Source organism: Novosphingobium sp. NDB2Meth1, assembly GCF_900117425.1.
Taxonomy (GTDB): domain Bacteria; phylum Pseudomonadota; class Alphaproteobacteria; order Sphingomonadales; family Sphingomonadaceae; genus Novosphingobium.
Genome location: NZ_FPEH01000014.1, coordinates 108,054 through 163,015 on the forward strand (window position 1 = coordinate 108,054; position 54,962 = coordinate 163,015).

Genomic DNA, 54,962 nt, shown 5'->3' on the forward strand with positions numbered 1-54,962 from the left:
ACTGCCTGAAATATGGCCTGACAACCAACAACGTGCTGGGCGTCGAGATCGTGATGATGGACGGTGAGATCGTCCGCCTCGGCGGTCGGCATCTCGATCCTTGCGGGCTTGATCTTTTGGGCGTGGTGGTGGGCTCGGAGGGGCTGCTGGGCGTCGTCACCGAAGTGACGGTGCGCATCCTGCCCAAGCCCGAGACCGCGCGCGCGGTGCTGGTGGGCTTTCCCGATGCAGAGCAGGCGGGTGCCTGCGTCGCGCAAGTGATCGCCGAGGGGATCATCCCGGCGGGCATGGAAATGATGGACCGGCCTGCGATCCACGCGGCGGAGGCCTTCGTGCAGGTCGGCTATCCGCTCGATGTGGGGGCGCTGCTGATCGTCGAGGTCGATGGCCCGGCGGCGGAGTGCGATTTCCTGATCGGAGAGATCGCGCGGATCGCCGGCGCGAACGGCGCGGTCACCTCCCGCGTTTCGGAGAACGAGGCGGAGCGCATGGCGTTCTGGGCCGGACGCAAGGCGGCGTTTCCGGCGGTGGGGCGGATTTCGCCGGACTACCTCTGCATGGACGGGACGATCCCGCGCCGCCGCTTACCCGACGTGCTGCGGCGGATGGAGGAGCTTTCTGCCGAGTATGGCCTGCGGGTGGCCAACGTTTTCCATGCGGGCGATGGCAACCTGCATCCGCTGATCCTCTACGATGCCAATGTGCCGGGCGAGCTCGACAAGGCGGAAGCGTTCGGCGCGGACATCCTGCGGCTCTGCGTTTCGGTCGGCGGGGTGCTGACGGGCGAGCATGGGGTGGGGATCGAGAAGCGCGATCTGATGCCGGAGATGTTTTCCGAAGCCGATCTCAAGCAGCAGCAGCGGGTGAAGTGCGCGTTCGATCCGGAGTTGCTGCTCAATCCGGGCAAGGTGTTTCCGGTGCTGCACCGCTGCGCCGAGCTGGGGCGGATGCACGTCCACCACGGCGCGCTGCCGCATCCCGAGCTGCCGAGATTCTGATGCTGGAGCCAAGGGACGCGGCAGAACTCGCCGAGATTGTCGCTGATGCGGCGGCGCGCGGGCGAAAGCTGGAACTTCGTGGCGGCGGTACCAAGGCGGATTTCGGCGCGCCGCGTGAGGCGGTGGTGGTCTCGCTGGCGGGGCTGACGGGTGTGGTCGATTATGATCCGGCCGAACTGGTGCTGACGGTGCGGGCTGGCACCCCGCTTGCCGAAGTGCAGGCGCTGGTCGCGGCGGAAGGGCAGATGCTGGCGTTCGAACCTTGGGGCGAGCCGGGGGCGACCATTGGCGGGACCATTGCGGCTGGCGTGGCAGGCTCGCGGCGGGTGACGGCGGGCAGCGCGCGTGATCATCTGCTGGGGCTGATGGCGGTTTCGGGGCGCGGCGAGGTGTTTGTCGCGGGGGCCAAGGTGGTCAAGAACGTGACCGGCTATGACCTGCCCAAGCTCATGGCCGGGTCGTGGGGCCGGATCGGGGCGATGGCCGACCTGACTGTCAAGGTTCTGCCGGTCCCTCGCGAGGTGGTGACGCTGGCGGCGCGCGGCCTGTCACCCGAGGCAGCGCATGCCGCGATGGCCTGTGCGCTGGGGAGCAATGCCGAGGTTTCGGCGGCGGCGGCGCTTTCTGACGGCACGGTGCTGCTGCGCGTCGCAGGTTTTGCGCCATCAGTCGCGGCGCGGTGTGCGGCGCTGCCGGGATTGCTGGCGGGGCATTGCGGGTTGGCTCGGCTCGAGGATGCCGCGCCGCTTTGGCAGCAGGCGATGACCGGCGAGGGGTTGAAGGGCGCGGTGCGCTGGGACGTTCATCTGCCGCCGCGCGCTGCGCCCGCGCTGATTGCGGCGCTGCCCGCTGGTGCGGAGTGGGCAATGGATTGGGGTGGTGGACGCGTCTGGGTATGCTGCGATGCCGAAGATGATGCCGTACGCCAGCTTGCGGCGGGGTTGGGCGGTGAGGCGCGGCTGGTTGCAGCGCCCGAGGCCATGCGCGAACGGGTCCCGGCATTCCACCTTCGCGCAAAGGGTGTGGCGGCACTAGAAGCTCGCGTTCGCCGCTCGTTCGATCCTGCCGGGGTGTTCGTCACCGGCCGTTTTCCGGAGGACGCGGATGCAGACGCAGTTCTCGCCTGAGGCGCTCGCCGATCCGGCGATGGCAACGTCCGAGGGCGTGATCCGCAAGTGCGTGCACTGCGGGTTCTGCACCGCGACGTGCCCGACCTACGTGCTGCTCGGCGATGAGAACGACAGCCCGCGCGGGCGGATCTATCTCATCAAGGACATGCTCGAAAACCAGCGCGAGCCGGGGCCGGAAACGGTCAAGCATGTCGACCGCTGCCTTTCCTGCCTTGCCTGCATGACGACCTGTCCTTCGGGCGTGAACTATATGCACCTCGCCGATCACGCGCGGGCCTATATCCACGAGAACTACCGGCGGCCCTGGCCAGAACGGGCGATGCGGCGGTTGCTGGCATGGGTGCTGCCCTATCCGGGGCGGATGCGGCTGGCTCTGGAGCTGGCGCCACTGGGGCGCCCGCTGGTGCCTTTGATGAAGCGTTTGAAGGCGCTGCGCCCGCTGGCGGCGATGGTTGCGCTGGCGCCGGCGCGCGTTCCGGCGCCAGTGCTGGTCCAGCCCGCGCGGCGTGCCGACGCCAAGGGCCGCGTCGCGCTGCTGCAAGGCTGCGCCGAGCCGGTGCTGAGCCCGCAGGTGCGCGCGGCGACGGTGCGGCTGCTGGAGCGGGCAGGGCGGGAAGTGGTTTTTGCGCAGGGCGAGGGCTGCTGCGGCGCGCTGGTGCACCACATGGGGCGGGAGAGCGATGCGCTCGAGGCGGCCCGGCGCAATGTCGATGCCTGGATGCGCGAGATCGAGGGCAAGGGCCTCGACGCTGTCATCATTACAACCTCGGGCTGCGGCACCACGATCAAGGACTATGGTCACATGCTGCGCGCCGACTCCGCCTACGCGGAGAAGGCGGCTCGGGTGAGCGCGCTGGCGATGGATGTCAGCGAGTATCTGGCCAAGGTCGGGCTTCCTGTCGCTACCCCGCGCGGGATGACCGTCGCCTATCACCCGCCCTGTTCGCTGCAGCATGGGCAGAAGGTGACCGAAGCGCCGAAGCGGCTGCTGGCCCTTGCGGGTTATACCGTGCGGCTCCCGGCTGAGGCACACCTGTGCTGCGGATCGGCGGGCACCTACAACATCCTCCAGAGCGAACTGGCCGGCCAGCTCGGCGCGCGCAAGGCCGAGCGGCTGGCTGCGCTGGAGGCGGACGTCATCGCCACCGGCAACATTGGCTGCGCGGTGCAGATTTCGAAACATTCGGGCCTGCCCGTCGTCCACACAATAGAACTGCTCGACTGGGCGACCGGCGGGCCAAGACCACAAGCACTGAAACACCTTCCCCAGGAGTAACTGCAATGACCCGTATTACCCTTGATCAGGCCCAGACCATCGTCTCGGGGGCCATCAGGGAAGCGCGCGCGCTCGGCCTCAAGCCGATCAGCGTCGCTGTGCTCGATGCCGGCGGCCATATGATCGCCTTCGGGCGGGAGGACGGCTCGTCCAACCTGCGCCCGCAGATCGCGACCGCGAAAGCCTCCGGCGCGCTGGCGCTGGGTGTTTCCTCGCGCACCATCGGCGAGATGGCGATCGAGCGGCCGACGTTCGTCAACGCGGCGGCGGGCCTCAATCCGGCAGGCATCGTGCCTGCAGCGGGCGGCGTGCTGGTGCGCGCGGATGGCCCAGATGCCGGAGCCGTGATCGGCGCGGTGGGCGTGACGGGCGATACCAGCGACAACGATGAACTCGCCGCGCTGGCCGGCATCAAGGCCGCGGGGCTGGCTGCATAGAGGCCGACGCAGCGGCGGTTTCCCAGTCGCCGGTCGCAAGCGCTTTGGGTGACCAGCCGTCCTCGCGCATCACCCAGCGCAGCGGCAATGCATCGCGCCTGCGGACCATGCGCCGCGTGCGGAAACGCCAGAACCGTTCGGCGCCCTCGAAAGTTGCGACTTTGGAGGCGTCGTGCACCAGTTCGGCGTCGCCGGAAAGCTGCAGCAAGTCGCCCGTCTCGAAGCTGGCGAAGACGAGGCCCGCCTTGCCGTTGGTGAGGATGTTGCCGAGCGTGGAGAAGAACTTGTTCCCGGCGAAATCGGGGATCGTCAGCGTGGCATCGGCATCGACGCGGACGAAGCCTGCTTTGCCGCCGCGATGCGACACGTCGACCCGGCGCACGCCCTTGTCGGGGTCTGCGTAGGACGCGACGAAAAAGGTGTCGGCTGCGGTGATGGTGCGGCGCGCTTCTGCATCGAGCGTGGCGGCGGTCTCGACCGCACCGGTGGATACCTGCTGCGGATCGCGGACGAAGGCGTAGTCGCGCAGCTGGATGTACTGTGGGCAGTTGCCGAAGCTTTCCTCGACCGCGACGGCCATCTGGTCCTCGCCAAGCGCCGCGAGCCTCCCGTTCAGCCGATTGCGGCGGCGGGTGTGGAGTTCGATGCCCAGCAGGCCGACCGGGTCTCCCGCCAGCATGCCGCTGCGCGCCGGATCGCCGTTGTCCGGCGGCAGGCGCATGTGCAGCGCATCGTCGGTGGGCGCGGCAAGGAAGCCGGGCTGGCCGCAGAGCAGCGTTGCCCAGGCATCACCTTCGGCGTCGACGCTGCCAGCGACGATGAAGGGTAGCTGCGCGTAGAACGCGCGGTGCTGATCGAGCAGGAAGCGGCGGATCACGCGGCTGCCGAGATCTGCCATCCGCTCCGCCGCGCCTATGCGGGCCTGCAATTCGCGTTCGCCGGCGTGCCAGGGGCCGGGACCGGTGTTCGGGTCATCGCTCATCGGTCGGTTCCTTGGCGGCATGGGGATCGGGGCGCACCGCGATGGATGCGCCCCGTCCGGGGTCAGGTGGCGGCAGAAAGCCCCACCGCGGTTTCGGCAAAGGGAGTGAAGCCCGGCAGCGCCTCGATCCGCCGCAGGAACGAGCGGACGAGGGGGTAGGCGGCAAGGTCAACGTTGCCTTCGGGCGCGCGGGCGACATAGCTGTAGATCGCGACGTCGGCGATGGTCGGATGGTCGGCCACCAGCCAGTCCCGCCCCGCCAGCGCGGCTTCGAGCCTTGCGAGCAGGACATGGGCGCGGGCGATCACTTCATCGGGGTTGTACTTGGCGCCGAAGATGGTGACGAGCCGCGCGGCCGCCGGGCCAAAGGCGACATCGCCCGCCGCAACCGAGAGCCAGCGCTGCACGCTGGCGGCACCGGCGGCATCCTCCGGCAGCCAGTCGGTCCGGCCGGTCTTGCGCGCAAGATAGACGAGGATCGCATTCGAATCCGCAATCACCGTGCCGTCGTCGTCGACCAGCACCGGCACCTGGCCGAAGGGATTGAGCGCGAGGAAGGCGGGCTGCTTGTGCTCGCCGGTCTTGAGATCGACTTCGATCAGTTCGGGTGCAAGGCCGAGCAGGGAGGCGAACAGGCGGGCGCGGTGCGAGTGGCCCGAAATGGGGTGGTGATAGAGCTTCATGGGATTGTTCCTTTTGACGGGCGCAAGCTCTCGGTCCCCGCCGCACGGCGCGGCGGGGCGAATGGGCTCGCATTTGGGGGAGGTGCCGGCGCCGGATCAGGCCCGGCGGTTGGCGTCAGAAACCGAAGTGGCTGAGGCCCGGATGGTCGTCGGGCCGGCGGCCGAGCGGCCAGTGGAACTTGCGGTCGGCTTCGGTGATGGGGTGCTCGTTGATATTGGCAAGGCGGCGCGCCATCAGGCCGTCGGCGTCGAACTCCCAGTTCTCGTTGCCATAGGCGCGGAACCAGTTGCCGCTGTCGTCGCGGTATTCATAAGCGAAGCGCACCGCGATGCGATTGCCGCTGTGCGCCCAGACTTCCTTGATCAGCCGGTAGTCGAGCTCGCGAGTCCATTTGCGGGTGAGGAAGGCCTCGATCTCGGCGCGGCCCGAGATGAACTCGGCGCGGTTCCGCCATTGGCTGTCGGGCGTGTAGGCGAGGGCGACGCGCGCCGGGTCGCGGCTGTTCCAGCCATCTTCGGCCAGCCTTGCCTTCTCGGCGGCAGTTGCGTCGGTGAACGGGGGCAGCGGGGGGCGGCTCATGTGATGTCTCCTCGGCGGGTAACCGGTCTGTCCGGCTGAAAGCGGATTAGGGCATTCACGCTGACGGGAGGAGTAGGGCGTTTGTGGAACCACCCTCTCGTAATCCGGAAGGAAAGCTTTGGATTCGTCGAGGCCGGCGATCTCGAAGTGATACTGCCCGCGCTCCTCGTTCACGCTGATGTTGACCATGCCCTCCGCAAAGCCAGCCGGGTAACAATCGAAATCGGGCAGAGACCCGCGGCCCTTGGGCGTGAAAGCAAAGCGCGGCGCGAGCACCTGCGCCATCAGCGGGCTGGCCGCGATTGCCTTCAGCGTGTCGTTGATAGCTCTGCCACGATTGCCATTCTCTGAATTATCTTATCAATATGACATTGTGAAATCGCCAGTTCCCGGTAACATTGGCGTTCGGCAATATCTGCGCTTGGGGCTGCGCAAAAGCCGATTGTCATGACTATTGACTGAAGCAGTCAGGCCGCGGGCATCGCCCGGACCGACCGGCCGGCAGGGAGAGGGCCAGATCATTACCCTGCAAAAGCGACCCTTTGCAGAACCGGCCCGGCAGCGCGGCACGGCCCCGCGGGGCCTGGATACCCTGGCGCTGGCCGCCTCCCTGCTGCTAGCGGCTTGCGGCGATCATGCCGCCGCGCCCCACCCCGACCCCCGTCAGGATCCGGACGTCCGCGGGGCAATCGATTTCGACGCCGCGGCACGCACAGGACGCTTCACCACGACCGATCTGGTCGGCTTCCGCGCCCTGCCGCGCTACAGCGAGCCGGATTGGGTGACACGCGACTTCGTGCGCACCGGCCGGCTTCCCCCGGTGGCCCAGCGACTGCCGCAGGAGCCCCTGGTCTATGGCCCCGGCGCCATGCCCGACGGCCCCGGCGTTTACGGCGACGTGCTCCGCCAGGTGACCGGCGGGCGGCCCGAGGGCTGGAACTACAGTGCCGGGCAGTCGCAGGGCTGGGGGGGCATCGATCTCGCCACGATGGAGTGCCTGACCCGCACCGGACCGCTGTTCCTGGTCGATCCAGCCCGGCTCGAACCCCTGCCCAATCTGGCGCGCAGCTGGCAATGGTCGTCCGACGGGCACCAGCTGACCATGCAACTGGTAGAGGGCGCGCGCTGGTCGGACGGGCATCCGTTCACCAGTGACGATGTCATGTTCTACTGGACCGACAACGTGCTAGATTCCAACGTCAGTCCGCTCAACGGAGCCTCGCCCGACAGCTTCGGGCCGGGCACCAGGCTCGAGGCGCTCGGCCCCTACACCATCCGCTGGACCTTCCAGCGCCCCTTCCCGCGCGACTATCTTTACCAGATGGCCTACGGGAAGTTCTGTCCCGGTCCGGCTCACGTGCTGCGCCTGCTCCATCCGCGCTACAACCCGCGCAGCAGCTACCAGGCCTACAAGTTGGCCTTTCCCGCCAGCCGGATGAATTTTCCGGTGATGGGTGCCTGGGTGGTGACCGAGTATCGTCCGGACGACATCCTGATCCTGCGACGCAATCCCTATTACTGGAAGGTCGACGCCCGCGGCCGGCAGCTCCCTTATCTCGACGAAGTGCAGTACCGCCTGCTCGGCTGGTCCGATCGTGATATCCAGGTGATGGCCGGCGGCTCCGATCTCGCCAATGTCGACGCGCCCGCGACCTTCGCCGAGGTGCTGCGCGGCGCGGCTCGCCCGGGCGCCAGCTACCGTGCGGTCTTCGGTCCGCGGACGATCGCCTACGCCGTTCAGTTCAATCTCTCCGGAAACGGCTGGGGCTCGCCCGATGCCCGGGGGCAGGCCATCCGCCAGCTCAACCGCGATGTCCGCTTCCGCCGTGCCGTGAGTCGCGCGATGGACCGCGTGGCACTCGGCGCGACCCAGATCGGCGGGCCGTTCATCAAGCCCTACCCCGGCGGGTTGCTGGAGAGCGCGCCGTTCTACGACGCCGCCCCCCCCCGCCGCTACGGCTACGATCCGGTCGCCGCCCGTGCCCTGCTCGCCGAGCTGGGGTTGGTCGATCGCGACGGTGACGGCTTCGTCAACCATCCCGCCGCGCAACTCGGTGGGGCCAACGTCACCATTGTGCTGACTGCCAGTCCGGACAGCGTGATCGAGCGCTCGCTCGCCGAAGGAATCCAGTTGCTTGCGCGCGATGTCGGGCTGCGTGTCGTTCTCCGCTTCGCCAGTGGTCCACAGCGCGACGCGCTGCGGGCCAGCGGGCAGTTCGACTGGGTCCTCCAGCGCAACGAGACCACCGAGCTGAACACCGTGGTCCAGGGCGCCGACGCGCTCGCTCCTACGGGACCCTTCACGCATGCCTATCATCGCGCTGGTCCCTCGGGCCGGCTCGACCTGCTCCCGCACGAGCGGCGCATGCTCGATCTGGTCCGCGCGTTCATCGCCACGCCCGATCAGGGCCAGCGCCGCCGCCTGATGCGGTTGTACCAGCAGGTCTCTACCGAGAACGTCGATGCGGCAGGGCTGATCCAGTTCTCCGGCGGTGTGCTCATCGACAAGCGCTTCGCCAATGTACCGGTCGGCACGCCGGTGATCATGTTCAACTGGGCCGAGGATGCGATCATGCGCGAACGCCTGTGGGTGCCGCGTGCGCGGCAGAGCGGCTACGAACTGCGCCCGCACACCCTGCCGGGCTGTTTCGCCTGCGGGGGAGAAAAGCGATGAGCGTGCTGTGGTTCCTCGGCCGACGGCTGTTGGCAGCGGTGCCGACCATCGTCCTGCTCAGCCTAGTCACCTTCCTGATCATCAAGGCGCCGCCCGGCGACTATGCCGATACCCTGCGTACCCAGCTGATCAATCAGGGCGGCGCCAGCGTCGCCGATGCCGATGCCATGGCCCGCGCTTTCCGCGCCGAGCACGGGCTCGACGATCCGGTCCTGCTGCAATACGTGCACTGGATCGAGGGGATCGTCACCCGCGGCGATTTCGGATTCTCCTATGCGGCGAACCGCCCCGTGGCCGATATCGTCGCCGAGCGGCTTGGGCCGACCCTGCTGCTCGCGCTGACCAGCCATCTGCTGGCGACCGCGCTGGGTATCGGGCTGGGCGTGCTGGCGGCCATGAGGGCTGGCCGCTGGGTGGACAGCGCGCTCAACCTGTTCGCCTTCATCGGGATGACCACACCGCGCTTCCTGCTCGCGCTGATCGCGCTCTACGTGCTGGTTTTCCGGTTCGACGTCGCCTCGGTCGGCAGCTTCCAGTCGGCGCGCTACGTCGGTGCGCCATGGTCATGGGGCCGCTTCGTCGATCTGTTCGGGCACGTCTGGCCGGCGATCCTGATCGCGGCCTTGGGGGGCATCGCCTATTCGATGCGGGTGATGCGCGGCAACCTGCTCGACGTGCTCAACGCGCAATATGTCGAGACCGCCCGCGCCAAGGGCCTGTCCCCGGCGCGGGTCATCTGGCGGCACGCGGTCCCCAACGCGCTCCACCCGCTGGTCGCCTACCAGGGCGTTGCCTTGCCCTACATGGTCACCGGCGAGATCGAGGTGGCGATCGTCTTCGGGCTCGCCACGGTCGGTCCGGCGATCGTCGGGGCCATGGCAGTGGGGGACGTGTTCGTCGCCGCGACCTTCATGCTGGTACTCGCGATCACGCTCATCCTCGGCAACATCCTCGCCGATCTCGGCCTTGCGCTGCTCGATCCGCGGATCCGGCTCGAAGGACGCAAGGCATGAGCGCGGCCGGTGGCGATAGCTACGGCAGGTTGGTCTGGCGGCGTTTCCGCCGCTCGCGGCTGGGGATGACCGGACTGGGCGCGCTCGTCCTGCTCGGCGTGATCCTGCTGGTCGGCCCGTTCCTGGCTCCGCTCGATCCCGATCGCCGCTTTGCCGCCTATCAGCCGCCCAGCCAGATCCGGCTGGACGGGCAGGGGCTCTACGCGATCAACGCCCGGCCGACAGGACAGCTCGATCCGGTAACCTACCAGCCGATTCTCAGCCGTGAAGGCGCCCCGCGCGAGCGCCTTGGCCTGCTCGTGCGCGTTGCGCCTTATCGCCTGCTCGGCCCGCTGTGGATCGACCGCCGCCTGATCGCGCCGACCGCGCCGGGCGGGCGGGTGCACCTGATGGGAGCCGACCGGTTCGGACGCGACATCTTCTCCCGCGGGCTGGTCGCGGCGCGGGTGTCGATGCTGATCGCGCTCGCGGTGGGCACCCTGACCACGCTGGCGGGACTGCTCGTCGGCGCGACTTCGGGCTACCTCGGCGGCGCCACCGACCGCTGGATCCAGCGGGTGGTCGATTTCCTGCTCGCCTTCCCCCAGTTGCCGCTTTACCTCACGCTGGGTGCCTTGATCCCGGTCACCCTCTCCACGGGATGGTTTGTCGCGATCCTGATCGCCACCCTGTCGGTGCTCGGCTGGGCTGGGCTCAGCCGCGAGATCCGCGGCAAGACCCTGACGCTGGCACGGATGGACTATGTGCGCGCAGCGATCGCGCTCGGCGCCGACGACTGGCGCATCATTGTACGCCACATCGCGCCCAACCTGATGTCGCACGTGCTGGTGCGCTTCACCCTGACCCTGCCAGCAATCGTGCTGCTCGAGAGCTTCCTCGGCTTCCTCGGCCTGGCGGTGAAACCGCCGATGATCTCGTGGGGGCTGATGCTGCAGGACGTCAGTGGCTATGCTGCGATCGGCTCTCATCCCTTCATCCTGTTTCCGGTGGCCTTCGTCTTTGTCGCCGTCTTTGCCTTCAACGCTGTCGGGGATGCGCTGCGCGATGCCGTCGACCCATACTGAGTCCGCGCCCCTGCTCAGCGCCCGTGATATCCGCGTGACCTTTCGGGTCGAGGGCGGCTCGATCGAAGCTGTGCGCGGGGTCGATCTGGACATCCGCGCCGGCGAGATGCTGGCGCTGGTCGGCGAATCCGGTTCGGGCAAGTCGGTCACCGCCCGCGTGCTGATGGGCCTGCTCGGCCGCAATGCCCGGGTGTCGCCAGAAACCCGGGTCTGGCTCGACGGCAGGCCGCTGGCAATCGACGACGAGCGGCGGATGCGCACGGTCCGCGGCAGCGACATCGCCATGGTGTTCCAGGAGCCGATGAGCTCGCTCAATCCGATCTACCGGGTGGGCGACCAGATCGTCGAGGCGATAAAGGCCCATCGGCGCGTCGACCGGGCGGCCGCGCTGGCCCGGGCCGAGGATTTGCTCGGCCAGGTCCGCCTGCCCGATCCGGTCGCCATGCTCCGCCGCTATCCGCACGAGCTGTCGGGCGGGCAGCGCCAGCGCGTGATGATCGCCATGGCGCTCGCCAACAACCCCCGCCTGCTGATCGCCGACGAGCCGACCACCGCGCTCGACGTCAGCGTCCAGGCCGAAATCCTCAAGCTGATCCGCGCGCTGCAGGTCGAACAGGGCATTGCCGTGCTGCTGATCACCCACGACCTCACCGTAGTCCGCCACTACGCCGACCGGGTGGTGGTGATGCAGCGTGGCGCGCTGGTCGAGCAGGGGGAGACCGCCGCCCTGTTCGCCTCTCCGCAGCATCCTTACACCCGTCAACTGCTCGCCGCCGAGCCGACCGGCTTCGCCGTGCCGGTCGAACCCGGGCCGCCAGTGCTCGAGGGTCGCGCCGTACGGATCACCTACCCCGGGCGGACCCGTGCCGTCCCGGTGGTGGCGGTGCACGGTGCCGACATTGTGGTCCGGCGCGGCGAGGCGGTGGGCATCGTGGGCGAGTCGGGATCGGGCAAGACCACACTCGCCCTGGCGCTGACCCGGCTGATCGAATCGACCGGCACGATCGAATTCGAGGGCGCGCCGATCGATGGGCTTGACCGACGCGGGATGCGCCCGCTGCGCCCACGTCTCCAGATCGTCCTGCAGGATCCCTTCGCCTCGCTCAATCCGCGGATGTCGGTGCGCGCTCTGGTCGAGGAAGGGTTGATCGTCCACCGCATCGGCGTCGACGCGGCCGACCGGCTCACCCGGGTTCGCGCCGCCCTCGCAGCGGCCGGGCTGCCCACCGACATCCTGAACCGGTTCCCGCACGAGTTTTCCGGCGGACAGCGGCAGCGCCTGTCGATCGCCCGCGCGATCGCGCTCGAGCCGGACATGCTGGTGCTCGACGAGCCAACTTCGGCGCTTGACCTCTCGGTCCAGGCGCAGATCCTTGCGACGCTCAAGACCCTGCAGACGGAGCGCGGGCTCAGCTACCTGTTCATCTCGCACGATCTGCGGGTGGTCCGCGCGCTGTGTCAGCGGATCGTGGTGATGCGTCACGGCGAGATCGTCGAGGCTGGACCGACCCGCGAGGTGCTCGAGCGCCCCAGCCAGGACTACACCGCCCGACTGATCGCCGCCGCGTTCGAGATCCAGTAACCGGCGTGCGACAATATCGCATGTTTTCGCGTCATCGCCCGATTTTCGTCGCAGATCTTGCGCGCTAGGGTGCGACGATCGTTCCAGGGACCTCCGCCATGCTCGACAACAGCCACGATGCGCTCGATTTCTCGTTCGACCTCAACGGCTACCTCCTCTTGCGCAACGCGATCGAGCCCGAGCTGCTTGCCGAGCTGAACACGGCCTTCGACCGCTTTCCGGATCTTGCCAGCGGAGAGTGGTGGGGCAACGTCCAGCGGCTCGACAATGCCGGGCACGCCGGGGTCGAGCTGCAGAACATCGTCGAGGCCGGTGCGCCGTTTGAGGCGCTGATCGATCACCCTGCCTGGATCGCGCGTGTCGCCCGCTATTGCGGCGAGCAGGGCACCTACGTCGAGGGTCTGTTCATCGACGAGTGCTTCGCCTCGGTCCGGCGCACCGGCGGCTTCTTCCCGCTCCATTCGGGCGGGCAGGACGGCGTGGTGCGCAACCAGTTCCGCTACGTGAACGGGCAATTCCGCTGCGCCCAGGTCAACATTCTGCTGGCGCTAACCGACATCGGCCCCGGCGATGGTGCCACGCGGGTGCTGCCGGGCAGCCACAAAAGCAACATCGCTCACCCGATCTTCGCCCGCAGCTTCGACGAGCGGCGTGAGGAGGAGGACGAGGCTGTCGAGGGCGCGATCGAGGTCCATCTCCAGGCGGGGGACGCCCTGCTGTTCGTCGATGCGATCGCTCATGGTGCGGCCCGCCGGACGAACCCGGGCGACCGCCGGGTGGTGATTTACCGCTACGGTCCGAGCTGGGGCACGACACGGCACGGCTTCCGCTACAGCGACGAGCTGCTCGCCCGGCTGACCCCGGCCCGGCGACGCATCCTCCAGCCGATCCCCCCACGCATCCCCGGGGTTACCCGGGGCTACGGCGCCCAGGCCTGACTCCCGGGCTGTGGGCGGGTCTGCGGGCGGAACGCCAGCCGCACCGATCCTGGCGGGCGACCAGCGCCAGAGCACCGGCGCGGTATCGAGCGCGGTGCGCCCCGGCGGCACTGGCGACTGGCTGCTAGTCGCCACCTTGGACGGGGCAGGCATGGTGCGCGCCGGCGGATGCCGCCACGATCTGCTGCCGGGCGGCCTGCTTCTGTTCCAGCCCCATGCGCCGCAGGACTACGGCCATCGCGACGTCGACGGCGAGTGGCGCAATGTCTGGGTCCATTTCCAGCCGCGTGCGGACTGGCTTCGGTGGCTGGCATGGCCTAACCTGGCCCCCGGTGTGATGCGCCTGCGCCGACCCGATCGGTTGACCCGGCTTCGCCCGCTGCTGCTCAGGCTCGCCCGCGCGCTCGACGGCGGGGCGCTCGGGCGGCTCGATGCAATGAACCGACTTGAGCGGGTTCTGATCGAGCTGGCGGACCCGGTCGCGCCGGAGCGGCTCGATCCCCGGCTGCTCCGGGTGACCGCGCATATTGCGGCCGATCCTGCCGTGCCGCTCGACGGGCCCACACTCGCCGCCGTCGCCGGTCTGTCCCGCTCGCGGCTGATCGCGCTGTTCCGCGCGCAACTTGGCGCGACCCCGCAGGACTACGTCGAACGGGTGCGCCTGCTCCACGCTGCCGGCTTGCTGCAGTCGACCCGCCTGCCGCTCGCCGAAGTCGCGCTGCGCTCGGGCTTCGCCAGCCCCTACTATCTGTCGGCCCGGTTTCGCCGGGCCTTCGGCACGGCTCCAGGCCACTACCGGCGGGCCGCGCGCCAGGCCGCGAGCTCCGCCGGGGGCGAGCCGGCTCTCCCGATCCGCGGAGCGGAGAGTTGACGGCGGGCGCCGGCCGATGGCGGGGCAGGCGCATGACCGTTCATGCCCTGACCGCCGCCGAACGCGATTCGGCGCTTCTTGAACTGACCGGTTCGACGCTGCGCGGCGACGGACTGGCCATCTGCTGCAGCCTGATCAGTTCCCGCGCTTCCTCGCGCCGCCTGCGCGCCTCGCCCAGCCCGATTTCGGGATAGGTTCCGATGGCCAGCAGTTTTTCGCGACCATCGACACGATACTTGAGCCGCCAGAGTTTGCCCCCGGCTGGCGTGATCAGCAGGAACATGCCGCCGCCGTCTGCCAACTTGATCGCCTTTGCTCAGGGTTTTGCATTGCGGACGAGTACATCGGTCAGAGCCCCGGATTTCTTGGCCTCTCCTGGCTCTCTAGCACCAATATACCTCCAAGCGTTGGGGTATCGAGTGGGCCGTTTTGCATATACCCCCCAATCATACCCCCAGCAGAAGGTAGCTGGATGCGAACGCAGGTGAACGCTTGCGGCCTGATAACCTCTAAATACCTTGGATATTTGGGGCTTGTCTAGACGCCAACGGACAGCAGCGGACGGTAACGTGGAGCGGGTGAAGGGAATCGAACCCTCGTATTCAGCTTGGGAAGCTGCTGCTCTACCATTGAGCTACACCCGCCCGGGCGGCATTGGCCATGGCCTGCGGCGACGCCTGCCGTATGGCGGGATCGTTGGCGCGCTTCAAGTCCCTTTCGTGTTCGCGGCATTGCTTGTCGCGTGGCGGCGTGGAATGTCTGCAGGCAGAGGATGCCGACAGGAAACGGTAATGATCGAACTGCTGACCGCGCCGACGCCGAACGGGTGGAAGATTTCCATCATGCTCGAGGAATGCGGCCTGCCCTACGAGGTGAAGTGGATCAACCTCGGCAAGGGCGAGCAGTTTGCGTCCGAGTTTCTGGCGGTGAGCCCCAACAACCGCATCCCGGCGATCATCGACCATGCCCCCGCTGACGGTGGCGAGCCGGTTTCGGTGTTCGAGACCGGGGCGATCCTTGTCTATCTGGCGGAGAAGACAGGGCAGTTCCTTCCGGCTGACCTGCGCGGGCGCAAGGCGGTGCTGGAGTGGCTGTTCTGGCAGGTCGGCGGGCTGGGGCCGATGCTGGGGCAGCACGGGCATTTCCGGCTCTATGCGCCCGAGCGGATCGCCTACGCCACCGAGCGATACCGCAATGAAGCGCTGCGGCTGTATGGCGTGCTCGACAGGCAGCTGGCGCGCCATGAACACGTTGCGGGTGCCGACTATTCGATTGCCGACATGGCCTGCTTCCCGTGGATCCAGACGTGGAAGGCGCAAGGGATTCCGCTGGAGGAGTTTCCGGCGCTGAAGGCGTGGTACGACCGGTTGAAGGAACGCCCGGGGCTCTGGGCCGGAATGGCCGTGGGGCGTGACCGGATCAACAAACGGCCGCAGGACGATGCCGAAGCGCGGCGGGTGCTGTTCGGGATCAAGGACAAGGACGGGGAGCAGGGCGAATGAGCGTGCGCGTCGAGTTTTTCTATGACCTCTCCTCGCCGTGGACGCGGCTGGCGTTTCACAACTTCCGCGCCGGGATAGCGGATCGTGATGTGGCGGTGACTTGGCGACCGTTCCTCGTCGGCGGAGTGTTTAATGCCGTGAACCAGAGCGTCTATGAAAGCCGCGCGAACCCGGACAATCCCAAGTTCCGCCTGAGCTTCACGTGGCTGAAGGAATGGGCGCGGCTGGCGGGGCTCAGGATGAACTTCCCATCCGAGTTCCATCCGGTGAAGTCGGTCCATGCGATGCGCTTCTGCTGTGCGCTGGAGGATCGGCCGGAAGATCTGCTGCGCTTCAGCGAGGCGGCGTTCGAGGCCTATTTCGGCGATGCGCGCAATATCGACGATCCTGCGGTGCTGGAGGATATCGCCAACGCCTGTGGTTTCGATGGCGCGGCGCTGCGGGCGGCTTCAGCGAGTGACGAGGTGAAGGCGCGGCTCAGGGCCAACACCGATGAGGCCGTTGCACGTGGGGCGTTCGGTTCGCCGACGATATTCGTCGATGGGGCCTACATGTATTTCGGGAACGACCAGTTGCCGCTCGTGATGCAGCGCATCGATACGGCCGCTGCCGGCTGAGGCCCCAGTTGCGCTGGATCAATGATCCAGTATCCAAAACGATAGAGCCTTGATCTGTCAACCGGGAGTGACAGATCATGCGCATTCTTCTCGTTCATCCGAATTACCATTCCGGCGGCGCGGAGATTGCGGGGAATTGGCCGCCTGCCTGGGCGGCCTATCTGGCGGGCGCGCTGCGCGGCGCGGGCTACGACGACGTCCACTTCATCGATGCGATGACGGATCACGTCGATGACGAGGCCCTCGAAGCCCGCATCCGCGAACTGAAGCCCGATGTCGTCGGCACCACCGCGATCACGCCCTCGATCTACAAGGCCGAGGAAACGCTGAAAATCGCCAAGAAGGTCTCGCCCGCGATCATCACGATGCTGGGCGGGGTGCATGCGACCTTCATGTTCAAGCAGGTGCTGACCGAAGCGCCGTGGATCGACGTGATCGTGCGCGGGGAGGGCGAGGAAATCCTGCTCGACCTCGTCCGCGCCATCGACGACGGGCGCTGGCCGGTGGCGCGCCATGAGATCCAGGGCCTCGCCTTCCTCGACGGGCAGGACATCATCGCCACCAAGGCCGCGCCGACGGTGAAGGACCTCGAGAAGATCAAGCCCGACTGGGGCATCCTGGAGTGGGGCAAGTACATCTACATCCCGCTCGGCAAGCGGGTCGCCATTCCCAACATGGCGCGCGGCTGCCCGTTCACCTGCTCGTTCTGCTCGCAGTGGAAGTTCTGGCGCGATTACCGCATCCGCGATCCCAAGGCGGTGGTCGACGAGATCGAGACACTGGTGAACGACCACGACGTCGGCTTCTTCATCCTTGCCGACGAGGAGCCGACCATCAACCGCAAGAAGTTCATCGCGTTCTGCGAGGAGCTGATCGCGCGCGGCCTGCCCGAGAAGATCCAGTGGGGGATCAATACCCGTGTCACCGATATCCTGCGCGATGAGGAATACCTCGCGCTCTATCGCCGGGCGGGGTTGGTCCACGTCTCGCTCGGCACCGAGGCGGCGGCGCAATTGAAGCTCGATCTGTTCAACAAGGAAACCACGGTCGAGCAGAACAAGAAGGCGATCCGCCTGCTGCGCGAGGCGGACATTCTGGTCGAGGCGCAGTTCATCGTGGGGCTGGAGAACGAGACGGCGGAGACGCTCGAAGAGACCTACCGCATGGCGATGGACTGGAAGCCGGACCTCGCCAACTGGTCGATGTACACGCCCTGGCCGTTCTCCAATCTGTTCGAGGAGCTGGGCGACAAGGTCGAGATCCACGATTTCGACAAGTACAATTTCGTCACCCCGATCATCAAGCCGGCCGCGATGGACCGGGCCGAACTGCTCGACCGGGTGATGAACAACTACCGCCGGTTCTACATGCGCAAGGCGCTGTTTTCCTATCCGTGGCAAGGCACAGGATACCGGCGAAAGTACTTGCTGGGCTGCCTAAAGGCGTTCCTCAAGGCGGGTTTCCAGCGCACGTTCTATGATCTGGGCCGGGTGAACTACTGGGGCCCGCAATCGAAGAAGGGCGTCGATTTCAAGTTCGACCGCACCCGCACCAACCATCGCGCGGAAACGGGCGACTGGCAGGCGGTCGCCGAGACCAGCCGCAAGGCCGCCAAGCGCGAAGCGGTCGTCCATGAGGCAGCCGGCGTGATCAAGGCGTGCGGTGGTGGGACCGAGCAGCTAACCGACGAGGAGGCCGATGCGTTCGCCATGCAGCCCACGCGCGGTGATGCGCCGGGCAGGAGCGGAGCGCACATATGAGTGTGGTGGTTGGAAAAGTCGGCCCCAACGCGATCATCCAGCTGGCCGATGTTCTGGCCGACCGGCTCGGGCTGGACGAGCGCGCGGCAGCACTTCGCGCCGCAGGGCTCGCGCACTATCTGGCCTGCGATCCCGAACGGATGACCGACGAGCGCGAGGCAGCGGCGCTGCACAAGGTGGTGCAGGCGCGGCTGCCGCAGGAGTGGGACGAGCTTTCGTGGGAAGCGGGGGAGCGCACCGCCGGGTATCTGCTGGAGCATCGCATTCCGAAGCCGGCGCAGTGGTTGCTCAAGCGGTTGCCGCCTGCCTGGTCTGCGCGGCTGCTGCTGCGGGCGATCAGCGCGCATGCTTGGACATTCGCCGGTTCGGGGGCGTTCTCCGCACGGGTCGAGCGCGGCGCGATCGTGATCGAGATTGCCCAAAATCCCATCGCCATGCCGAGCTGCCCCTGGCACCGCGGTGTCTTTACGCGGCTGTTCCGTGAACTCGTCTCCCCGCGTGTGCTCGTGCTGCAAGAGCGCTGCTGTGCGCAAGGTGAACGGGCCTGCATTTTCAGGATCGGCTGGACCTGATCCCCCGTTGACCCGTATTCCACAAATGCTACCAGAGAGTATAAACATAGCATTGGTGGGAGAGCGGCGATGGTTACAGCGTCACAAGTCATGCTCACGGCAACGGAACGGGTCACGCTGGGTCAGCCAGCAGCCGAAGCGGTCGCGCAGGAAGCGGCAGCGCGCGGCGCGAGACGCGTGTTTATCCTCGCCAGCAGCTACCTCAACCGCCAGACCGACGAGATCCGCCGGATCGAGGCCGCGCTCGGTGATCGCCATGCCGCGACGCACGATGGTATCCAGCCGCACGCGCCGCGCAGCGATGTGCTCAAGGCCGCCGAAGCAGCGCGCGCAGTGGGAGCCGATCTCGTCGTCACCGTCGGTGGTGGTTCGGTGACCGATGCGGGCAAGATCGTGCTGATCTGCCTGAAGCACAACATCACGACGGTCGAGCAGTTCGACGACTACCGCGTGCGGGTGGACGATGTCGGCGCGATGGTGATCCCCGAGTTCGCCGGGCCGGACGTGCGCGCCATCTGCGTGCCAACCACGCTTTCGGGCGGCGAGTTCAATCCGCTTTCCGGCGCGACCGATGAAGCCATCAAGATGAAGCAGGGCTATACCCAGCGCGAGATGGTGCCGGTCTGCGTCGTGCTCGATCCCGCGATCACAGTGCACACACCCGAATGGCTGTGGCTCTCGACAGGGGTGCGCTCGGTGGACCATGCCACGGAAACGCTCGCCTCGTTCCTTTCCAACGACTTCTGCGACGGCATTGCCGACAGCGCGCTTCGCCTGCTCGCCGAAGGTCTGCCAGCGGTGAAGGCAAACCCGCACGATCTCGATGCCCGGCTCAAATGCCAGATCGGTGCGTGGCAATCGATGATCCCGATCATCGGCGGCGTGCCGATGGGGGCCAGCCATGCCATTGGTCATGTGCTAGGCGGCACCTGCGATGTGCCCCATGGCTACACCAGCTGCGTCATGTCGCCCTTCGTCCAGGCCTTCAATCTGCCGGTCAATGCGGAGCGGCAGAAGCGCATCAGCGCCTGTCTCGGTGATCCATCGAAGTCTGCCTCCGAACTGCTCGACACGCTGATCCGCGGGCTCGGCATGCCGCGTTCGCTGCGCGAGGTCGGCGTCAGCGAAAACCAGCTTCAGCTCGTCTCCGAATACACGCTCGACGACATCTGGGGCCGCACCAATCCGCGCACGATCAAGACGGCGGCGGATGTGATGGAAATCTTGCGGATGGCCATGGGCTGATGCACACCCTCGCACTCGCCACGGACATTGCGGACCTCATGGACAAACCGAAGAAGAAGCGCGCCGCGGCGCAGCTGAAGGATGAAATCACCGCGTACAAGCGGCGGCGCATCCTCGAGGAAGCGAGCCACTTCTTCTTCGCCAATGGCTATGAGGCGACGACGCTGGATTCGGTGGCGGAGCAGCTCAACGTCACCAAGCCCTTCATCTACTCGTACTACAAGAACAAGGGCGAGCTGCTTTACGAGATCTGCCAGACGGGTATCCAGCTTTCGCTCACCGCGCTGGAAGAAGCGCTGAGCGTCGAAGGCACCGCGAGCGAACAGCTCAAGATCGTGGTCGAACGCGTGGCGCGGATCATCATCGAGAACCAGCGCTACGTGACCGTCTATCTGCGCGAGGAGAAGAGCCTCACGCCCGAGGACGCGCGCCGCATCCGCGAGCTGCGCCATGCCTTCGACACCAAGCTCGCTGCGCTCCTCGAAAAGGGCAAGCGCAGCGGCGAGTTCGATGTGCAGCACCCCTCGCGCACCGCGATCTGGGTCTCTGGCCTGCTCAGCTGGATTGCGCTGTGGTACCACGAAGGCGGGCGCTGGTCGGCGACCGAAGTCGTGATGGACGCGATCACCATGGTCCAGAAGATGGTCCAGCCGGCAGGAGCCTCGCATGCCTGACGGAAAAGGCCACAGCGATCCGCGCGTGCTCGGCCGCCGCACCTGCGTGCTGCGCTATCTGCTGGATGACTTTGCCGCCTCGCAGCCAGATGCGGTCTATGCCGTGTTCGAGGACGGCGGGCAGTGGACTTATACCGAGCTGCGCGACCTCGTCGTGCGCAAGGCGGCGGGGCTGCAGAAGCTGGGTGTGAAGCGCGGCGATCATGTTGCGGTCTGGCTGCCCAATGGGCGCGAGGCGCTGATCACGTTCTACGCGATCAATTATCTCGGCGGCGTGTTCGTGCCGTTCAACACTGCCTATCGCGGTTCGATCCTCGAACATGTGCTCGCCAATTCCGATGCCACGGTGCTGGTTGCCCATGGCGGTTTGCTAGACCGGCTGGAGGCGGCCGATACTGCGGCCGTCACCACCATCGTCCAGCTGGGGGAAGGCAAGGCACCCGCCCGCTTTGCCGTCCATGCCTTTGCCGATGTGACCGGCGAGGAAGCCGATCTCGCGCCGCTCGACCGGCCGATCGAGCCGTGGGACACCCAGTCAATCATCTATACCTCGGGGACGACCGGGCCTTCCAAGGGCGTGCTGTCGTCCTACCTGCACCTCTACACCAACGCCGGGCCGGAGAGCTGGCACTTCGTCACCGGTGAGGACCGCTATCTCGTCAACATGCCGGTCTTTCATATCGGCGGCCTCGGCATTCCCTTCGTGATGCTGGCGCGCGGCGGTTCGATCGCGCTGATGGAGAACTTCTCCACCGACACTTTCTGGGATTTCGTGAAGCGTACAGGCTGCACGGTGGTGTTCCTGCTCGGCGTGATGGCGACCTTCCTGATCAAGCGCCCGCCGGGGCAGGAGGACCGCGACCACAGCGTCACCAAGGCCTTCATGGTACCGCTGACCGAAGCGGCGGGGCCCTTCCACGAGCGCTTCGGGATCGACGTCTACACCATCTTCAACATGACCGAGATTGCCTCGCCCATCGTGTCGGAGCCCAATCCGGTGAAGCTCGGCACCTGCGGAAAGGTACGGCCAGGCGTCGATGTCCGGCTTGTCGATGCCAACGACTGCGAGGTCCCTATCGGCACGGTGGGCGAGATGATCGTGCGCACCGATCGGCCCTGGGCGATGAACAGCGGCTATCACAAGAACCCGGAAGCGACCGCGAAGGCCTGGCGCAACGGCTGGTTCCACACGGGCGACGCTTTCCGCTGCGATGCGGAGGGCTATTTCTACTTTGTCGACCGCGTGAAGGACGCGATTCGCCGTCGCGGCGAGAACATCTCCTCGTTCGAGGTGGAAAGCGACGTCACCGCGCACCCTGACGTGCGCGAAGCAGCGGTGATCGGCGTGCCGAGCGAATACTCGGAAGACGAGGTCATGGCCGTGATCGCCCCGGTGCCGGGCGCGAGCATCGACCCGGTGGCGCTTTCGGAATTCCTTGCCGCGCGAATGCCCTACTTCATGGTGCCGCGCTATATCCGCGTCCTGCCCGAACTGCCCAAGACGCCGACGGCCAAGGTGATGAAGGCCGAACTGCGCGCGGAAGGGATCACGCCCGATACGTGGGACCGCGAAAAGGCGGGCATGCGGCTGAAGAAGGAACGGCTTTAGAGCGGTTGGCGGGGGCGTTTCGCTGAAACGCCCCCGGATCGACTGGCCTCAGAAATTCAGCCCGAAGGTCCCGCCGACCGTGCGCGGCGGGGCGACCGAGCCGACGCGGACGCTGTTGAACAGTGGAGCGGTGATGATGTTGTTGGTGATCACCAACTTGTTGGCAAGGTTGCGGCCCCAGATATCAACGTACCATTTGTTATTGGTCGGTGTGAAGCGCAGTCCGGCGTTGATCAGCGCGTAGGGCGCCTGCGTCGCATCGGCGTTGTTGAACTCGGTGAAGAAGACGCGGTCCTGCCAGTTCACTTCGGCGCGGGCGTTGACCTTGCCCGCAGTGCCGACCGGGATGTCGTAGTCGGCGCCCGCGCGGAACGAGAATTCCGGCGCGTTCTGCAGGCGGTTGCCCGCGACGCTGACCTGCCTGAAGCCCTGGCGGTAGTCACCCGTGGTGAAGCGGCGGTACTTGGCGTTGAGGTAGGTGCCGAACAGTTCGAGCGTCAGGCCTGGCAGCGGCCTCGCCTTGAACTCGGCTTCCACGCCGTAGTTGCGCGCCGAGGCGGCGTTGACCGTGGTGACCACGCTGCTTGCATCGACGAAGCCGACCTGCAGGTCGGTGTAGTCCATGTAGAACGCGGCGAGATTGGCCTGCAGCTTGCGGTCCGCGGTCGCGGTCTTGAGGCCGACCTCGTAGCTCCACACGTATTCCGGGTTGATCACATCGTTGCGCGAACCGACGTTGATCACGCCCGATTTGAACCCGCGCGTCACCGAGGCGTAGAGCAGCGTGGCATCGTTGGCCTGGTAGTTCAGCGTGACCGTGGGCGTGAAGGCGTTCCAGCTCTTGGCCTTGTCGGTGTTCACGCTGCCGAGGAAGTCGAACGTGCCGACGCCCTTGCGCCGTTCATGGCTGAAGCGGCCGCCGGCGGTGATCTTGAACTTGTCGCTCAGCGCGTAGGTGGCCTGAGCATAGAAGCCCAGCGCGTTGATGGTGACAGTGCCGTTCTGCAGGTAGTTGAAGTTGTCGAACGCATTGTCCGGGAAGAACGGCGGAATCTGACCGGCGAGCTTGAGCAGCACGGCCAGATTTGTCAGCGGCACGCGCACTTCGCCGTAGAGACTTTCGTGGAAGTAGTTCGCGCCGAGCAGCACGTCGAGCTTCTCGCTCTTGTAGTTGGCCACAACTTCCTGGCTGAAGGTCTTGCTGTCCTCGATGTAGTTGTTCTGGCCGAACATGTTGGCGTCTGACGCGTCGAGGTCGTCGCGGTTGAAGCGCTTGAACTTGTGGTAGGAGGTGATCGACTTCACGTTCCAATCGCCCTTGCTCCAGTCGATCGTGCCGGTGAAGCTGTAGCCATGGCGCTGGTTGAGCGGTTCCTGATCCGACCAGATGTTGCGGATGTTGGCCTTGCGGCCCGCAGCGGCTGCCACAGTGAACAGCGAACGGCCGCCGAGAATCGAGCCGAGCTGGTTCTCCGGCGCCACGGTCGGGCCGAAGTAATGGAACGCGTAGTTGCGGTCGTCCTCGTTGAAGTATTCGCCCGAGAGGGTGACTTCGAGGTCTTCCGAGGGCTTGGCGACGATCGTCCCGCGCACCGAATAGGCGTTGCGGTCGTCGATCTGGCTGCCAGTGAATTCGTTGATGCCATAGCCGTCGCGCTTGTCGAACTTGGCGCTGACGCGGGCCATCAGCTTGTCGCCGGCAATCGGTCCGCCGACCGCGCCTTCGAGCACGATGGCGTTGTAGTTGCCGTAGCTCGCGCGCAGATAGCCATCGAGGTGGTCGGTCGGCTTCTTGGTGATCAGGTTGATCGCGCCCGCCGTTGCGCCGCGGCCATAGAGCGTGCCCTGCGGGCCGCGCAGCACTTCGACGCGCTCGAGATCGTAGAAGCCCGAAAGCTGGGCGGCGGGGCGCGCGATCTGCGCGCCGTCCTGCAGGAATGCGACGCCGCCGTCCGCACCGAGGTCGATCGAGGTGAGGCCGATACCGCGGATGAAGATGCGGTTCACGCCGAATTGATCGCCGACCGAAAGGTTGGGGATGGCAACCGCCAGCGACTGGACGTCCTTCACACCGCCCACGCCGAGATCGGCAGCCGAGACGGCGGAGACCGAGGCGGCAACCTTGGAGAGCGATTCCGAGCTGCGCGTCGCGGTCACGACGATATCGGCAAGGCCTTCGGTCGGCGGCGGAGCGGTCTCTTCAGCCATCGCGGGCGCAGCGACCAGCGCGGTTCCGGCCAGCAGCACAAGCGCCACGCGGCGTGCTGCGGAATCGACACGAATCGAAAGGTTGCGGCGAACCATTGTTTTTCCCCTCATCCCGCGCAGCTTTGAAACTGCGTGCATTTTTTATCTACTGGCGCGTAGATACAGGTTCCGTTAGGTAGATGGCAAGTGATATTGAGGGAGAGTGGCTTGACCACGCTGAAAATGGAGGCCTTGGCAACAGGAGCTCCTTCCGATCTGTCCGCGCTTGCCGCCGATCCTGCCGTTTTGCGCGCCGCGCTCGCCGAGGCGGACGCCGCGACGCTGATGCTCGTGCTGGTGCAGCTGACCGGCGACCAAGGCCTGCTCGAGCGCGCCAGCCCGCACATCACCGGGCCGATGAACTATCACGAGACGATGCCCGAGGACCTGCGCGCCGAAATCCGTACGCGCCTCGCGGATACCTTGCTCGACTATGCCCGCACCGGCCGTCCGCTGCCGCCGCTGCCCGAAGGCGATTTCCTGCAGGACATGCTCTCGACCGCAGTCGGCGAGCATGTCAGCGCCGACTACACCGCGATGATGCGCGAGGATCTCGAAGCCGCGCATCCCGATCCGCGCGGGATGATCTGGCGCAAGCGGCCCGAGCCCGCCGCGCTGGAGGAGTTCCCGGTCGTCATCATCGGCGCGGGCATGTCCGGCGTCTGCGCCGCGATCCGGCTGGGGCAGGCGGGCATTCCCTATACGATCATCGAAAAGAACCCGGCGGTCGGCGGCAGCTGGTACGAGAACTTCTATCCCGGCTGCGGGGTGGATACGCCCAACCACTTCTATTCCTACTCGTTCGAGCTCAACCACGAATGGTCGCACTTCTTCGCCAAGCGCGAGGAGCTGTGGACTTATTTCGAGCGTGCGACCGACAAGTACGGCGTGCGGGACCATATCCGCTTCGAGACCGAAGTAAGCGCGGTGACCTATGACGATGCGCGTGGCACCTGGGACGTCGCCACGCGCGATGCCTCCGGGGCGGTCACCCACCTCAATGCCCGCGCGGTCATCTCGGCCGTCGGCGTGCTCAACCGGCCCAAGCTGCCCGATATCGAGGGGCGCGAGACCTTTGCCGGCACTGCTGTCCACACCGCACAGTGGCAGGAAGGGCTGGACCTCACGGGCAAGCGCGTCGTGATGATCGGCACCGGCGCTTCGGGCCAGCAGGTCGGTCCGACGATCGCGCCCGATGTCGCGAAGCTCACGATCCTCCAGCGCTCGCCGCACTGGGTCGTGCCCAATCCGAATTACTTCGCCGAAGTCTCCGAAGGCATGAAGTGGGTGCTCGCCCACGTACCTTTTTTCGCACGCTGGTACCGGTTCCAGCTGTTCTGGGCCTTTGCCGATGGTCTCCATGCCTCGCTGCAGGTCGATCCGGCATGGGACGACGGCGGCAAGTCGATCAATCAGGTCAATGCGCGGCACCGCCAGTTCATGGAGCGGTTCCTGCAATCGAAGCTCAAGGGCCGCGACGACCTTATCGCCAAGTGCACGCCGAGCTACCCGCCCTACGGCAAGCGCATCCTCGTCGACAACAACTGGTTCGAGATGCTGCTCCGGGACAATGTCGAGCTCCAGACCGGCGGGATCGCGAAGATCGTCCCCGAAGGCGTCGTCATGGCGGATGGCACCCTGATCGAGGCCGACGTGATCATCTACGCTACCGGCTTCCAGGCAAGCAAGATGCTCGCCCCGATGACCATCAAGGGCGAAGGCGGGCTGGACTTGCACAAGGTCTGGGGTCCGGATGATGCGACCGCCTATATCGGCACGATGGTTCCCGGTTTTCCCAACTTCTTCATGCTGATGGGGCCCAACACCGGCCTCGCGCATGGCGGGAACGTTATCTTCATCACCGAATGCCAGATGCGGCTGATCCTCACCGCCCTGCGCGAAGTGCTTGAAACCGGGTCCAAGGCCATCGACGTGACTCCGCAGGCGCACGATGCCTATGTCGCCGATGTCGATGAATGCCACGCACGGATGGTGTGGACCCACAAGGGCCTGACCAACTGGTATCGCAACGATGCGGGCCGCGTCTTCGCATTGCTGCCCTACCGGCTGGTCGACTACTGGAAGATGACCAAGACCTTCAAGCCCGAGGACTTCCGCCTGACATGAGCGCGATTGCGATCGAACTGGCCGACGGCCGCACCATCTCCGGCCACTGCGATGCGCAGTTCACCGGGGTCCTCGCCGAGTTCCGCCGCAATTTCGAGGAGCGCAAGGAGCAGGGCGCCAGCGTCGCGATCACGCATCAGGGCCGCATGGTGGTGGACCTGTGGGGCGGCCTTGCCAATCCGCAGACCGGCGAGGTTTGGGCTCGCGACACGATCTCCATCGTCTATTCCTGCACCAAGGCCGCGACCGCGCTGTGCCTCCACATGCTCGTCGATCAGGGCAAGGTCGCGTACGAGACCCCGGTAGGCGACATCTGGCCGGAGTTCGCCACCGCCGGCAAGGAAGCCACCACCGTCGGCATGATGCTGACGCATACCTCGCCCGTCCCGCACGTCGCCGAGCCCATCCGCAAGGGCGGCCTTGCCGACTGGGACTACATGACCGCGCGCGTCGCCGCCGAGCCTGCGCACTGGGAGCCCGGCACGCGGCAGGGCTATCATGGCCTGACTTATGCGTGGACGGTCGGCCAGCTCATTCGCCTCATCTCCGGCATGCCGTTGGGCCAGTATTTCCGGGAAAACGTGGCGGGGCCGCTTGGCCTCGACTTCCACATTGGTCTCCCCGAAAGCGAGGAGCTGCGTGTTGCGCCGATGATTGCCGCCGATCCGGCCGAAGTGAACTTCGCCTCGGATTTCTTCCGCAAGGCGACCACGGTGCCGGGGAGCCTCCCCAACCTGTTCCTCACCAACCAGGGCGGGGCTAATTTCAACTCGCGCGAAATCCACGCGGCGGAAATCGGCAGCGCCAACGGCATCACCAACGCGCGCGGGCTCGCCGGGATGTACACGCCGCTGGCGAACGGCGGCGGGGTGCTCCTGTCGCCAGACCGTGTCCACTGCATGGGCCGCGTCTGCGCCGCCACGCAGAGCGACGCGGTGCTGTGCCAGCCGATGCGCTTCGCGATGGGCTTCATGGCCACGACCGACAACAGGGCAACTGGCGGAGACAGCCTGATCCTTGGCGAGAGCGCGTTCGGCCATGTCGGCATGGGCGGCAGCGTGGGCTTTGCCGATCCCGCGGCGGGGCTGGCCATGGGCTACACTATGAGCCGGATGGGTGCCGGGATCCTTGTCAATGCCCGCGGACAGGGGCTGATCGACGCGGCTTACCGGGCCCTCGGGATGACTACGGATTCAAGCGGGGCGTGGCGATAGCGGCGCCTCGTCCCTGCGCCAATCTCCCCATCAGGCACACGTTTGTCATGGCTTGCGCACAATAAGTTGTCGCCAAAACGGCACAATTTGCGCTAATGTTACAGCGTTGACAGGGGCGGGCACAAGATTCGCATGGATGCCGTAACGGAAGACTTCGGGCGTGATGTGACGGCAGGTACGCGTTTCCATGTCCAGCTGATCGGGCCGTTCCGCCTTGTCGGACCCGATGGTGCGGCCATTCCGATCCAGGGCCGCCGTACGCGCGCCATGCTTGCCACGCTGCTGCTGGCGCCGCAGCACCGGATGGCGCGCGAACGGCTCGCCGGGCTGTTCTGGAGCGACCGCAGCGAGGCGCAGGCGCGCGCCAGCTTGCGCCAGTGCCTGCTCGAATTGCGCGGCGTGCTTGCGTCTGTTGTGGCTGACGAAGAGCACCTGATCGCCACGCGCGAGGCGGTTGAGCTCGCACCGGGCGCCTTTGGCTGCGATGTTCTCCATCTGCGCGGCGCGCTCGCCAGCGAAGATTGGCAAGCTGCGGCGCGCCATATCGAGAGCGCCGGCAGCGCCCCGCTGCTGCAGGATCTTGAACTCGGCGGGGCCTATGGCGAATGGCTCGATATCGCCCGCGCCGAGATCGATGCGCGCATTGCCGATGGCCTTGCCCGCCATATCGCCTTGCGTGAACGCACCGGCGACAGCAGCGGGGTCAAAGCGCTGGCCGCCGCCTGGCTGCGCCGCGATCCTTTGAGCGAACCCGCCGTCGCCGCGTTGATCCGCGCCGAAATCGCCTCCGGGGCGCGCGCGGCGGCCCATATCCGCTATCAGGCCTTCCGCGATCTGCTCGCCGCCGAAATCGGTGTCGCGCCCGGCCCGCTCGTCGACGCGGCGCTGCGTAGTGCTGACAGCGCAGCGGAGCCACCCGTGGTCTCGGCCCCGCCGCCACCTCAGCCGTCCGCACCGGCCCCAGCGCTCCCCACCGACGCGCTCGTCCTGGCAGTGCTGGCCTTCGACAATCTCTCCTCCGATCCCGATCTGGCCGATTTCTGCGATGGCGTTTCGGAGGAGATCCAGCGCACCGTCGCCCGCGGCACCGGCATCGCGGTGGTCGCGCGTGCGTCCAGCTTCCAGTTCCGTGGGCCCGACAAGGGCATCGCCAAAGTCTCTGCCGCGCTCGGCGCTTCGCACTTGCTCGATGGCGCGGTGCGGCGCAGCGGCAACCGCGTGCGGATCACCGCAGAGCTGGTCGAGAGCGCGAGCCAGCGTACGCTGTGGAGCGAACGCTTCGACGGCGATCTCGAAGATGTCTTCGCGCTGCAGGATTCGATTGCGGAGAAGGTCGCCGCCGCGCTCGAACTCACGCTGATGCCGTGCACGCCGACGCCCACACTGGAGCCCGCAATCTACGAACGGTTCCTGCGCGCACGCGGCCTGCTCGCCGATGGTGATGCGCAGTTCGACGACACCGCGAGCGAGGCGGTGCCGCTGCTGGAATCGGTTGTCCGCGAAGCGCCCGAGCATGCCCCGGCATGGGAAATGCTCGCACTGGCCCGCGCACAAGTGCTCCGCTCCGGCCACGGCGCAGGCAACTACTTCGAAGGCCGCGACGCGGTGATCCACGCGGCGCAGACGGCGCTGAAGCTTGATCCCCGCCGCGGCGGGGCCTACCGCGCGCTCGCCAAACTGGAGCCATGGGGCCATCATGCCGCGCGCGAAAAGCTGCTGCTTCAGGCGCTCGAAGTTTCCCCGCGCGATCCCGCCGCGCTCACCGACATGAGCGACTTCTGCTGGGGCGTCGGCCGCTTCCGCGATGCGCTCGCCTATGCGGAGCAGGCCTGCGAACTCAATCCGCTGATGCCATCCGCCCGGCTGCATGTCTCGCAGATGCGGGCCTATGTCGGGGATTACGATACCTCGGTCAGCATGCTGGAAGACGTGCACCAGCGCTGGCCGAACAACCCCGGCATTCTCATGGCCCTGCTCAACTGGGCGGGCTCGCTCGGTTATCCGGAAGTCTATTACCGCCACGTCAGCAAGATCGACAACTTCGACGGCTGGCAGGCGCGCGATCTGGCGGCAGTGCGCGCCTATGTCGAAGCGGTGTTCTCGAAGGACATGGCCATCAAGGAACACCGCGCCGCCCGTTATCGCGGGCTGCTGGAAAAGACCGGTACGATCACGCTCAGCCTGCCGACCGGGCTCGGCTTCATCGGTCTTCCCGATCAGGCATTCGAGATGGTCGAGCAGGCGGACTACAGCCACGTGTTCGATCCTGCGGGTCCGTCGCCGAGCCTGTTCTATCCCGGCGTTGCGCTGGGCCCCTGGAGCTGCCTGCTCAGCCACCCGCGCTTCATCCGCGTGTGCCACCGGCTGGGCCTCTGCCGCTACTGGCAGGAGACCGGCAACTGGCCCGATTGCGCGGCATGGGTGCCGTTCGATTTCAAGTCGGCGGTGCGCCGTGTGCTTGATATGGGCCCTGCGCCGGGAGAGTAGATCAGATCTGGCCGTAGGTATGCAGCGTCCGCTCGATCTGGAAGTGCGCATCGGCGGTGAAGCAGATCACCATCGCCACCTCGATCGGCATGTACTTCAGGTTCCAGTTCGTGTCCGGCGTCCCGGGGGCATTGAGCAGGGGCGGTGGCGTCTCCAGCAGCGAACATTCGTTATGCGGGCGCGCGCCGAACATGGCGTGGATCGTTTCCTCGAGGCTGTCCGAGCAGAGGAATTCGACCACCGTATCCGCGCCTGAAAAGAACGCCAGATCGCGGATATTGCTGTGCTGCGTGGTCGAGGAGACGATCGCGCGGTAGGCGGCAAGGTCCATGTCGAACACGTCGCGGAACTGGCGCAAGGTGTTGACCTCCATGCCGGTGCGCTTGTCCGTGGCGGTGCTGCCGGTAAAGATGCCGTCGGCGAGCAGATTGTCGACGAAGGCGTCGAGGTCGTCGTCGTCCTTGCGCAGGCGGAGCAGGTCGGCCTCGCTCGTATCGGGCAGAAGGCCCATGCGCATGCAGCCGATGCTCTGGCTCCGCGCTCTGGGATCGAACTTCGCCATGCCTTCGATCGCCATGTCGATCCTCAGGTCGGCAGGACTTTCGCCTTCCTCCATGCGGATCACCGCCATGTCCATTTCCGTCCCGAAGATCTCGCGCGCGGAAAACATCACGTAGCTGTTGTCGTCGAAGGCGAAGGGTTCGATCCACACTTGCAGCGGATCGACCAGCAGGTTGTCCTCGCTCACGCGGTAGCGCAGCGCCGGGAAGGTCCAGCTCAGCTCGATATGGCTGGTGGTGTCGCGCCCGGTCCGCCCGTCGCAGCAGCTCGAAAAGTGCGCGTGGCGCGCCACGCAGAGCAGGCCGTACGTCTTGCCCGGCAGCGGGGTGTAGTGGAACGGCGCCCGGTCCGGCGCGGCGGCATTGAAGCGCGTGTCGAGGTAGGCTGCGATCAGTTTGCGGTCGACCGCGATGACGAACTGCCACATCCGCATGCCGAGCGAGCGCCACGGCGGCAGCAGCTGATCGGTTGCGAAGGATTCGAGGAACACGGTCATGGCAGGCCCACTCCTCTGCGGGGACCAAAAAAGCCGCGCAACGGGCGGTACCAGCGCGAAACGAGATCGCTTGCGCCGGGTGTCGGCGGCACGCCGTCGCGGTCGATGGGAAACTCGCGGATCACGCGCAGCGTATCGAAATTGATGTCCGCCTCGAACCGCCGGGCCGCGACCGTATTCACCGAATGGGGCTTGCCGGTCGGCTTCTTGTCCACCTCGAGGAATACCTCGAGGATCTCGTGGAAGCTGCCGATGTCATTGAAATACATGTCGATGTCGAGCTCGTTGTAGAACCGGACATTGCGCACGTTGAGGTATTGCGCACGGCAGGTGACGAGCGCCTGATAGACCGCGCGCTGCGGATCGGCGGCATCGCGATATTGCTTGAGGCCCACCGTGCGCATCGAGGTGGGGATGAGGCCGAGCGAGAAGCTGTCGATGAAGTTCGACACGCTGGACAGGCCGCCCACCAGTTTCGAGGCCTCAGGGCTCTCAAGCAGGGTGGCAAGCGTGCGGTAAGGCGGCTGCGTTCCCGCCGGGGTCGGCAGGACCGGCTTGGTCTCGATGCGCATGAACTCCTGCATGCGCTGCATCGTTCCGGGCTCGTCATCCGGCCAGCCGGGCAGGCTGATCCGCCCGTGGAAACTTTCCGGATAGCGGCCCACGCCGTTCTCGATCTCGGCCAGCAGCTTGCCGAGGCCCAGCATTTCCCGCCCGCACACGCTCGACATCGGATTGCCGACGACGATGAACGGCAGTGCCCATTCGAGGGCGGTGTCGGTGATCAGGCGCTTGGCGCCCCGGCCATAGCGCACCACCGGGATCGCCACGAAGACTTCGGTCTGGCTGATCGCGCCCCGGTCGGAATAGGGCACTTCTCCCAGATGGGGGCTGGCCGGTGCAGCGCTGATCATCGTCGGATAGTTCAGATAGAGCACCGTCGCGTAGGGCCAAGCCGCCAGCGGCCGGTAGACATACTCGCGCGTCTTCTCGTCGCCGATGTTGAGATACATGTCGCAATAGCGCTGAACCCGCTCCATCGACACGTTCATGTAGAACGCGTTCACGGTGACATCGGGGAAGTGGTAGGGCGGCGGCACTTGCTGGCTGGCGGCAGACTGAACGTAGGGGACGCGTATGCTCATGCCGCCGTGCTCCTGTCATCGGCAAGGAAACGCGCGGCGTCCGCCTCCACCGCAAAGCCTGATCCGAACGCGGCGGCAAGGCTGGACACACCCGCCGGAGCGCCTCCCGCCAGCACCCGCCGCAGCGCCTCGCAGGCGATCCGCACGCTGGCGCCATAGCCGTCGAGCGTCTGCATCCTGAGCCGCCTTACCCGCCGCCAAGGGTCGTCCGCTTCGGCCACCATCGTAAAGCGCGCCGCCTCGCGCCGGGTCTCGTCGGGCCGCTCGGGCCAGATGCGGGCCATCGCGGAGCCTGCCATGCGCCACGGTGCCGCGCCCGTCATGGCCATGCCGATACCCGAAGCGCGGTAACCTGCCCGCATCGACCAATGCATGGCGGAATAGATGGCAATGTCCTTCACTTCGGGCAGCAAGGCCCCGCCGGTCACCACGCTGGCCCAGTCGGTCGCCACAGTCTCCTGCGGGCCGCCGCCGAAATCGAACATCGCGGTGAGGCTCCCCGCCGGTACCGTCGCCAGCGCGCCCTTGCGCCGGATCACCGTGCCCGGATCGGCCAGCCCCGCCATCGTCGCCACGCTCCCGCGCGATACGACTTGCGCCGCCGAAATGCCCAGTCTCAGCGCGCGCGTATCGGGCCAGCGTTCGGTTGCGGCGAGCAGCAGGCAATCGGTCGCGGCCGGAGTCAGCGCCGCACCCGGCAGCACCGCGATCCCCGCTGCGCGCGCCTCTGCATCGCGGGCGAACAGGGCCTGGATGACGCGCCACTCGCCGCCGAGATCGAGGTAGTGGGTCCCGCTTATCAGACAGGCCTCCAGCATCGGCTTGGCCGTCGCGGCGAACGGTCCGGCAGCATGGAGCACAGCATCGATCCCCGCCAAGCCAGCGCGGACCGCCTGCGGATCACCCAGCGCAAAGGCGCGCCACGGCAGGCCCAGCGGTTCGGCCACGGCACGGACCGCCTGCTCGTTGCGCCCCGCCAGCACCAGATCGACCTTGCCCCCACGCTCGTTGGCCAGCGCCGCTGCGATCGCCCGGCCGGTATAGCCCGTGGCCCCATAGAGCAGCGCGCGGCTCATGCCCGGTCAAACACCCAGCGCACGAGACTGCCGATGAAAGTGCGCTCCTCCGAAGGGGGCAGCGCTCCGTAGACGGCGGCAAACTCGTGCTCCGCCGCGCCCGCCATCGCAGCGGCGACGCGGCGGCCATGTTCGATCGAGCCGCGCTCGTGCATGAGCCGCGCCAGCCACAGCACGTCCGCCTCACCGCGCTCCTCGCGCCTGAGGCCCAGAAACCAGTCCAGCCGCGCGCGCTCGTCCGTGTTGCAGGCCCCTCGCACATGGATCAGCATCAGCGTCCGCTTGGCCTCGGCGAGGTCCCCGTTCTGCTCCTTGCCATAACCGGGATCCTCCGAAAGGTTGCGCAAGTCGTCCTCGATCTGGAATGCAAGGCCGAGGAAGTAGCCGAAGCGCAGCACCATTTCGGGATCGAGCCGCCCGCGCGAGCCGATGATGAGGCCCAGTTGCGCCGGCCAGATCATCCCCATCCACGCCGTCTTCTTGAGCGCCATGCGCATGTAGTCGGCCTCGGCGAGATCAAGCACGTTGCGGTCGCGCCAGCCGAGTTCGAGCGCCTGCCCTTCCGCGGTCTGGCGCGCCATCATCGCGGTGACGTCCATCACCTGCCGGATCACATGGCTGCCAAGCGGGCTCACCGCATCGATCAGCGGCCCGAACGCGGCAAACAGCAGCGCGTCGCCCGCATTGATCGCCAGCGGGACGCCGTGCAGCGCATGGAGCGTGGGCTTGCCGCGCCTGAGTTCGCTGCCGTCCTGCACATCGTCATGGATGAGGAGTGCATTGTGCAGCATCTCGATCGCTGCAGCTGCCTGCACCGCCGCCGACGGCGCTTCGTTGCCGAACAGCGCGGCATTGGCGAGGCAGATCGCCGGGCGCAGCATCTTTCCCCCGCGCGAGGGGTATTCCGCCAGCATCTCGTCAAGGAACGGGGAAGGGCTGCCCGCCGCCAGATAGCGCATGACTTCCGCCCGCGTGGCGGCGCCATAGCGCTGGAGCAGGGCGCCCTCGACCGCCATCAGTCGACCTCGATCACGATCTCGCCGAGCGGCGATTTCTGTGTCGTGCAATAGACCGCGCCCGAATAGACCCCGGCAGGCTGATCCTGAGGCACGGTCACCATGACCCGCAATCCCGGCCCATGCGGATTGATGTCGAAAACAAGGTCGGTGATCGGCGCCGCACTGCCGCTGCGCCGCGCTAGGCCGTCGCAGCTGACATGCGCTGCCCCCGTCGGCGCCGCCGGACGCGCCAATGTGCTGGTATGCGCGCGCACCGCCTCCTTGCCGTTGAACAGCACTTCGAGCGCGATCACCGGCGCTGCGGCACTGGCGGCAAACGGCTGCGGTCCCGGCTGCGTTGCTGGCGCGGCCTTGGGTTCCTGAAAGGGCGGCACATGCGTCGATCCGGGCGGCGGCGGGGTCATCAGCGTGTCGGCCTGACGCAGCAGGGCCTCGCAGATGTCGAAGGTCGCGCTGCTCAGCTGCCGCGCAAGGCCGAGCAGGTTGCCCGCCATCGCGCGCACGTCATCGGGCACATCGCGCACGTTGTACGTGCCGCCGCGGAACTGCTCGGCGGCCTTGCGTCCCTGCTTTACGGTATCGTTCAGCACATCGTAGGCGGTGCGCACCGTCTCGGCGATGGCTTCGTTGACGGCCAGCGTCTCGGGTTCACGGACGCCTTCGGCCGGAACTGGCTTCTTCATGCCGGGCCCGCGCTGCGGCCCGGTCCTCTCCGGCTGGTGGCTGACCCAGCGCTTCGCCGGGTCGTGCTGCTCAGGGGTGGTCATAGGCGATGATGTCCTCGAGGTCCGGCGCACCGGAAATGGCATGGGCGGCCAGCAGTCCCGACATGACCGCCCCTTCGACGCAGCCGGAATGGAAGCCGCTGTCGGTCCAGTCTCCGGCAATGGTGAGATTGTCATAGGTCCGGTCGAGCGGCGAGATGCGGCTGCGCCAGCTGCCCGGGGTGTGGATCACATAGCGGTCCGATGGATTGACGTTGGCGCGCCAGTACTGCGTGCCGAACCGCGCCTTGCCTTCCGGTTCCGGGCCGCCGCTCTCGTCTGCCTTGAGCACGTCCCAGCGGAATTGCCCGGCAGCATCATAGGCCCCCGGCCAGATCGTGCGGACCGGCCCTTCAAGGAACTCTTCGGCATTCGCGCGCACTTCGGCCTCGCGCCTGCCCTGATAGGTCATGTCGCCCTCGGCGGGCGGCTCGGGCGGATCGCGCAGGACCGCGCAGAAGTAGACCGACGTCTTCGGCGGCCGCTTCCACGCTTCTTCCGGCACGACATGCGCCATGTCGCACCAGGTATCGAACGGCTTGGCGAAGGCGCCGGTGATATAGGCAGGCCCCGGCCACCCCAGTGCTTCAAGGTCCTCGTCCAGCCACACCTGAAACGCCTGGCTGGCAACGGTCTTCACATCGCGGCACATCGCCTGCCAGCGGGGATCGCGCGAAACGATGCCCTTGGCGCAATATGGCACCGCGCCGATCCCGACGCCGAGCACCACCATGTCGAAATCGCGCTGCACTTCCAGCACGGTCTCGCTCTCGCGCCGGCGGTCCCAATGCGATTCGAACTTGCGCCCTTCGGCCAGCAGCGCCGCCCCGCGCTCGAGTTGCGTATAGTCCGGCGCGGCTGGCCAGCACGGCCGGCCCTGCACATCGACCAGCGGCTGGTACTCGCCGCCGCCCTTGATCCCGGCCTGCACATCGAACTTCAGCCGCGCCGCATGGGTGCCCGCCGTGTCCAGCTCGATATCGCTGAGCCGGTGGAAGAAGCGGAAGCTCACACCGCGTTCCTTCAGGGCGGTATAGAGCGGCGCAAACACGACATCGCCCATCCCGGCGCGCATCCGCCACATGAAGGCGCCGCGATAGCCGAAGAACGTCCGCAATGTGCCGCGCAGGCCTTGCCCGGCAGAAAGGCGCGGCTTGTTGAGATCGCCGTCCTCGTAGCCCATCGAGAGGTCGTAGAGCCCGCGCAGGAAGGGCGAGTTGAGCGAGCGCAGCGAGGCTCCGTTGAGCCGCATCCACTCGCGGCACTCGTAATCATCGATCGCATCGAGTCCGCGCGGATCAAACATGATGCCGTAGCGCAGAAACCCGGTGAGCGTCGCCAGGGTAAGGTCGGCGATCTCCCACAGGAAGCGCAGTGGGCTGGGCGCGAGCACCTTGTCCTCGATCCACTGGCGCAGCGGGACGGCCACCGCGTCGACAGCCGCCATCAAGAGGCCCGCTGTCGCAGGACTGACCGACCGCACCAGCGCCGAGAGTACCGCCAGCACTTCGGCCAGTACCGCCGACGAAGCAAACAGCCCCATGCGCGCCAGCTCGGCAACCCGCGCAGCCAGCTCCGCCGCACTCACCGGTCCCGACGCATTGGCCTTGTCGAAGCGCGTGACGAGGCCCTGTCCGTCGACCGTGGTATCAAGCACCAGCGCGCGCAGCAGGTCGAAGGCGCCCGCCATGTAGTATTGCAGGCTGAACACCGCATCGGCAGCGAGCGGATCGCCCGGATAGCCGGCGCGCGGCGGCATGTGCACCTGCCAGCGCTGGAAGCCGCCGTTTTCACTCGCCGAGCACAGCGCGATATCGTTTTCCTGCGTCCAGGCATCGCGGAAGTCGCCGTAGAGGTGGCCGAGCCCTTTCGCATCGAGCTCGGCATGGCAGGCGCGCATCATGCGGAAGGCGTTGTCATAGAAGCCGAGCCAGATGTGGAGGCCGTGCTCCTCGATCCGCCCGTTTTCGCCCCGGCCCGAAGCGCCCTTGCCGCCCAGCCGCCAGCCTTCCTGATAGACGGTAACCTGATAGCGGCCCTGATGGTGCGGCGCGGTCAGTTCCCACGCGGCGGCCATCGAAGCGCAGCCGCCGCCGATAACGGCGACCCGGATGCGCGAATCGGATGAAGCTGCTCCGCTCAGGGGAGCCTCCACGTCGTCTGCGTTGCGCTCGCGTCTCGCCGTGTCATGCCCGCCTCCGCATCTAAGTATTCATGCTTGGCTGAAAATGTCCATCACTCTCGGGCGCGGTCCAACCGGTCCGGACCGGAAAAGCGCAGACGGGCCGGGAGCAAGGTGCTCCCGGCCCGTGCTGACCGGTGTCGCCATGGCGGACGTGCTTAGCGCTGGGCCAGCACCTGGTCCGAATGCGACCGGATGGCAGCCAGTGCAGCGGTGCGGGCCTTGGCGCGGCAGGTGTTGATGGCGAGGCGCTCATTGAGCGAGATCGTTCCGGTCGGAGTGCCGCAGACGCGGCCTACGGCGCCGTCGATACGGGCCTTGAGGGTGGTCATCCCCTCATCGCTCGAAAGGTTGAGGTCGCTGGTGCGCACCACTGCCGCCTGCACGGTGGCCTCGTCCGAAGCCGGAGCCGCGTTGGCGAGCGCCGGAGCCAGAAGCGCTGCGAGAGCGACGGTGGCGACGATGATGGCGGCGGGGATCAGGTTGGACTTCATTTGGGCTCTCCTCTGCGAATTTCGGCGGTTCGCGCTGCCGATGCAGTGGTTCTAGGAGGCCACCGTCAGGCCGCACGCCAAGCCAGCGTGAGCCGAGCGTCAAAAGTGAACGTGAGATCAAAAAGGCAATTCCTGCGGCTGATTGACGTCGGGTCGCCCTGTTTATCCGGTGCGGTGGCGCCAGCACGCCGCCGCTCGATTGCCGGCATGGGGAAGGTCAACGCGAAAGGGCCGGGAGCGTGATGCTCCCGGCCCTTTGCTGACCGTTGTGGCGATGTGGTTGTGGGGATCAGCGCTGTGCCAGCACCTGACCCTCACGTGTCCGTGCGACGGCCAAGGCGGTGTTGCGAGCCTTGGCGCGGCAGACGGCAATGGCGCGGCGCTCTTCGATGCTGATCGCGCCGGTTGCGGAGCCGCAGACCCGGTTGACGGCGCCCGCGATGCGGGCGTTCAGCGTTGCCTGGCCTTGCGGCGTGGAAAGGTTGAGATCCGAGGTGTGGACGACAGCGACGTTGGTTTCCATGGCGTCGGTCGTTGCAGCGCTCGCCAGCGAAGGGGCGATCGCAGCGGCCAGCACACAGGCGGCGGCGAAGAAGGTCTTGCTCGTCATTTTTTGCTCTCCTGTCGGTATCGGATCCGTTCTCCCCCCGTGGGTTCGGGGAGCAGTCCCCGTCCGGTGCCGATGAGGCTGTTCTAGGGAGCGTCCGTCAGAGGAAGCGCGAGCCGAGCGTCAATCTTGCGTTAAAAATGGTGGGGCCGCGTAAAACGTTGCTGTCAGCCATGTTGCCGTGATCGTCAGGAATGGGAAACGGACATGGAAACGGCCCGGCCTCGTGAGAGGCCGGGCCGTCCCGGACTTGGCAATGTGCGAGAGCGATCAGCCGCCGGGGCTGTCGTTGCCCTCGCTCGTACCGATGATCGCACCGATACCACCACCCAGCGCGGCACCACCGAGGATGAAGCCGAGATTGGGCTTGTAGCCGACCTTGGGAGGCGGCGGAGGCGGTGGGGGAGGCGGCGGCGGAGGTGGCGGCGGCGGAGGCGGGGGAGGCGGCGGGGGAGGCGGCGGCGGCGGCGGCGGCGGTGCCGGCGTCGTCGTCGTGGTCGTCACGGTCTGCGTCTTGGGCAGATACCGCGCCGAACGCTTGCGCTTGTGCTTGCCCTTACGAGCAACACCTTTCTTCTTGTACGACTTCTTGTGCACCTTGTGCTTGGACGGAGCGCCGGCATCGGCGAAAACCAGCACAGGGGCGGCAATCAACGATGCTGCGGCAACTGCGCACATCGCCCTGGCAATGAAGCCTGCAGGGGGGTTAGCCATCTTTCTACTCCACAAAAAAGCGGCGCCTCGCGAGCGGCGAAGGAAAATCAGCGAATGTTTTTATTGGACCCCAGCCCACACAGTGGGCCCTCAGGAAAAACACTTACCATGTTTCGTTTGCGTGCGCAAAGCGGGAATGGAGATATGCCTCGCATTCGCGGCAAGCTCCTAGATTAAAACGGAATTTTATGTTCATATTGGAGAGAAACATGCGTGGTTGCTGTTATGCGACCATTTCGCCGGGCTGGCATGCCGGATTGAGGTACAATGCGCAGTTGTTTCGGTCGGCAGAAAAAATCATTCTGGTTCAACACCTTGAAAGTCAATGCGCGGCGCCGAGATCGACTCCGCCACGCGGCCGCGGTGCCAGCCAGACGAGGATCGCTGCAACTGCGAACAATACCGTGCAGCCCCAGAAAATCGCATTGGTGGCAAGAGTTACGCTTTCCGTCTGCACGATTCGCTCCAGTGCCATCCGTCCCTGGTCGGCGGTAAATCCCATACCTTGCGGCAGGGGGCGGACCAGACCGGCAAGATCCTCGTGCGCCATCTTGGCCTCACGCTCCCACATCGTCGTCGCAAGCGAGGTGGCAAAGGCTCCGGCCAGCGTCCGGACGAAGTTCTGCAGGCCCGCCGCTGATGCGGTCTGGTCCGGTCGCACCGATCCCAGCGCCAGCGACGTGGTCCCGATGAAGAAGAATGGCATCCCAAGCCCCTGCAGGAACTGCGGGAGCGAGATGGTGAAGAAGTCCATCTGGCTCACCCATCCCGTCCGCAGCAGCGAGACCACCCCGAGCCACAACACGCCGAACGTGATCAGCTTGCGCACGTCGAACCGGGCCATCATCCCGGCCGCTACGGGCGACATGATCACCGCCAGCACGCCGACAAAGGCGGTTGCATAGCCGGCGTAGGTTGCTGTGTAGCCAAGATTGGTCTGGAGGAAGAGCGGAACGACCACGATAGCCGAGAAGAACCCGCAATAGGCGATGCTCTGCGCCGCCACCGCGGCCGTATAGCCGCGCTGGCGGAACACCGAGAGGTCGACCACAGGATTGGCTTCGGTCAGCTCCCAGATCAGGAACGCCGCAATGCCGATCACCGCGATGACGGCCAGCGTGCAAATGAAGGTGCTGGCGAACCAGTCGGAATTGCGTCCTTCGTCGAGCATGATCTGCAGCGCGCCGACCCAGATCACCAGCAGCGCGAGGCCGATATAGTCGATCGGCCGGCGCACCGTCGGCGTCTCGAAGCGCAGAAGATAGCGCAGTGCGAAGACCAGGCAGAAAGCGCTGACCGGCAGGTTGATGAAGAAGATCCAGTGCCAGCTCCAGTCATCGGAGATGGTGCCGCCGAAGATCGGCCCGAGGATCGGCGCGACGACCACCGTCATGCTCCAGAGGCCCAGCGCCATGCCCACCTTCTCCGGCGGGAAGATGCGCGTCATCAGGGTCTGCGACATCGGCATGATCGGCCCGCCGCTCAGGCCCTGGAACACGCGGAAGATGATCAGCGCCTCGAGGCTGCGCGAAAGCCCGCAGAGCAGCGAGAACAGGGCAAAGCCGGTGATTGCGGCCAGGAACACCCGCACCGCCCCGAACCGCGCGGCGAGCCAGCCTGATAGCGGTACGCAGATCGCCTCCGCCACCGAGTAGGACGTGATCGCCCAGGTCCCTTGCGTCGGCGAGACAGCAAGGCTCCCCGCGATATGCGGCACCGAGACGTTGGCGATCGTGATATCGAGCACCACCACGAAATTCGCGAGCGCGAGGCTCATCGCCGCCAGCAACAGCGGCCAGCCTTTAAGCTGCGGCGCTGCATTACCCGCGTTCACGTCACTTTGCTCCGGTATCGATCGTGGCCGTCATCGAAAGGCCGACACGCAGCGGGTGCGCCTTGAGCTCCTTCGGATCGAGCGCCACGCGCACCGGAAGGCGCTGCACCACCTTGATCCAGTTGCCGGTTGCGTTCTGCGCCGGAATCAGCGCCTGCGCCGATCCGGTGCTGCCCGAAAAGCCCACCACACGGCCGTGATAGACCACGCTGGAGCCATAGAGATCGGATGTCAGTTCCACCGGCTGGCCCGGTGCCACGCGGCGCAGCTGGCCTTCCTTGTAGTTCGCATCGACATGGGCCTCGCCCAGCGGCACCACCGTCAGCAGCACCGTGCCCGAGGCGACCCGCTGGCCCACCTGCACGTTGCGCTGGGTCACAATTCCGTCGACCGGCGCGCGGATCACCGTGCGCGCCAGATCGAGCTTGGCCCGGTCCAGCCGCGCCTTGGCCGCGAGCACGTCGGGGTTCTCCGCCGGCGCGGTGTCGCCGACCAAAGCGGCGTTGGCATTCGACTGCCCTTCCGCCGACCCGCGCGAGGCGCGCGCCTGCGCGAGGTCTGCCTCGGCCACCGTCAACTGGCCCTGCGCCGCCGCAAAAGCATTGCGCGCGCTCGAAAGCTCCTCGCCCGAAACCGCGCCGCCCGAAACCAGCGCCTCGCGCCGGGTCAAGTCCAGCCTGGCGCGGGCAAGGTTTGCCGCTGCGACACCGACCAGCGCCTGCTTGCGCTTGATATCGGCATCGGTCGCCTGCACTTGCGCAGCGAGCGCGGTGCCGGTCTCGACCGTCTGGTTCACCCGCCGCAGCGCCTGCGCCACGGCGGCCTCCGCCTCGGCCACGGCAATCCTCGCGTCCGCCGGATCAAGCTCGATCAGCACATCGCCCTTCTTCACCGCCATCGTGTCGACCGCCGCGACGCGGATCACGGTCCCGCCTGAAAGTGCGGTAACCGGCGCGATCTCGGCGGCGACGTAGGCATTGTCGGTTTCGACGTAGCGTCCACCGAAAAGCACTTCATAACCGCCGTAGACGACGGCCGCAGCGAGTACGGCGCCGCCCAGGATCGCAAAGCCACGCTTGCGCTTTGCAGCGGCGTCACCGGCAGGAGGAGCGGATGCCATCGTCTGGGTATCTTCCAGCAAGATCTGGGGATCGCGGTCGGCCATCGGGTGCTCTTTCGTCATGCTTTGGTGCTGAAGCCGCCGCCCAGCGCGCGGATCAGCTCGACATTGAGGGTCAGCGCACGCGCATCGAGCGCGGCGACAAGCTGGCGGTTGCGGAGCAGCGCATCCTGCGCCGTCAACACCGAGAGGTACGGCGAAAGCCCGCCTTCGTAGCGCCGCCGTGCGATGGCGTAGGCTTCCTCCGACGCGGCCAGCGCGGCGTGCGCCTCGGCCTGCCGGGTTGCCAGCGCGCGTTGCGAAGCGGCTGCATCGGCGACTTCGTTGAGCGCGCGGACCAGCGTCTGGTCATACTGGGCGACCGCTTCGTCATAATCGGCTCGCGCGGTGCGGTAGTTCCCCTCGATCCGCCCGCCCGAGAAGATCGGCAGGCTGACGGCCGCGCCGGCCTCGCCGATCTCCGAGCCATTGGCGGTCAGGTTGCCGAGCCCCAGCGATTGCAGGCCGATGAATCCCATCAGGTTGACGTTGGGATAGAATCCGGCGCGCGCCACGGTGATCCGCGAACTTGCAGCCTCTGCCCGCAGCCGTGCGGCGGCGATGTCGGCTCGTCTGCCAACGAGATCGAGCGCGAGATTGGTCGGCAGGCCCAGCACCGGCAGCGCGCGCGGCGAGGGCAGGGCGATCTTCGCGCCGCGCTCAGGTCCGGCACCGATCAGCGCGGCCAGACGGTTGCGCGTCAGTTCGATGGCTTCGTCCGTGGCGGCAAGGTCTCCACGCGCCAGCGGCACCGCGGCATCGGCCTGGCGCTGCTCACCGCGCGTGTCGAGCCCGCTCACCACCCGGCGGGCGACGAGCGCGGCGACTTCCTCGCGCTGCTTTACCGCAGCCACGTCCACCTCGCGTTGGGCGGCCAGTCGAGCCAGATCGGCGTAGGCGGCGGCAATCGAGGTCGCCAGCGCCAGCCGCGCCGCTCGCGCCTCGATCAGCGCCGCTTCGCGCTCCGAGGTGGCGGCCCGCAGTGCGGCGCGGTTCTTGCCGAAGAAATCGAGCTCGTAGTTGAGATCGAGCGTGAAGCGCCCGCTGTCGTTGAACCCCTTGGGCACGAATTGCCGCGGAAAGCCGTTGTTGTAGCTCTGCTTGACCTCGGTGACTTGCCCGTTCGCCGAAAGCGAAGGGAGCAGTCCGGCCCCGGCTCCGGTGGCATAGCCCGCCGCCTTGTGCGCCCGGGCATCGGCCACCGCCAGCGTCGGCGAACCGGCAAGGCCTTCCTCGATCAGCGCGGAAAGCTGAGCGTCGCCATAGTCCTTCCACCAGCCGTCCCCGGGCCACTGGCCCGTCGGTTCGCTCTGGACGACGCCGAGCGTCCCCGCATCGCGCAGGGATGGGCGTGCGCCGAGATCGGGCATGGTGGCACACCCCGCCAGCAGCGCAGCCGCGCCGAGCAGAAATGCCGCCCGTTTCATCGGTAAGGGGAAACGCATCAATGACACCATAATGACAGTACGGTTCGGTCACTAACGCAATGGGCGCTTGCAACGGCCAAGTCAAGTGAATAAGTGTACGGAATGGTCACTAGCGACACACTGGCCAGGGGGAGGCTGGGGCGGCAAAGCCCTGACGAACGGCGGGAAAACATCCTCGCCGTGGCGGCGGAGGCGTTTGCCCTTGAGGGCTACGGCATCACCTCGATGTCGACAATCGCCGCGCGCCTGGGCGGTTCCAAGGCGACGCTCTACAAATACTTCACCTCGAAGGAGGAACTGTTCCAGGCCGTCATGCAGCGCAAGTCGCAGGCGGTGATCGGCCCGCTCGAGGAACTCGCTGACCGATCGACCGATCCTGAGACGCTGCTCCGCGCATTTGGAATGATCTTCCTCACGAGGCTGTGCCAGCCCGACGCGCTTGACATCCATCGTACTGTCCATGGCGAAGGCCAGCGTTTTCCGGAAGTGGCGCGGACGTTCTTCGCTTATGGGCCGGATGCCGCCTATGCGCTGCTGACACCGGCGCTGGAACGGTTTCACCACGAAGGGCAGATCGATTGCCCGGACCCGCGCCTTGCCGCCGAACAATTCTTCGCCATGGTGCGCGGCGATATCCACTTGCGCGTTTCCAGCGGGCTTGTTCCGCCGCCGTCCGAAGCCGAAATCGAGCGGCAGGTGAACCACGCCGTCGGCATTTTCGTGCGCGGCATTGCGCGGCGCGACCGTCCCGGCTGAAATCGGCAGCGACCCTTCCATCGCCCCTTGACCGCACGCCCCGCGCACGGGCACACCCCGACCCGCATCGGCTCCACCCGGAACCGGTCCCAGGCTGACTACAAAAAGGAGAGGCCATGTTCTCGCACGTGATGCTCGGCAGCAACGATATCGAGCGCTCGAAGACCTTCTACGACGCCGTGTTCGCGGCCTTCGGCGGCAAGCCGGGGTTCGTCGATCCCAAGGGCCGTCTGGTCTATGTCCACAACGGCAGCAACTTCATCATGACCAAGCCGATCAACGGCGAGCCCGCCTGCTGCGCCAACGGCGGCACCATCGGCTTCGCGATGACCCCCGAGCAGGCCGATGCCTGGTACGCCGCCGGTCTCGCCCATGGCGGCTCGGCTTGTGAAGATCCGCCGGGGCCGCGTGAAGGCACGCCGTTCTACCTCGCCTATCTGCGCGATCCGGACGGCAACAAGCTCTGCGCGCTCCACGTGATCGGCAACTGAGACAGTACGGGACTGACATGACGCTCGAGACCGTTTCGACCAGCAAAGCGCACGGCGGCACGCTGGGCGTCTACAAGCACCAGTCCACCGCGACGGGGACGGGAATGACCTTTTCGGTCTTCCTGCCCCCGCAGGCGGCAGAAGTCGGGGCCAAGCTCCCCGTGCTTTTCTACCTTTCCGGCCTGACCTGCACCCACGCCAATGTGACGGACAAGGGCGAATACCGCCGCCTGTGCGCCGAGCTTGGCCTGATTTTCGTCGCCCCCGATACCAGCCCGCGCGGCGAGGGCGTGGCGGACGATGCGGAAGGTGCCTACGATTTCGGCCTCGGCGCCGGCTTCTACGTCAACGCCACCGAGGAGCCCTTCGCGGCGCACTACCGCATGTGGGACTATGTCACGCAGGAACTGCCCGCGCTGATCGCTGACAACTTCCCGATCGATCCGGCGCGCATGGGCATCACCGGCCATTCGATGGGCGGCCACGGCGCGCTCACGATCGGCCTGACTTTCCCGGACAAGTTCAAGTCGCTCTCCGCCTTCGCGCCCATCGTCGCGCCTGGACAGGTGCCGTGGGGCCACAAGGCGCTCGGCGGCTATCTCGGCCAAGACCGCGCCGCGTGGCGCGCGCATGATGCGGTGGCGCTGATCGAGGACGGCAAGCGCCCGGCGGGCGATATCCTCGTAGATCAGGGTGCGGCCGACGGCTTCCTTGTCGAGCAACTGCGCCCCGAACTCTTCGAGGCGGCCTGCAAGGCAGCGGGGGTCAACCTCACCCTGCGCCTGCAGGACGGCTACGACCACAGCTATAACTTCATCTCGACCTTCATGGACGACCACCTCCGCTGGCACGCCGAGCGGCTGTAACCACCGAGATCGCCCTCTATCCCGCTCATGCTGAGCTTGTCGAAGCATGCCGGCGCGACCGTCGTGTCGGCACCCTTCGACAGGCTCAGGGTGAGCGGAGTTTGTTCGGGTTTGCGTTGAAGACGCGGCTTTCGCCTACTTCCGCACGTCCTTCGCCACGGCATCGAGCAGCCCGTTGACGAACTTCGTCTCGCGCGCATCGAAAAACGCGTGGGCAACGTCGAGATACTCTCCGATAACCGTGCCGACGCCGATGTCCGGGCGCGCTAGCAGTTCATAGGCACCCGCGCGCAGGATCTGCAGCATCGTGCGATCAAGCCGAGAAATCGACCAGCCCTCCGCCAGTCGCCCCGTCAGCACGCTGTCGATCTCCTCTCGCCGCGCCGCCACGCCGCGCACAACGTCGTCGAAGAAAGCGACGTCCGCCTCGTGGTACTGCTCGTCCTCGATCTCCGCGCCGAGCCGGTGCATGTGAAATTCGTCGAGCAGCAAGTGCAGCTGCGGCTGCTCCATCTCGAGCTGGTAGAGCGCCTGCACGGCGGCAAGCCGCGCGGCGGAGCGGGCGGTCAGGCGCCCTTGTTTGTTGCTACCGGCGGTGCGCGTCATATTCCAAGCCTCAGTTCGATGGAGCGGGCATGGGCGGCAAGGCCTTCCGCTTCGGCCAGCGCCACGGCAGCCGGTCCCACCGCGCCGAGCGATGCTTCGCTGACGCTGAGGAAGCTGGTGCGCTTCATGAAATCGAGCACCGAAAGCCCGGAGGCAAACCGCGCGCGCCGCCCGGTGGGCAGCACATGGTTCGGCCCCGCGACATAATCGCCGATGGCTTCGGGGGTGTGACGGCCGAGGAAGACCGAGCCCGCGTGGCGGATGCCCGCAAACAGCGCCTCGGGATCATGGGTCGCGATCTCGACGTGCTCGGCGGCCAGCGCATTGGCCAGCGCGGGAGCCTCTGCCAACGAATCGACCACCACGATCACGCCATGCGCATCCCAGCTCGCGCGGGCGACAGCGGCGGTCTGCAGCAGTGCGATCTCGGCCTCGACCGCAGCCGTCACCGCATCGGCAAAGGCCGCATCGTCAGTGATCAGGATCGACTGCGCGGCAGGGTCATGCTCGGCCTGGCTGAGCAGGTCCGCGGCAATCCACTGTGGATCGTTCTGCCCATCCGCAATCACCAGGATCTCGGACGGCCCTGCCACCATGTCGATGCCGACCACGCCGTAAAGCTGGCGCTTGGCCTCGGCGACCCAGGCGTTGCCCGGACCGGTGATCACGTCGACCGGCGCAATGCGCTTCGTGCCATAGGCCAGCGCCGCAATCGCCTGCGCCCCGCCGACGCGCCACACTTCATCGACACCCACGAGGTGCGCAGCGGCCAGCACCAGCGGATTGACCTGTCCCTTGGGCGTCGGGGTGGTCACCACCAGTCGGCCCACACCCGCGACCTTGGCCGGAATGGCGTTCATCAGCAGCGAAGACGGATAAGCCGCGCGACCGCCCGGGACATAGAGCCCCGCGCCATCGACGCCGTGCCACTTCGCTCCGAGCCGCACGCCGGAGGCATCGGTATAGTCGCGGTCCTCTGGCAGCTGCGCTTCGTGGTAAGCCCGAATGCGTTCCGCCGCGAGTTCGAGCGCGGCGCGCAAGGCGGGATCGAGCGCGTCGAACGCCTCGCGGCAGGTCTCGGCGGGAATGCGCCAATCCTCGCCGAGGTCGTGGCCATCGAACCGCGCGGTGTAGTCGGCCAGGGCCTCGTCACCCCGCGCCCGCACATCGGCGAGGATCGCGGTCACATCGCGCGCGACATCAGCATCGCTCTCGCGCCGGTCGCTGACGACGGCGGCAAAGGCTTCGGCAAAGCCCGCGTCCCGGGTGTGAAGGCGCTGCATCAGGCCGCCTTCCGCCGGGCAACGAGTTCGCGGAAGCAATCGATCAGCGCACCCATGCGCACCGGATCGGTCTTCAGCGCGGCGCGGTTGACGATCAGGCGCGCCGAGACCGGCATGATCCGGCTCGTCTCGACAAGGCCGTTGTCCTTCAGCGTGCGGCCAGTGGACACGAGGTCGACGATCCGGCTGGCAAGGCCCAGCGAGGGGGCCAGTTCCATCGCGCCGTTGAGCTTCACCACTTCCGCGGCAACACCCAGCTTCTCGAAGTGGCGGCGCGTGAGGCTTGGATACTTGGTGGCGACGCGGGCATGGCTTTCGCGCGCAGCCTGTCCGCTTTCGACTGCTGCGGCAGGCTCGGCCACCGAGAGGCGGCAGTGCCCGATATCGAGGTCGACCGGCGCATAGAGATCGGCATAGTCGAATTCGTCGATCACATCGGAGCCGACAATGCCCGCCTGCGCCGCGCCGTGGGCCACGAAGGTCGCGACGTCGAAAGCGCGGACGCGGATGATCGTCATGTCGTCGCGGCTGGTGGCGAAGCTCAGCTTGCGCGAGGCCTTGTCGAAGAAGTCCGGCTCGGGCACGACACCGGCATCGGCCAGCAGCGGCAGCGCCTCGTCGAGGATGCGGCCCTTGGGCAGGGCGAAAACGATAGGTGTCGGCGCGGTCATGGCGCATGGCCCCTATGGCAAAGGGCCGGAAAGGGCAACCGTATGGAACGGGTCATGGATTGGAGCGATGTCGCTGAGGCGATCCGCTGGCAGGCCGATCATGCCGCCAAGAACGGCGCGCCCTGCACTGCGAGGGTGGTGCGCGCGCAGCTCGCCCTTCTGGAAAGCGACACCGAAACCGGCCACCGACTTGCCACCTGGCCCGGCAAGCCGCTCGAAGACGCACTGCCGCTGCGGCTGGCCGGCGGCTTCCATCATCTGGTCCTCTCCGGCACGGATGTGCGGCTTGGCGAGGTCTATCGCGGCGAACTGACCGATCAGGACGCCGTCGACGCGCTGATCCTCGAACTCACGCACCGATACGACACCGCGCTGCTGCGCTGGCTCGATGGCCCGCCGCAGACCAACGAAGCGGGCCGCTCCGCCTCGATCATGGCCGCGCTGCTGTGGCTGTCCCCCCGCGTCGGGCCGCGCTTCGAGATGAACGAACTCGGAGCCAGCGCGGGTGTCAACACGATGATGGACCGCTATCACTACAACCTCGGCGGCACCCAGGTCGGCCCGCAGGATTCGCCGATGCAGATCAAGCCTGAATGGCGCGGGCCTGCACCGCTGTCCGCACCGGTAGAAATCACCGCGATCCAGGGCTGCGACCGCGCCCCGGTCAATCTCGCCGATCCCGCGCAGGCGCTTCGGCTGAAAAGCTACGTCTGGGCCGAAGTGACCGAACGTCTGGCCCGGATCGACGCGGCGATCCAGCTGGCGGGCGAACAGCCCCCTCACCTCACGCAGATGGATGCAGGCGACTGGGTGGACCATCGCCTCGCCGCACCGCTCGAGGAAGGCACTACCCGCGTCTTCTACCACTCGATTGTCTGGCAATATCTGCCGCCTGAAACCCGTGCGCGGATCACCAAGGCGATAACTGGGGCAGGGGAGGCAGGCCAGCGCCTCGCGTGGATCATGCTGGAGACCAACCGCGAAACCTTCCGGCACGAACTCACCGTGCGCCATTGGCCCGGTGGCGGCGACCCGGTCTTGCTGGGCGAGGCGCACGCCCACGGTGCGTGGGTCGCATGGCACGGCAAGGCATGATTGGCCGCACCAACCAATTGCGGCGGCTGCCTCCCATGCTAGCCTATCGGTAAACCTGCCTAGGAAGCCCTGCCCATGCGCCCGATGAAACTGATGCTTGCCGCCCTCGCGCTAGTCGCTGTCCCCGCCACGGCCCTTGCCGATTCCCCGCCGCTCGATTGGCGCACCAAAGTCCGCGCCTTCAATATCGAGCACTGCAAACACCCGGCCTGGGGCACCTCGCATTCGGATCGCGACTACGCGCTCGCCAAAGCCATGGCCGCCACCGACAAGGTCGCGCTGGATGACGACGTGCTGTTTGCCGCCGCCTATCTGCACGATATCGCCGCCTTCAAACCCTACGAGAAGCCCGACCTCGACCATTCCGATGTTGCAGCGGACCTCGTCGGCGAAATTCTCGCGCCTACCGGCTTCCCCATGAACAAGCTGCCCAAGGTGCAGGCCGCGATCCGCGAGCACATGTACTACCGGACGCCGACCGTCCCCGAATCGCTCTATCTCCACGACGCCGATGCGCTCGATTGGCTCGGCGCGATCGGCGCCGCGCGGATCATGGCGCTGGTGGAACCCAATGGCGGCCAGCCCGATGGCCACGCCGTGCTGCCGATGCTGAAGGAAAACCTGCGCGATGTGCCCGCGCGCGTGCTTTCACCCGCAGGCAAGGCGCTGATGCCGGCCAAGCGCGATCTCCTCGCCAAGTGGCTGGAGACGCTCTCCGCCGAGACGGACGGGTTCAAGACGCTCTAGGGCTTGTGATGCGCCACTCAAAAGGGATTGTTCTCTGCGGATTGGCGGCTTTGCTGCTCACACTTACCGGTTGTGACGGCTATAAGGATCTAGCTCCAAGATCGCAGATCGGAGATGGCTCGCAGCCAGTGCAACCAGTCGCTCCCGACGAGACGGTGACAATCGGCTATCCCGCTGAAAGGTCTTGGGAACGAGTTGTCAACGTCACGATCCTGCCTGAAGGCAAGATCATTTTCGAAACCTACGACGCGTCCCGAAAGCCGAAACCTGTCCTGACTAAGCGCATTTCAGCTACAGAACTGGGTCTGCTGCGCAAACAACTTGCCGCCTTCCGGCCCCCTGCCGGTGCGTTGGGAGACGCGGTTTGGTTCCTTCCCGTTGGCTGCGATATGGTCAACGATGGCGGCTACCATGCAACGCTGATCTTTGAGAGGCGAGGGCAAGCGAGCCGTTGGTTGCAGATTCCGACTGCAGGTTGCAAAACAAGTATCGCAGAACGGCTGTTGCTTCGGTTGAGACCAATAGTGAACGACGGGCCGATCAATGCGCGGGCAGTGGGGCTGCCACTTTCGAACTGATCGCACCATATCCCTTGCAGGCAGCGCCCTCTCCTCGCACAGCGCACAGCATGGCTGATATCATCTTCCGTCCCTACGCCAAGTCCGACGAGGATTCGGTGATTGCGCATATCCTCTCGATCCAGCAGGGCGAATTTGCCGTGCCGGTGACGGCGGAAGACCAGCCGGACCTGCGCGCGGTCGCCGAGGTCTACCAGTCCGGCACCGGCGGATTCTGGGTGGCCGAGTTGGAGGGCCGCATTGTTGGCACCATCGGCCTGATCGGCTTCGGTGTGAACGAGGGCGCGCTGCGCAAGATGTTCGTCGCGGCCGAAGCACGCGGGCGCGAGCACGGTGTTGCTGCGCGGCTGCTGGACACGTTGATCGATCATGCTCGCGCCTTCGGGATCACCGGGATCACGCTTGGCACGATCGAACGACTGCACGCCGCGCGGCGGTTCTATGAGAAGAACGGCTTCTTCGAGATCGCGCCGGAGGACTTGCCGGACGGCTTTCCGCGCATGCCGGTCGACACGCACTTCTACCGGCTGGAGCTGGCCTAGCCATTCACCTCGGCTTCGTCATTGCGAGGAGCGCAGCGACGAAGCAATCCAGGGCGGCCGGGAACTACCGCTCTGGATTGCTTCGCTGCGCTCGCAATGACGAGGTGGTATTGTGGCTGCTACTCCAGAAACGCATCCAGCGCGGCGTTCACCTTCCCCGGCGCTTCCCAAGGTACGAAATGGCCGCAATCGGGCACTTGCACCAGCGTGAGGTTCGGGATCATCGCGTCCAGCCCGTCAAGGTTCGCGGGCGGCAGCGCCATGTCGTCCATCGCCCAGATGACCAGCGTCGGGATGCCGAGCGGCGGCAGTGGCGGCGGAGCATAGCCTTCCGGCAGCGCAAAGGGCGCGTCCATCGTCGGCACGTCCATCGGGCTCGCGCGGTACCAGTTGAGCATGGCAATCGCGCTGTCGCCGTTCGACCAGTCCTTCAGCAGCGCCTCGCGCTCGACCTCTTCCATCACCGGCGCACGGTCCCAGTTGAGCGCCTTCGCCAGCAGCGCGCCCAGTCCGTGCTCTCGCACCATGGCATCGTTCGCGGTGTCGCGAAACGCCCGCATATATTGGCTCGCGCCGCGCTGGACAGGATCAAGGTAGAGCAGCTTCTGGAAGATCCCCGGATGCGGCGCATTGGCGACCACCGCGCGCGTCACCCGCGTGCCTTGCCCCATCAACGCCACGCCCCAGGCAATCGCGCCGCCCCAATCATGCCCCAGCACCGTGAACTGCCCTACACCCAGCGCATCGGCGAGCAGGAAAATATCGCCGATCAGCTTGTCCGGCGTGTAGTTTTCCACCCCGTCCGGCTTGGACGATCCGCGATAGCCGCGCTGATCCGGCGCGATGCAGCGGAAGCGGCCCGAAAGATGCGCGATCTGGTGCCGCCATGTGCGGTGCGATTCGGGAAAGCCATGGAGGAACATCAGCGCCGGCGCATCGCGCGGGCCCGTATCCACCACGTCAAGCTCGATGCCGTTTGCCAGCGTGACGCGGGTGAGGTCCATGCTCATTGTGCGCTCTCCACCGCCGGGACTTCCAGCTTGTTGGCATAGCCGTTCGCGACCAGCGCGGCCATGCGGTCGAAGATCTCCTCGGGCGTGCGGCAGGCTTCGCCGATCATCTGCTCGAAGCCCGTCGCGACGATGATCTCGCGCTTGCCGGCGGCCATCTCAGCCAGCATCTGCGCGACCGCCACTTGCGGGTCCATGCCCCCGTCGATCGCCTTGTCGCTCACCCCGCGGCGGCTGCCATCGGCATTGAGCGCATTGCGCGAGACGTTGGTGCGCACCGAACCCGGCGCGATGACGTGGACCTGTAGCCCCTCGCCAGAAACTTCAGTCCGCAGCGCATCGGCATACCCGATCAGGCCGAACTTGGCCGCGCTATAGGCCGTGCGCATCGGCACGCCGACTTTGCCCGCCACGCTGGAAACCATCGCAACGCGGCCCTTCCCCCGCGCCACCATGCGCCCGATCAGCGCTTGCGTCAGCGCGATGGGAGCCAGCAGATCGACCGCGATGATCTTTTCATAGACCGCGTAATCGGTGTTCACGGCGAGGCTGCGCTGCGAGATGCCGGCATTGTTGAACAGCAAATCGATCCCGCCGCTACGCTCCGCCGCCCAGGCCCAGGCCTGCTCCGCTGCTGCGAGCCCCGCCGGATAGTCCGTCGCCTCGAACGGCAGGACAAGCGCCGTGGCGTTGCCCTTTGCGCAGTCTGCCGCAACTTCCGCCAGCGCTTCCGCATTGCGGCCCGAGAGGATCACATGCGCGCCTTCTGCCGCCAGCCCCCGCGCCATTGCCGCGCCGATTCCCGATGATGCCCCGGTGATCCATGCCACCTCTCCGGCAAATGCCATGTCTGTCCTCTCCCGTAGTCGTTCTAAAGATTGGCCCGCGTGTTCGGCACCTTGGGCAGGGGGATGAATTCCTCCTCGTCCCCGGGCACCTTGGGAAAGCGGCCTTCGTCCCAGTCGTGCTTGGCCTGCGTGATGCGCTCGCGGCTCGAGCTCACGAAGTTCCACCACACGTGCCGCGGCGTGGTGAAGGCCTCGCCGCCGAGCAGCATCACCCGCCCGCCACTTTCCGATGAGAGTTTCAACGTCACGCCCGGTGCCAGCACCGCCAGCGCGTAGAGCTCCAGCGGCACGCCATCCACGCTCGCCTCGCCGCCCACCAGCATCACCGCGCGCTCGTCAGCGCTGGGATCGACAGGGATTGTGCCGCCGGGTGCGAAGAGGATCTCGGCATAGATCGTCTGGCTGTGCTGCGTCGTGGCGGCGGTCTTGCCCCACAGTGTCCCCATGATCACGCGCGCGGTGGTGCAGCCGTCCTCGATCAGCGGCAGGTCCGCCTGCTGCTCGAAGGCCGGGTCGATATCCTCGCGCCCGTCGGGCAGCGCAAGCCACGTCTGCATGCCATAGAGCGCGGGTCCGCCGGCTCGCTCTTCCGCCGGGCTCCGCTCCGAATGGACGATGCCGCGCCCCGCCGTCATCAGATTGACTTGCCCGGGCCGGATCGTCGCGAACGTGCCCAGGCTGTCGCGGTGGTCGATCGCACCGGCGTACTTCCCGCCGAACAGCCAGGTGACGGTCGCAAGATTGATATGCGGATGCGGCCGCACGTCCATTGCGGTCCCGGTGGGGAGCACCGCCGGGCCGAACTGGTCGACGAAGATGAACGGCCCGACCATCGTCCGCTCACGCGAGGGCAGCACGCGCCGAACCTGAAATGCGCCGAGATCGTGGGTCACCGGGGTCAAGGTCTGCATCACGGGTTCGATCATCGCGATACCTCCGTCTCGAGCAGTTCGAGGATGTTCACCGGAAACACCGGCTCGTGCCACTCTGCCAGTTCGGCGGCGCTGAACCAGCGGAATTCCTTGATCAGTGCTCGTTCGAGGTCGGTGTGGCCCGCGCAATCGGGCGTGAAGCTCGTCGTGCGCACGCGGAAAAAGCGCTCGTCGGAGGTGACCGGCTCGCCCTCAAGCGTGATGAAATCGTCCATCCGCTGCGCGATCTCCGGCCCGCAGCTTTCCACCTGCAGGCCGGTCTCCTCGAACACCTCGCGCACCGCCGCCGCGTGGAAATCCTCATCCGGATCGCATTCGCCGCCCACGCCGCACCAGAACGCGCGGCGGCTCGGCGGGGCAAAGCGGATCAGCAGCAGGCGTTCGTGCTCGTCGATCAGCAAGATGCGCGCCGCACGGCGAATGCGGCGAGGCGAATTACTCACCGGGCGCACGCGCCTTGATCGCCAGCGCATGGACACGCTGCCCCGGAATATCCCCCAGCGCCTGATTGACCATCCGCTGGCGCATCACGCGTGAGACACCGGCAAACTGGGCACTGGTGATCTCCACGGTGAAGTGCGATTCGCCCGTGCCATCATCGCCCATGTGGCCACTGTGGTGAGCGCTGTCGTTGATCACGGCGAGGTGTTCGGGGGCAAACGCTGCGGTGAGCAGCGCGGTGATTTCCTGGGCGATGGGTCCGGTCATGGGCGCATCTTAACCGATCGGTGAACGAGGGGAAGGGCGCCCGAGCGTCGATCCGCGCTGTAACCGACA

Annotated in this window: 52 protein-coding genes and 1 tRNA gene (1 of these 53 only partly in view); 27 read left to right on the forward strand and 26 right to left on the reverse strand. The window is 66.4% G+C overall.

Annotated features, from left to right (window positions below):
- The 4 genes in view from NDB2M1_RS07520 to NDB2M1_RS07535 are tightly spaced (at most 5 nt apart) and all read left to right on the forward strand, a layout consistent with a single transcriptional unit that may run on beyond the window.
- Nucleotides 1-998, forward strand: the 3' portion of a protein-coding gene (locus NDB2M1_RS07520) for an FAD-linked oxidase C-terminal domain-containing protein (protein WP_072381046.1). The gene continues 496 nt to the left of window position 1, outside the view; the window shows 998 of its 1,494 coding nt (coding positions 497-1,494); its start codon lies beyond the left edge, outside the window; it ends in the stop codon at nt 996-998.
- Nucleotides 998-2,125, forward strand: coding sequence for an FAD-binding protein (locus NDB2M1_RS07525; RefSeq protein ID WP_072381048.1), 1,128 nt, complete (start codon nt 998-1,000; stop codon nt 2,123-2,125). Before NDB2M1_RS07520 ends, NDB2M1_RS07525 begins: the two co-directional genes overlap by 1 nt.
- Nucleotides 2,103-3,404 carry a glycolate oxidase subunit GlcF gene (glcF, locus tag NDB2M1_RS07530; RefSeq protein WP_072381050.1) on the forward strand — a complete coding sequence of 434 codons (1,302 nt, stop codon included), beginning with the start codon at nt 2,103-2,105 and terminating at the stop codon, nt 3,402-3,404. Before NDB2M1_RS07525 ends, glcF begins: the two co-directional genes overlap by 23 nt.
- Before the next feature lie 5 nt (nt 3,405-3,409).
- The gene (locus NDB2M1_RS07535) at nt 3,410-3,841 is read left to right on the forward strand and encodes a GlcG/HbpS family heme-binding protein (protein WP_072381052.1); all 432 of its coding nucleotides are present in this window, start codon (nt 3,410-3,412) and stop codon (nt 3,839-3,841) included.
- Here the strand turns inward: NDB2M1_RS07535 and NDB2M1_RS07540 are convergent.
- From NDB2M1_RS07540 to NDB2M1_RS07550, 3 genes are all read right to left on the reverse strand, one after another.
- Complete coding sequence (locus tag NDB2M1_RS07540) at nt 3,816-4,823, reverse strand: pyridoxamine 5'-phosphate oxidase family protein (RefSeq protein ID WP_072381054.1); 1,008 nt, start codon at nt 4,821-4,823, stop codon at nt 3,816-3,818. The two genes, NDB2M1_RS07535 and NDB2M1_RS07540, sit on opposite strands and share 26 nt — an antisense overlap.
- 62 nt (nt 4,824-4,885) lie before the next feature.
- Nucleotides 4,886-5,506, reverse strand: coding sequence for a glutathione S-transferase family protein (locus NDB2M1_RS07545; protein WP_072381056.1), 621 nt, complete (start codon nt 5,504-5,506; stop codon nt 4,886-4,888).
- A 115-nt stretch (nt 5,507-5,621) separates the two neighbouring features.
- The gene (locus tag NDB2M1_RS07550) at nt 5,622-6,086 is read right to left on the reverse strand and encodes a nuclear transport factor 2 family protein (RefSeq protein ID WP_072381680.1); all 465 of its coding nucleotides are present in this window, start codon (nt 6,084-6,086) and stop codon (nt 5,622-5,624) included.
- A gap of 454 nt (nt 6,087-6,540) precedes the next feature.
- Here NDB2M1_RS07550 and NDB2M1_RS07555 point away from each other — a divergent pair, with 454 nt between their 5' ends.
- The 6 genes from NDB2M1_RS07555 to NDB2M1_RS07580 all read left to right on the forward strand — a co-directional run bounded on the left by NDB2M1_RS07555 (nt 6,541) and on the right by NDB2M1_RS07580 (nt 14,228).
- Nucleotides 6,541-8,760, forward strand: coding sequence for an ABC transporter substrate-binding protein (locus tag NDB2M1_RS07555; RefSeq protein ID WP_216233971.1), 2,220 nt, complete (start codon nt 6,541-6,543; stop codon nt 8,758-8,760).
- Nucleotides 8,757-9,773, forward strand: a complete 1,017-nt coding sequence (locus tag NDB2M1_RS07560; RefSeq protein WP_216233972.1) for an ABC transporter permease — start codon at nt 8,757-8,759, stop codon at nt 9,771-9,773. Before NDB2M1_RS07555 ends, NDB2M1_RS07560 begins: the two co-directional genes overlap by 4 nt.
- Entirely contained in the window at nt 9,770-10,837 is a 1,068-nt protein-coding gene (locus tag NDB2M1_RS07565) for an ABC transporter permease (RefSeq protein ID WP_072381058.1), read from the forward strand. The genes NDB2M1_RS07560 and NDB2M1_RS07565 overlap by 4 nt, the downstream gene beginning before the upstream one ends.
- A complete protein-coding gene (locus tag NDB2M1_RS07570; RefSeq protein ID WP_216233974.1) occupies nt 10,818-12,419 on the forward strand; it encodes an ABC transporter ATP-binding protein in 1,602 nt (533 codons plus the stop codon). The genes NDB2M1_RS07565 and NDB2M1_RS07570 overlap by 20 nt, the downstream gene beginning before the upstream one ends.
- A 98-nt stretch (nt 12,420-12,517) precedes the next feature.
- Nucleotides 12,518-13,357 (forward strand): phytanoyl-CoA dioxygenase family protein, encoded by an 840-nt coding sequence (locus NDB2M1_RS07575; protein WP_072381062.1) that lies wholly within the window; start codon nt 12,518-12,520, stop codon nt 13,355-13,357.
- Between the two features lie 10 nt (nt 13,358-13,367).
- Entirely contained in the window at nt 13,368-14,228 is an 861-nt protein-coding gene (locus NDB2M1_RS07580; RefSeq protein WP_072381064.1) for a helix-turn-helix domain-containing protein, read from the forward strand.
- Between the two features lie 40 nt (nt 14,229-14,268).
- Here NDB2M1_RS07580 and NDB2M1_RS23100 read toward each other — a convergent pair whose 3' ends face one another.
- Nucleotides 14,269-14,529 carry an Arm DNA-binding domain-containing protein gene (locus NDB2M1_RS23100; RefSeq protein WP_072381067.1) on the reverse strand — a complete coding sequence of 87 codons (261 nt, stop codon included), beginning with the start codon at nt 14,527-14,529 and terminating at the stop codon, nt 14,269-14,271.
- 269 nt (nt 14,530-14,798) lie between these two features.
- A tRNA-Gly gene (locus NDB2M1_RS07590) sits at nt 14,799-14,872 on the reverse strand.
- 147 nt (nt 14,873-15,019) lie between these two features.
- Between NDB2M1_RS07590 and NDB2M1_RS07595 the strand changes: the two genes are divergently transcribed.
- The 7 genes from NDB2M1_RS07595 to NDB2M1_RS07625 all read left to right on the forward strand — a co-directional run bounded on the left by NDB2M1_RS07595 (nt 15,020) and on the right by NDB2M1_RS07625 (nt 22,207).
- On the forward strand, nt 15,020-15,730 hold the full coding sequence (locus NDB2M1_RS07595; protein WP_072381069.1) for a glutathione binding-like protein: 711 nt from the start codon (nt 15,020-15,022) through the stop codon (nt 15,728-15,730).
- Nucleotides 15,727-16,347 (forward strand): 2-hydroxychromene-2-carboxylate isomerase, encoded by a 621-nt coding sequence (locus tag NDB2M1_RS07600; protein ID WP_072381071.1) that lies wholly within the window; start codon nt 15,727-15,729, stop codon nt 16,345-16,347. The genes NDB2M1_RS07595 and NDB2M1_RS07600 overlap by 4 nt, the downstream gene beginning before the upstream one ends.
- A 77-nt stretch (nt 16,348-16,424) precedes the next feature.
- Nucleotides 16,425-18,107, forward strand: a complete 1,683-nt coding sequence (gene bchE / locus NDB2M1_RS07605; RefSeq protein WP_072381073.1) for a magnesium-protoporphyrin IX monomethyl ester anaerobic oxidative cyclase — start codon at nt 16,425-16,427, stop codon at nt 18,105-18,107.
- The gene (gene bchJ / locus NDB2M1_RS07610) at nt 18,104-18,679 is read left to right on the forward strand and encodes a bacteriochlorophyll 4-vinyl reductase (RefSeq protein WP_072381075.1); all 576 of its coding nucleotides are present in this window, start codon (nt 18,104-18,106) and stop codon (nt 18,677-18,679) included. The genes bchE and bchJ overlap by 4 nt, the downstream gene beginning before the upstream one ends.
- 90 nt (nt 18,680-18,769) lie before the next feature.
- Nucleotides 18,770-19,924: an iron-containing alcohol dehydrogenase gene (locus NDB2M1_RS07615; RefSeq protein WP_253185810.1), complete on the forward strand. Its 1,155-nt coding sequence runs from the start codon at nt 18,770-18,772 to the stop codon at nt 19,922-19,924.
- A complete protein-coding gene (locus NDB2M1_RS07620) occupies nt 19,924-20,598 on the forward strand; it encodes a TetR/AcrR family transcriptional regulator (protein ID WP_083554723.1) in 675 nt (224 codons plus the stop codon). The genes NDB2M1_RS07615 and NDB2M1_RS07620 overlap by 1 nt, the downstream gene beginning before the upstream one ends.
- Entirely contained in the window at nt 20,591-22,207 is a 1,617-nt protein-coding gene (locus NDB2M1_RS07625; protein WP_072381079.1) for an AMP-binding protein, read from the forward strand. Before NDB2M1_RS07620 ends, NDB2M1_RS07625 begins: the two co-directional genes overlap by 8 nt.
- Nucleotides 22,208-22,255: 48 nt before the next feature.
- Here the strand turns inward: NDB2M1_RS07625 and NDB2M1_RS07630 are convergent, their stop codons facing one another.
- Nucleotides 22,256-24,511 (reverse strand): TonB-dependent receptor, encoded by a 2,256-nt coding sequence (locus NDB2M1_RS07630; RefSeq protein ID WP_072381080.1) that lies wholly within the window; start codon nt 24,509-24,511, stop codon nt 22,256-22,258.
- Nucleotides 24,512-24,622: 111 nt separating this feature from the next.
- On the opposite strand from NDB2M1_RS07630, the gene NDB2M1_RS07635 reads away from it, so the two are divergent.
- From NDB2M1_RS07635 to NDB2M1_RS07645, 3 genes are all read left to right on the forward strand, one after another.
- On the forward strand, nt 24,623-26,581 hold the full coding sequence (locus NDB2M1_RS07635; protein WP_143146673.1) for a flavin-containing monooxygenase: 1,959 nt from the start codon (nt 24,623-24,625) through the stop codon (nt 26,579-26,581).
- Complete coding sequence (locus NDB2M1_RS07640; protein ID WP_072381082.1) at nt 26,578-27,795, forward strand: serine hydrolase domain-containing protein; 1,218 nt, start codon at nt 26,578-26,580, stop codon at nt 27,793-27,795. The genes NDB2M1_RS07635 and NDB2M1_RS07640 overlap by 4 nt, the downstream gene beginning before the upstream one ends.
- Nucleotides 27,796-27,927: 132 nt before the next feature.
- Nucleotides 27,928-30,282 carry a BTAD domain-containing putative transcriptional regulator gene (locus NDB2M1_RS07645; RefSeq protein WP_072381084.1) on the forward strand — a complete coding sequence of 785 codons (2,355 nt, stop codon included), beginning with the start codon at nt 27,928-27,930 and terminating at the stop codon, nt 30,280-30,282.
- 1 nt (nt 30,283) lies between these two features.
- Here the strand turns inward: NDB2M1_RS07645 and NDB2M1_RS07650 are convergent, their stop codons facing one another.
- The 12 genes from NDB2M1_RS07650 to NDB2M1_RS07705 all read right to left on the reverse strand — a co-directional run bounded on the left by NDB2M1_RS07650 (nt 30,284) and on the right by NDB2M1_RS07705 (nt 43,760).
- Nucleotides 30,284-31,339, reverse strand: coding sequence for a hypothetical protein (locus NDB2M1_RS07650; RefSeq protein WP_072381086.1), 1,056 nt, complete (start codon nt 31,337-31,339; stop codon nt 30,284-30,286).
- Nucleotides 31,336-32,484 carry a hypothetical protein gene (locus tag NDB2M1_RS07655; protein WP_072381087.1) on the reverse strand — a complete coding sequence of 383 codons (1,149 nt, stop codon included), beginning with the start codon at nt 32,482-32,484 and terminating at the stop codon, nt 31,336-31,338. Before NDB2M1_RS07655 ends, NDB2M1_RS07650 begins: the two co-directional genes overlap by 4 nt.
- Nucleotides 32,481-33,560, reverse strand: coding sequence for a saccharopine dehydrogenase family protein (locus NDB2M1_RS07660; RefSeq protein ID WP_072381089.1), 1,080 nt, complete (start codon nt 33,558-33,560; stop codon nt 32,481-32,483). The genes NDB2M1_RS07655 and NDB2M1_RS07660 overlap by 4 nt, the downstream gene beginning before the upstream one ends.
- On the reverse strand, nt 33,557-34,576 hold the full coding sequence (locus NDB2M1_RS07665) for a polyprenyl synthetase family protein (RefSeq protein ID WP_072381091.1): 1,020 nt from the start codon (nt 34,574-34,576) through the stop codon (nt 33,557-33,559). Before NDB2M1_RS07665 ends, NDB2M1_RS07660 begins: the two co-directional genes overlap by 4 nt.
- Complete coding sequence (locus NDB2M1_RS07670) at nt 34,576-35,346, reverse strand: hypothetical protein (protein WP_054123116.1); 771 nt, start codon at nt 35,344-35,346, stop codon at nt 34,576-34,578. Before NDB2M1_RS07670 ends, NDB2M1_RS07665 begins: the two co-directional genes overlap by 1 nt.
- A complete protein-coding gene (locus tag NDB2M1_RS07675; RefSeq protein ID WP_253185811.1) occupies nt 35,333-37,498 on the reverse strand; it encodes an FAD-dependent oxidoreductase in 2,166 nt (721 codons plus the stop codon). The genes NDB2M1_RS07670 and NDB2M1_RS07675 overlap by 14 nt, the downstream gene beginning before the upstream one ends.
- Before the next feature lie 185 nt (nt 37,499-37,683).
- The gene (locus NDB2M1_RS07680) at nt 37,684-38,019 is read right to left on the reverse strand and encodes a UrcA family protein (protein WP_072381093.1); all 336 of its coding nucleotides are present in this window, start codon (nt 38,017-38,019) and stop codon (nt 37,684-37,686) included.
- A gap of 289 nt (nt 38,020-38,308) precedes the next feature.
- On the reverse strand, nt 38,309-38,629 hold the full coding sequence (locus NDB2M1_RS07685; RefSeq protein WP_054123113.1) for a UrcA family protein: 321 nt from the start codon (nt 38,627-38,629) through the stop codon (nt 38,309-38,311).
- Nucleotides 38,630-38,896: 267 nt separating this feature from the next.
- Complete coding sequence (locus NDB2M1_RS22865) at nt 38,897-39,340, reverse strand: hypothetical protein (protein ID WP_216233976.1); 444 nt, start codon at nt 39,338-39,340, stop codon at nt 38,897-38,899.
- Between the two features lie 322 nt (nt 39,341-39,662).
- On the reverse strand, nt 39,663-41,117 hold the full coding sequence (locus NDB2M1_RS07695) for a DHA2 family efflux MFS transporter permease subunit (protein ID WP_072381692.1): 1,455 nt from the start codon (nt 41,115-41,117) through the stop codon (nt 39,663-39,665).
- A 58-nt stretch (nt 41,118-41,175) separates the two neighbouring features.
- The gene (locus NDB2M1_RS07700) at nt 41,176-42,339 is read right to left on the reverse strand and encodes an HlyD/EmrA/EmrK family protein (protein WP_253185812.1); all 1,164 of its coding nucleotides are present in this window, start codon (nt 42,337-42,339) and stop codon (nt 41,176-41,178) included.
- Between the two features lie 14 nt (nt 42,340-42,353).
- On the reverse strand, nt 42,354-43,760 hold the full coding sequence (locus NDB2M1_RS07705) for an efflux transporter outer membrane subunit (RefSeq protein WP_253185813.1): 1,407 nt from the start codon (nt 43,758-43,760) through the stop codon (nt 42,354-42,356).
- Between the two features lie 102 nt (nt 43,761-43,862).
- Here NDB2M1_RS07705 and NDB2M1_RS07710 point away from each other — a divergent pair, with 102 nt between their 5' ends.
- From NDB2M1_RS07710 to fghA, 3 genes are all read left to right on the forward strand, one after another.
- On the forward strand, nt 43,863-44,516 hold the full coding sequence (locus NDB2M1_RS07710; protein WP_072381097.1) for a TetR/AcrR family transcriptional regulator: 654 nt from the start codon (nt 43,863-43,865) through the stop codon (nt 44,514-44,516).
- A gap of 116 nt (nt 44,517-44,632) precedes the next feature.
- A complete protein-coding gene (locus tag NDB2M1_RS07715; RefSeq protein WP_054120389.1) occupies nt 44,633-45,007 on the forward strand; it encodes a VOC family protein in 375 nt (124 codons plus the stop codon).
- Nucleotides 45,008-45,024: 17 nt separating this feature from the next.
- Nucleotides 45,025-45,873 (forward strand): S-formylglutathione hydrolase, encoded by an 849-nt coding sequence (gene fghA, locus NDB2M1_RS07720; RefSeq protein WP_072381099.1) that lies wholly within the window; start codon nt 45,025-45,027, stop codon nt 45,871-45,873.
- A gap of 135 nt (nt 45,874-46,008) precedes the next feature.
- Here fghA and nusB read toward each other — a convergent pair whose 3' ends face one another.
- From nusB to hisG, 3 genes are read right to left on the reverse strand one after another with little or no spacing between them, the layout of a single operon-like run.
- A complete protein-coding gene (gene nusB / locus NDB2M1_RS07725; RefSeq protein ID WP_054120387.1) occupies nt 46,009-46,479 on the reverse strand; it encodes a transcription antitermination factor NusB in 471 nt (156 codons plus the stop codon).
- A complete protein-coding gene (gene hisD / locus NDB2M1_RS07730) occupies nt 46,476-47,762 on the reverse strand; it encodes a histidinol dehydrogenase (protein ID WP_072381101.1) in 1,287 nt (428 codons plus the stop codon). The genes nusB and hisD overlap by 4 nt, the downstream gene beginning before the upstream one ends.
- The gene (hisG, locus tag NDB2M1_RS07735; RefSeq protein WP_072381103.1) at nt 47,762-48,433 is read right to left on the reverse strand and encodes an ATP phosphoribosyltransferase; all 672 of its coding nucleotides are present in this window, start codon (nt 48,431-48,433) and stop codon (nt 47,762-47,764) included. Before hisG ends, hisD begins: the two co-directional genes overlap by 1 nt.
- Nucleotides 48,434-48,487: 54 nt before the next feature.
- Here hisG and NDB2M1_RS07740 point away from each other — a divergent pair, with 54 nt between their 5' ends.
- The 4 genes from NDB2M1_RS07740 (at nt 48,488) to NDB2M1_RS07750 (ending at nt 51,395) form a co-directional block, all read left to right on the forward strand.
- Nucleotides 48,488-49,528, forward strand: a complete 1,041-nt coding sequence (locus tag NDB2M1_RS07740) for a DUF2332 domain-containing protein (protein WP_253185814.1) — start codon at nt 48,488-48,490, stop codon at nt 49,526-49,528.
- A gap of 75 nt (nt 49,529-49,603) precedes the next feature.
- Nucleotides 49,604-50,275, forward strand: coding sequence for an HD domain-containing protein (locus NDB2M1_RS07745; RefSeq protein ID WP_143146674.1), 672 nt, complete (start codon nt 49,604-49,606; stop codon nt 50,273-50,275).
- A gap of 8 nt (nt 50,276-50,283) precedes the next feature.
- A complete protein-coding gene (locus NDB2M1_RS21970; protein ID WP_143146675.1) occupies nt 50,284-50,853 on the forward strand; it encodes a hypothetical protein in 570 nt (189 codons plus the stop codon).
- Between the two features lie 50 nt (nt 50,854-50,903).
- On the forward strand, nt 50,904-51,395 hold the full coding sequence (locus tag NDB2M1_RS07750) for a GNAT family N-acetyltransferase (protein WP_072381107.1): 492 nt from the start codon (nt 50,904-50,906) through the stop codon (nt 51,393-51,395).
- A gap of 119 nt (nt 51,396-51,514) precedes the next feature.
- Here the strand turns inward: NDB2M1_RS07750 and NDB2M1_RS07755 are convergent, their stop codons facing one another.
- From NDB2M1_RS07755 to NDB2M1_RS07775, 5 genes are read right to left on the reverse strand one after another with little or no spacing between them, the layout of a single operon-like run.
- Nucleotides 51,515-52,405, reverse strand: coding sequence for an alpha/beta fold hydrolase (locus NDB2M1_RS07755; protein WP_072381109.1), 891 nt, complete (start codon nt 52,403-52,405; stop codon nt 51,515-51,517).
- Nucleotides 52,402-53,253, reverse strand: coding sequence for an SDR family NAD(P)-dependent oxidoreductase (locus tag NDB2M1_RS07760; RefSeq protein WP_072381111.1), 852 nt, complete (start codon nt 53,251-53,253; stop codon nt 52,402-52,404). The genes NDB2M1_RS07755 and NDB2M1_RS07760 overlap by 4 nt, the downstream gene beginning before the upstream one ends.
- A gap of 23 nt (nt 53,254-53,276) precedes the next feature.
- Nucleotides 53,277-54,179 (reverse strand): pirin family protein, encoded by a 903-nt coding sequence (locus tag NDB2M1_RS07765; protein WP_072381113.1) that lies wholly within the window; start codon nt 54,177-54,179, stop codon nt 53,277-53,279.
- Nucleotides 54,176-54,628 (reverse strand): NUDIX hydrolase, encoded by a 453-nt coding sequence (locus tag NDB2M1_RS07770; protein ID WP_253185815.1) that lies wholly within the window; start codon nt 54,626-54,628, stop codon nt 54,176-54,178. Before NDB2M1_RS07770 ends, NDB2M1_RS07765 begins: the two co-directional genes overlap by 4 nt.
- Nucleotides 54,621-54,893 carry a BolA family protein gene (locus NDB2M1_RS07775; protein ID WP_072381117.1) on the reverse strand — a complete coding sequence of 91 codons (273 nt, stop codon included), beginning with the start codon at nt 54,891-54,893 and terminating at the stop codon, nt 54,621-54,623. Before NDB2M1_RS07775 ends, NDB2M1_RS07770 begins: the two co-directional genes overlap by 8 nt.
- Nucleotides 54,894-54,962 lie beyond the last annotated feature (69 nt).

Excerpts from the sequence above, each read along its gene's own strand:
- hisG (WP_072381103.1), bottom strand. The coding sequence starts at position 48,433 with ATGACCGCGCCGACACCTATCGTTTTCGCCCTGCCCAAGGGCCGCATC.
- nusB (WP_054120387.1), bottom strand. The coding sequence starts at position 46,479 with ATGACGCGCACCGCCGGTAGCAACAAACAAGGGCGCCTGACCGCCCGC.
- NDB2M1_RS07740 (WP_253185814.1), top strand. The coding sequence starts at position 48,488 with ATGGATTGGAGCGATGTCGCTGAGGCGATCCGCTGGCAGGCCGATCAT.
- fghA (WP_072381099.1), top strand. The coding sequence starts at position 45,025 with ATGACGCTCGAGACCGTTTCGACCAGCAAAGCGCACGGCGGCACGCTG.
- NDB2M1_RS07620 (WP_083554723.1), top strand. The coding sequence starts at position 19,924 with ATGCACACCCTCGCACTCGCCACGGACATTGCGGACCTCATGGACAAA.
- bchJ (WP_072381075.1), top strand. The coding sequence starts at position 18,104 with ATGAGTGTGGTGGTTGGAAAAGTCGGCCCCAACGCGATCATCCAGCTG.
- NDB2M1_RS07680 (WP_072381093.1), bottom strand. The coding sequence starts at position 38,019 with ATGAAGTCCAACCTGATCCCCGCCGCCATCATCGTCGCCACCGTCGCT.
- NDB2M1_RS07710 (WP_072381097.1), top strand. The coding sequence starts at position 43,863 with ATGGTCACTAGCGACACACTGGCCAGGGGGAGGCTGGGGCGGCAAAGC.
- NDB2M1_RS07670 (WP_054123116.1), bottom strand. The coding sequence starts at position 35,346 with ATGACCACCCCTGAGCAGCACGACCCGGCGAAGCGCTGGGTCAGCCAC.
- NDB2M1_RS07695 (WP_072381692.1), bottom strand. The coding sequence starts at position 41,117 with ATGAGCCTCGCGCTCGCGAATTTCGTGGTGGTGCTCGATATCACGATC.
- NDB2M1_RS07570 (WP_216233974.1), top strand. The coding sequence starts at position 10,818 with ATGCCGTCGACCCATACTGAGTCCGCGCCCCTGCTCAGCGCCCGTGAT.
- NDB2M1_RS07760 (WP_072381111.1), bottom strand. The coding sequence starts at position 53,253 with ATGGCATTTGCCGGAGAGGTGGCATGGATCACCGGGGCATCATCGGGA.
- NDB2M1_RS07535 (WP_072381052.1), top strand. The coding sequence starts at position 3,410 with ATGACCCGTATTACCCTTGATCAGGCCCAGACCATCGTCTCGGGGGCC.
- bchE (WP_072381073.1), top strand. The coding sequence starts at position 16,425 with ATGCGCATTCTTCTCGTTCATCCGAATTACCATTCCGGCGGCGCGGAG.
- NDB2M1_RS07650 (WP_072381086.1), bottom strand. The coding sequence starts at position 31,339 with ATGACCGTGTTCCTCGAATCCTTCGCAACCGATCAGCTGCTGCCGCCG.
- NDB2M1_RS07600 (WP_072381071.1), top strand. The coding sequence starts at position 15,727 with ATGAGCGTGCGCGTCGAGTTTTTCTATGACCTCTCCTCGCCGTGGACG.
- hisD (WP_072381101.1), bottom strand. The coding sequence starts at position 47,762 with ATGCAGCGCCTTCACACCCGGGACGCGGGCTTTGCCGAAGCCTTTGCC.
- NDB2M1_RS07625 (WP_072381079.1), top strand. The coding sequence starts at position 20,591 with ATGCCTGACGGAAAAGGCCACAGCGATCCGCGCGTGCTCGGCCGCCGC.
- NDB2M1_RS07715 (WP_054120389.1), top strand. The coding sequence starts at position 44,633 with ATGTTCTCGCACGTGATGCTCGGCAGCAACGATATCGAGCGCTCGAAG.
- NDB2M1_RS07645 (WP_072381084.1), top strand. The coding sequence starts at position 27,928 with ATGGATGCCGTAACGGAAGACTTCGGGCGTGATGTGACGGCAGGTACG.
- NDB2M1_RS07755 (WP_072381109.1), bottom strand. The coding sequence starts at position 52,405 with ATGAGCATGGACCTCACCCGCGTCACGCTGGCAAACGGCATCGAGCTT.
- NDB2M1_RS07660 (WP_072381089.1), bottom strand. The coding sequence starts at position 33,560 with ATGAGCCGCGCGCTGCTCTATGGGGCCACGGGCTATACCGGCCGGGCG.
- NDB2M1_RS07560 (WP_216233972.1), top strand. The coding sequence starts at position 8,757 with ATGAGCGTGCTGTGGTTCCTCGGCCGACGGCTGTTGGCAGCGGTGCCG.
- NDB2M1_RS07700 (WP_253185812.1), bottom strand. The coding sequence starts at position 42,339 with ATGGCCGACCGCGATCCCCAGATCTTGCTGGAAGATACCCAGACGATG.
- NDB2M1_RS07765 (WP_072381113.1), bottom strand. The coding sequence starts at position 54,179 with ATGATCGAACCCGTGATGCAGACCTTGACCCCGGTGACCCACGATCTC.
- NDB2M1_RS07615 (WP_253185810.1), top strand. The coding sequence starts at position 18,770 with ATGCTCACGGCAACGGAACGGGTCACGCTGGGTCAGCCAGCAGCCGAA.
- NDB2M1_RS07665 (WP_072381091.1), bottom strand. The coding sequence starts at position 34,576 with ATGGCGGTCGAGGGCGCCCTGCTCCAGCGCTATGGCGCCGCCACGCGG.
- NDB2M1_RS07705 (WP_253185813.1), bottom strand. The coding sequence starts at position 43,760 with ATGAAACGGGCGGCATTTCTGCTCGGCGCGGCTGCGCTGCTGGCGGGG.
- NDB2M1_RS07630 (WP_072381080.1), bottom strand. The coding sequence starts at position 24,511 with ATGGTTCGCCGCAACCTTTCGATTCGTGTCGATTCCGCAGCACGCCGC.
- NDB2M1_RS07565 (WP_072381058.1), top strand. The coding sequence starts at position 9,770 with ATGAGCGCGGCCGGTGGCGATAGCTACGGCAGGTTGGTCTGGCGGCGT.
- NDB2M1_RS07525 (WP_072381048.1), top strand. The coding sequence starts at position 998 with ATGCTGGAGCCAAGGGACGCGGCAGAACTCGCCGAGATTGTCGCTGAT.
- NDB2M1_RS07655 (WP_072381087.1), bottom strand. The coding sequence starts at position 32,484 with ATGAGCATACGCGTCCCCTACGTTCAGTCTGCCGCCAGCCAGCAAGTG.
- NDB2M1_RS07595 (WP_072381069.1), top strand. The coding sequence starts at position 15,020 with ATGATCGAACTGCTGACCGCGCCGACGCCGAACGGGTGGAAGATTTCC.
- NDB2M1_RS22865 (WP_216233976.1), bottom strand. The coding sequence starts at position 39,340 with ATGGCTAACCCCCCTGCAGGCTTCATTGCCAGGGCGATGTGCGCAGTT.
- NDB2M1_RS07640 (WP_072381082.1), top strand. The coding sequence starts at position 26,578 with ATGAGCGCGATTGCGATCGAACTGGCCGACGGCCGCACCATCTCCGGC.
- NDB2M1_RS07745 (WP_143146674.1), top strand. The coding sequence starts at position 49,604 with ATGCGCCCGATGAAACTGATGCTTGCCGCCCTCGCGCTAGTCGCTGTC.
- NDB2M1_RS07545 (WP_072381056.1), bottom strand. The coding sequence starts at position 5,506 with ATGAAGCTCTATCACCACCCCATTTCGGGCCACTCGCACCGCGCCCGC.
- NDB2M1_RS07540 (WP_072381054.1), bottom strand. The coding sequence starts at position 4,823 with ATGAGCGATGACCCGAACACCGGTCCCGGCCCCTGGCACGCCGGCGAA.
- glcF (WP_072381050.1), top strand. The coding sequence starts at position 2,103 with ATGCAGACGCAGTTCTCGCCTGAGGCGCTCGCCGATCCGGCGATGGCA.
- NDB2M1_RS21970 (WP_143146675.1), top strand. The coding sequence starts at position 50,284 with ATGCGCCACTCAAAAGGGATTGTTCTCTGCGGATTGGCGGCTTTGCTG.
- NDB2M1_RS07550 (WP_072381680.1), bottom strand. The coding sequence starts at position 6,086 with ATGAGCCGCCCCCCGCTGCCCCCGTTCACCGACGCAACTGCCGCCGAG.
- NDB2M1_RS07575 (WP_072381062.1), top strand. The coding sequence starts at position 12,518 with ATGCTCGACAACAGCCACGATGCGCTCGATTTCTCGTTCGACCTCAAC.
- NDB2M1_RS07775 (WP_072381117.1), bottom strand. The coding sequence starts at position 54,893 with ATGACCGGACCCATCGCCCAGGAAATCACCGCGCTGCTCACCGCAGCG.
- NDB2M1_RS07750 (WP_072381107.1), top strand. The coding sequence starts at position 50,904 with ATGGCTGATATCATCTTCCGTCCCTACGCCAAGTCCGACGAGGATTCG.
- NDB2M1_RS07685 (WP_054123113.1), bottom strand. The coding sequence starts at position 38,629 with ATGACGAGCAAGACCTTCTTCGCCGCCGCCTGTGTGCTGGCCGCTGCG.